The following is a 57671-nucleotide window of genomic DNA, read 5'->3' as shown; positions in this document are numbered from 1 at the left end:
ACACCGCCCAGTCGGCAACAACCAGACAAACGCCCACAAGAAGGAAACTGATTCCTTGGCGCGCGATGCTCATGGATCAATCCGCGTTACTTCAGGAGCCCGGTTCAGCCATTTTGCCAGCTTGATGCGCCTGCGGTTGATGCTGCCTCGCAGACCCGACGCCTTGGCGTACCCCGATTGAGCGTTCAACAATCGCAACCCTGTGCCCTCGTCCTCGGAAGTCACCGCGCTTACTTCCAGTGATGTCACGCGATGCCGGGCCCTGGCATCGAACGACGCACGCGCCACCCCGTCCCGGCCGCAATACATCCATGCATATTGTGAGTCCGGCGCGTCGCCTTGCACTGCCATCTTCCAGCCTACCGTTATCGGAGTCGGTGAATAATGGCAGCCCAATTCCAGCGTGGCATGGACGATGCCAGCGACAGATGGAGCCGCGGACGTCCCGAAATCGACAGCCACCCCTTGCGCAGGCTCGCGCCGCACCGGCAATCCGGCATGCATGACGCCCTTTCCTGTCCAGGGATCGACCCAGGCGGCCAGGACGGACCGAAGCTTTTCCCGCATTCGAAGCGCAAGATCGCGCTGCCGCCCGAGATCGCGGCGTGCGTCCAAGTCAGCGGAGATCAGGGACAGTTTCATGTCCGGCGCCTTGGCAGGTTGGGCAATCAACTTAAAGGCGGCAACGGTCTGCGGAATTGCGACGTCCAGCGTTGCATGTGCAGTACGGTCCGGCAGGCAATTCACCCATTCGGAATACGACCACGGTTCGGCGCCCTCCCTGGCAATAGTCCAGGACAAGGCCACCGGTTCACCGCTATGCGTGCAGCCAAGAACCACTCTGGCCTTCGCAAGCACTGCCTGTGTCGGCATGGCGGCAACATCGAAGTTCAGATTTATGGTGCCGGAGGGACTTGGCAGGAGGCTGCCGGATATGGCGCGCCTTACTTCCCATAGCTGCAGATCGCCCGACTGGAGTACCAGTTCACCTCGAGCTGCCACCAATTCGGAAACAAGGGCTGTCGATACGTGGCCCGATTGCAGCACCAGCAAGTTTGCTCCGGTTTCATCGAGCAAGCGTGCCCACGCACTCCCAGAGGAATCCTTGTCCGCCTGTTGTGCCTTGGCATTCAGTTCACCGTCGTACCAATCGATTACATACGCCTTACCCGCAAAACCTGCGGCATATGGTGCATTGGCGGCGGCAATCAGCACACGTGCATGTGGTCCGTAACGTTGGTTGACGACGTCGATCAAGCGATCAACCGGGGCATAACTCTCCATGAAGTCCTGCCGAGGTTCCTTCAGGAACTGCCCGAGCTCGCCCCCCATGAGCTGCCAAGCCCCGGCCGAAATGAAAGCCACGTTGGTCACGACGAGTGCAACCAACACACCAGCGATCCACGGCAGGCTACGTGATTCATGAGCAAGCGCCGGCAGGCCACAAAGCATGGCAGGGATCATCAACACCAGCGCCTGATGCGCATAGCGCAGATATTGGAGTTGAGTCAACGGCAGCAGAAAGGATCCAAGGGCCACCAAAGCAAGTGGTCTGGCTCGACGATCTAACAGGGCCACGAGCAAGCTGCCACCTAATGCAACAAGGGTGAAACCGGCCGTACCGTCGCCGCCCTCAATATAACGCGAGGTGTGAAATACCAGGTTCCAAACAATGTCCCAATGAAAACCCGAGTCCCAATGACCGTCATGGAAATTTATGGGCGCGTAATAGGGCGAATGGAATATGCCATTGAAAACCGGCAATACCGGGTTTCCAGTCGTTATCCAGCCATAGGTGTAACTAGATCCTGCGACCAGCAACAAAAGTAGCAATGCCACTGGCAGGAATCGCCAAGGCAAGCGTGTGCGCCAGCGACAAAGCAACCACAAGCCCAGCGGTCCTGCAACCATCAAGTTGCTGACCTTCAGGGCCAGGAGCAGGCCAAACAACAAAGAGAACGCCAGCAGTTGGCGACGACCGGGCCCCGGCGAGCGTTGGATCAGCAGGGCAATACCGGCTGTCAATGCTGCGGTTGGTCCTTCCGTCTGCATGCCCGTCACGGCGCCTGCGGTCAGAGGCAAGCTGGCATACAGGGCCACGGCAAGGCAACGCAGCCATGGTGGCAAGTCGAGAGCCTCACACAGGTGCCAGATGAGAACCAAACCAGTGAGCAGCCAGAATGCGTCAAGGATGGCGCGTGATTCCTGCCCGGCTACCAGCCAAGCCACGCCCTGCAACACATCCGACGCCCAGGCAGTTACCGCCCATACCTGGGAAGCCGCGTCCATCTTGTAGTAGCCAAGGCTGACCAACTGCGAAGGCAGTGCCAGATGTCCGGCCAAGTCGTCGAAATGCACGGTGGGCATCCACGCGCAGATCGTGGCGATGCCCATGGCTGTGACCGCCAGCCACATGCCTGCAGGAGCCGAGGCGACCGCCGCACGCCATGCTTGCGGGATCGGCCTCAGTACCTCGCCGACAACCCGCCAACGCACAAGGACCATTGCAATCAGCACGACGAAGTAAGCCGCGCGCCTATGCACCGGAAAAGGCAAAAGCCAGCCCGCCACCCCGACAATCAGCGCCAGCCCCGCCAGGATCGACAACGTGCCTCGCGCCGCCCAATCCGCTGGAATGAGCAAGCTGCCAAGAGCCACGCTCGCCAGCGCAAGCAGAGCCACGGCAGCGAAAGAAGCGAGGCCCGCGAAGTAGATAAGCGCCAACAGCCAGATGAGACCGGCGGACGTAGCCATCGACAAACCCGTCGGGCGCTTCATCACCCATGCCGCCAGGGTAACTGCGAGCCCCAGCTTGACCAGTAACGTCGCCGGTGCCCACGGCACGCTACTCCACATGCCATTGACTGCAATGCCAACAACGGTCAGCGCGCAGCCAACCCAGAGCAGGAGCGATGGCATCTCACGCCATCGGGTTGCCCGCTTCCCCACCAGACCGATCATTGGTCACTCCCCAGAACATCCCAACCCGAAGGGTCAGGCATCAGAATCCAGCCATATGCCATGCAACCGCGCCCATGAAGCACTGCGACGGACCTAGGTTTGCCGATATTTGTGCGGCTCCCACGGCCCCCACTTGGCTTCATAGATCGCCTTGTTCTGTTCGAACATAGCCTGCCGCTTCTCCTGCTTGATCTGGCTGAACGAAGCCGAGAGGTGGTGGTGGATGAACACGTCATCGGCGCAAGCGATGCTCCAGCCCGCATGCTGCACGCGGCGACAGTAGTCATCGTCCTCGAACATGCCGATGCCAAAGGCCTCGTCCAATTCACCCACAGCTTCATACACGCGACGAGGCATCATCACGCAGAAGAACGCAGCGGTGCGCAACGGTGTCAGTTGCCCCGCGTGGCGCGCGGTGTAATCTGCCGCAGCATGCAGCATGCTTTCCATGTTGTCGTAGCTGATCTCGACGCGCGCTTCGTTGCCGATGTTGTTGGTCACCGGACCGACCATGCCGAGCCCCTCCGTGCGACGCAGGTGCGAAACTAGCGTGGCAATCCAGCCGGGCGTCACGTGCGTATCGTTATTGAGCAGTACCAGGTAATCGCCATCTGCCGTCGACAGGCCCTGGTTGTTCGCAGCGGCGAAACCGCGGTTGTCTGGGTTGAGGATCAGGCGCCGATCTCTGCCAGCGGCGGCCCATGCCGTGAGATAGTCGGGCGTGCCGTCGCTGGAGGCGTTGTCGACCACAACTATCTCAAGATTGGTGTAGTCGCTGTATTGCTCCAGGCTGCGCAGACAGACCTTGGTAAGGTCAAGGTTGTTGTAAGTGACAACGACAACACTGACCCGGGACTCGGGCAGCGCATCGACACCCTGAATGAGGTCATGCACGCGATGCGCCCAAGTCTGTTCGGCGGCAAAGCGTTGGCGCCGTGCGATCCTGTCTGGATCGGGTATAACCCGCAAGGCTTCGTCCACAGCAACAAGAAACGCGGCATGACCGTCGCCCGTACGCACCAGATCGCCGAACTGGCGGATCTCTGGCAGCGCGATCGACACCACTTCCTTGCCCGCACTCAAGTACTCGTAGACCTTCACAGGGTTGGTGGCGAGAGTCAGCGGTATCACCTGGAACGGCAGCAGGCATACGTCGAAGCCGTGCAGATAGTACGGTAGCTCCGCATAAGGCACCTCGCCGGTGAACTCAACGTTGGCCAGATGCCGCAGCCGCTGCTGCGCGCCAGTGGTGTCGGCGCCGATCAGCAGCACCAGACAATCGGCGTGGCGCTGCGCCACCTTCTCCAACAAGTCGAGATCGAACCATTCGGCGATCGCGCCGTAATAGCCGATCACCTTGCGTCCCTGTTTGTCGCGGAATACCTGGTTGGGCCGGATGGCGAAATGGTCGTACTGGCAAGCATTACGTATCGTCAGGCAATGCGGGTTGTACTTGCCTGCTTCCTCGTACAACCAGTCCGAAGTGACCACCAGCAGGTCGGCCTTGCGCATCAGCTCGTTCTCACGCTCCAGCACCTCTGGACTGTTGTCGGCGAAGCCGCCGTGATGGTCCATGCAATCGTAGGCAAGCCGCTCGTTCGGCAGGATGCGAGCCGCCTCCAGCCAGTATGGGTGTTGCACTAGCGAAAGACACGCACGGCTCCGTGTCCACGACAGCAACTGACCAACGCCAGCACACAGCTGTTGCTGCACGACGGGCGTGGGTACCGCGTGGTAAATCGCCGGACAACCTTTCAGATGCAGCCGGATGCGGAACAGCCTTCCCTCGTCATCGAGCGGCTCGACCGCAAAGCCAGGTTCGTCGTGATCGATGAAGTCGTTGGAGACGTAGAACACACGATGGCCCGCATGAGCCAACTCACGCGACAGGTGCTGCGGTCGCTGAATGCGGAAGTGCCAGTCAATCACGGCCCATACAAACACATCGCGGCGATCGTTCGACGGTGTCGCCAGCCATGCGGTAGGTTGCACCGGCAGTCCGGCGAAGACTGAAGACTCATTTGGCGCCACCTTCGACTGGAAGCCTCGCGCGCGTTTCAACTGCCGCCGCAGCTGATCACGGTCGGCATCGCCCAGGCGGCCACCGCCACGCAATACACGCAAAGCGAAGCGTAGGAAGCGTGTCCAGCGCCAGGAACGGCTGGCCTTGATCAGATCCAGTTCGTCGCGCACCTGCTCCAGCACGCGAATGCGAGCATTGCGCTTGGCGAGCTCGCCACGGGCATCGACCAGTTCCTGCTTGACGCGCGCCACTTCCTTGCGAGCTGCACCGCTTTCACTGAGCAGACGCTCCGCTTCAGCGCGGTAGGCCTTCACACCTTGCTCGGCTTTGGCCAGCCGATCCAGATTGGATCTGGGCTGCAGCTCAGCCATCAACGGCCGCGCGAACTCGAAGCGCACCATCAATGCATCCAGGCTCGCCTCGAAATCGGCCCAGCTACCTCGCTGTTCCATCACGGCCAAGCCACTCGCATATCCATTCAGAATGGAATCGCGCCAGACTTCCGGGAGCAGTGCTTCTGTCGTCGTCGAATTCTGATGCCGCAGGTCGTGTCGCAAACAGGCATCTGCCTCATCCGCACAGCGAGCTGAAGACACCGGCCAGACCAGACCAAGGTCGTCCGCGATCCGGACCATGCAGGCGCGCCAGTCGCCCAACACGGCGTTGTAGTCGGTAATGCAGCGAGTGGCGTACCTCGATGCCTTCACCGGCTCAACGAGATGTCGCAACCAAATCAAGGTAGCAGTGGCGGCAGACAAGTCGTTGCGCCGAATCAACGAGCCAGCCACTTCACCTGGATGACGCATAGCGAAGATCAGCTTCGGCTCGATATCCAGTCGTGCCAGCGTCTCCAGCCACATAGGCAGCAGGCGACAGAGACGAGGATCCTTCACCGCCCAGATCGGCATGTCCCCAAACTCGGATACGATGATCGCCGCCAACTCATCCATCAAGCCCGCCGCCCGCACCTGTTCAAGCCAGTCCGCATGCAACTCACGCGGATCGTCCCAACTGGAGTCGAGCACAACCAACACGCGCTCATGGAACTCCACCACCTTACGGTTCTCCCAGAAGCCGGCCTCGTTGTCGAAGGCGGCCTCTAGCAAATCGGAGCCCAGCGTTATCCCATGCAGGTTGATCAGCCGCGTCAGCGCAGAGGTGCCACTGCGATGCATGCCGATGACCAGCAGAGCCTGTCGAGGCCCGCGTTGCTCCTTGGTCATACCTGCACCTTGCAGAAATCCATCACCGCAGCCTCCGCCGTCACGCAGAAATCGACGAAGCCGGTGGCAAGACGCTCCGGCTGCGGCATCACGCGGAACATCGCTGCATCGATCAGGCGATCGACGTACGTCTCCTCCTCTCCGATCCGCGCCAGCACACCCGCGTTGAGAAAGTAGGTACCCGATTCCAACAGACATCGGAAACGAAAGCGCGCCTCGATGGTCTGCCCGTGCTCCACCAGCGGGACTGAATCCTCGAGCAGGCTGGTAACACCACCGCCCAGCTCCAATCCGGTCAAGGTCTTGATCAGCATCCCGCACCGCACCGAGGCCGCCGACTCCGAAAACTCCACGTGGTACACGTAAACGTAGTCGTCACCGGCATGCAACACGTTGACCTTGCGTCCTTGCGGCGTCTCGATGTGCGGCACGGCAATCCGAGCACCACGCGTGTCATAGCGCATTGTGCTTTTCGGCACGAGTCCTTCATCGAACCAGCCCCGCGCGTCTGCCCCTTCCCCGCCAACCGGCGAGCTTCCCTCGATCGCCACCGAAGCCACCAGACGGACATCCTCGCGATCGGCCTCGGACATCTCCGGCATCTCGACGGGCTGCTGCACATCCTCGCGTTCGGCGCGGATCGCTTCGCGTACGGCATCGGCACGATCCGCTGGCACGTACAGCATCTTGTGGTATCGCGACACCACGAACTTGGGTGAACCGCTCGAAAGCAACTCACCCCGATCCAGCAACACCGCGCGGTCGCACAACTGTGTGACGATGCCTGCCGAATGGGAAACGAACAATACGGTTGCACCCTCGTCTCGGATGCGGTTGATGCGTGCGAAGCACTTGCGCTGGAACGCCTCGTCGCCCACCGACAAAGCTTCATCAACCACCAGGATGTCCGGCGTCACGTTGATCGCCACGGCAAACGCCAGGCGCACATACATGCCGCTCGAATAGCACTTGACCGGCTGATCCATGAACTCGCCGATATCCGCGAATGCGGCGATCTCGTCGAAACGCTGCTCAACCTGCTGCCGCGTAAGTCCAAGCACGGTGCCATACAGCAACACGTTCTCGCGCCCGGTGAATTCGGGATTGAATCCGGCCCCCAGTTCCAGTAAGGCGGCAATGCGTCCACTGACCTGCACTTTGCCGGCGGACGGCTCCAACGTGCCGCAGATGATCTGCAGCAAGGTGGATTTGCCCGAGCCGTTGCGCCCGACGATACCCAGGGTCTCTCCCTTGCCGATCGTGAGATCGATGTCCTTCAACGCGCGGAACTCACGGTACCAACGTTGCTTGGCCGAGCGCGGAGAAAACATCTGATAAAGCCGATGCATCGGCTTGTCGTAGACGGGAAATGATTTGCTGAGCCGCTCGACGTGAATGGCAGCTTCAGATGACATCGGCGAACCCCCGTCGGGTAAGACGAAATACCGAGTACCCCAGATAAAGCACGACCAAGGCGCACAACGTGTAAATGCCCAATCCGATCCAGTCGGGATAGTGTCCCCACAACGCCACTTCGCGCGCCTGGTCGATGATGAAACTCAACGGATTCATGAATAGCAACCAGCGGTATTGCGGCGGCAGCGCCGTGATCGGAAACATCGCCGTGGACAGAAACAGCATGGCGGTCGCCAGCACACCGGTAATCTGGCTGATGTCGCGCAGATAAACCCCCAGAGCTGCCAGCAACCAGGACACGCCCAAGGTCAGCAATACCAGCGGCAACATCACCACCGGGAGCAGGACGGTTGTCCACGCCATCGTATGGTCAAGCACCAAGTGCAGCACCAGGAACACCAGAAAATTCATGAAAGTATGAAAGAGCGCCGACATAACCATCGGCCACGGCAGAATTTCCAGCGGGAAAATCACCCGCTTGACGAAATTGGCGTTGCCAGTAATCAAGTGCGGCGATCGGTTGAGGCATTCTGCGAAGAAACCGTGCACGATCAGGCCGATGAACAGGATGATCGAATAGTGGGCATGGCCGCTATCCGTTTGCGGCCAGCGCGACTTCATCACGAAGCCGAAAGCGAACGAATAGACCATCAGCATCAGGAACGGGCTAATCAACGACCACAGCAAACCAAAACTGGCACCACGGTAACGACCCAGCACATCGCGCTTGGCCAACTCCAACGTCAGCGACCGGTGAGCAACGAGTGCATTGAATGGCCCGGATGCGGATCGGCCTGACACGGCAGCAGCGGGAAGATTCAATTCGGTAACCTCATTCCCTTGTTTGGGACGCCCGCGGTCAAGCAAGCGCCGCCGTCAATTCTTCGCGCAGATCGCGAATATCCTCCACGCCGACGCTGAGTCGCACCAGCCCGTCACTGATACCCAGCCGCTTGCGGTTGGCCGGCGGCACCGAGGCATGGGTCATGATGGCCGGATGCTCGATCAGGCTTTCCACGCCGCCGAGCGACTCGGCCAGTGCGAACAGCTCGCAGCGCTCCAGCATGCGGCGCGCCTTTTTCAGGCCACCCTTTACCTCGATGGTGACGATGCCGCCGAAGCCCTGCATCTGACGCTTCGCCAGCGACCGTTGCGGGTGGCTCTTCAGGCCCGGGTAGATCACCCGCTCCACCGCAGGATGCTTCTCCAGCCAACCGGCCAGCTCCAACGCGCTCGCACAATGTGCCTGCATGCGCAGGTGCAGCGTCTTCAGACCGCGCATGGCCAGGAAGGCATCGAACGGGCCAGCGACCGCACCCACCGAGTTCTGCAGGAAACCCATCTGCTCAGCCAGTTCCCTGTTGTTGGCCACCACGATGCCACCCACCATGTCGGAATGGCCATTCAGGTACTTGGTGGCCGAGTGCAGCACCAGGTCTGCGCCGTATTCCAGCGGACGCTGCACCATCGGCGAACAGAACGTGTTGTCGACCACCAGAATCAAACCATGCTTCTTCGCGAAAGCCGCGACCTTGGCCAGGTCGACCAGCTTCAGCATCGGGTTGGTAGGAGTCTCCGCCCAGATCATCCGCGTGTTCGGCTTCAACGCCGCTTTCAACGCAGACATGTCGTTCAGATCGACGAAACTGAAATCCAGTCCCGCCGAACGCCGACGCACCCGCTCGAACAAGCGATAGCTGCCGCCATATAGGTCGTCCATCGCGATCACGTGACTGCCGGAATCCAGCAGATCCAGCGTGGTGGCCGCTGCCGCCAGGCCCGAGGCAAACGCGAAACCGGCTACGCCACCTTCCAGGTCCGCAACGCAACGCTCATAAGCCATGCGCGTAGGATTTTGCGTGCGCGAATACTCGTACCCTTTGTGCTTGCCGGGACTCTCCTGCACGTAGGTGGAGGTTGCGTAGATCGGCGTCATGATCGCGCCGGTCGAGGGATCGGGATGCTGGCCCGCGTGGATCGCGCGCGTTCCGAGTCCGTGGCTGGCGACAGGCGTCTTCTTGGACATGACAAGCAACCGTGCTGAGCGACAACTGCCTGTAACCGGCTGCCGCGTGAAAGGATCGTGCATTGTACCTGCGTGACTGACATTTGCCTTAACCAAGCCCGGCATTCGGCTCGAGTACCGCACGCCGGCGTATATGAGTCGCAGGGAGAGCATGCAAAAATGAGGCTTTGTCGCCACGTGGATCACCGCACTCATGCAAACCCTCCTCGTCACTGGCGGCGCCGGCTTCATTGGCGCGAACTTCGTACTGCAAGCGGTGACCGATGGTCTACGCATCGTCAACCTGGACAAGCTCACGTACGCCGGCAACTTGGACACCCTGAAAGCGCTTGAGGGCAACGGGCGCCACTTGTTCGTGCAAGGCGACATCGGCGACCGTGCCCTGGTGGCAAAGCTGCTTGCCGAACACAAGCCCGACGCCATCGTGAACTTTGCCGCCGAATCCCACGTGGACCGCTCCATCGACGGCCCCGCCGAATTCGTCCAGACCAACGTGGTGGGCACACTGGGCCTGCTGGAATGCGCCCGCGACTGCTGGCGCGGCCTGGAAGGCGCTGCACGCGAAAACTTCCGCTTCCTGCACGTCTCCACCGACGAGGTGTACGGCTCGCTGGGCGAAACCGGCATGTTCACCGAAACCACGCCGTACGCGCCGAATTCGCCCTACTCCGCATCGAAGGCTGCCTCGGACCATCTGGTGCGCGCCTTCCACCACACTTACGGCCTGCCCACGCTCACGACCAATTGCTCGAACAACTACGGGCCGTACCAGTTTCCCGAGAAGCTCATCCCGCTGGTGACCGCCAAGGCCTTGGCCGGCGAGCCGCTGCCGGTATACGGCGACGGCCTCAACATCCGCGACTGGCTGTTCGTCGGCGACCACTGCAGCGCTATCCGGCGTGTGCTGGAAGCCGGCCGCCTCGGCGAGACCTACAACGTGGGCGGCAACGCCGAACGCACCAACATCACGGTGGTGAAGACGATCTGCGCCCTGCTCGACCAGCACCGCCCCCTGGCGGACGGCCGCACCCGCGAGTCGTTGATCACCTACGTGAAGGACCGCCCCGGCCACGACCGCCGCTATGCCATCGACTCCTCCAAGCTGCAGCGCGAGCTGGGCTGGAGACCTTCGGAGACTTTCGAAAGCGGCATCGCCACCACGGTGGACTGGTACCTCGCAAACCAGCCATGGGTGCAACGCGTGCTGGACGGCAGCTATCGCATGGAGAGGCTGGGCGCATGAGTACGAAAAACACGCGCAAGGGCATCATCCTCGCCGGTGGTTCCGGCACTCGCCTGCATCCGATCACCCGCGCGGTAAGCAAACAGCTGCTGCCGGTGTACGACAAGCCGATGATCTACTATCCGCTGGCCACGCTGATGCTGGCCGGCATCCGCGAGATCCTGGTGATCAACACCCCGCACGAGCAGGCGATGTTCCAGCGCCTGCTCGGCGATGGTTCGCAGTGGGGCCTGGACATCCGCTATGCCGCACAGCCTTCGCCTGACGGACTGGCGCAGGCATTTACCATAGGCCGCGACTTCATCGCCGGCCAGCCCAGCTGCCTGGTGCTGGGCGACAACATCTTTTATGGGCACGGCTTCACCGAACGCCTGAAGCGCGCCGCGACCCGCGAGCACGGGGCCACCGTATTCGGCTACTGGGTGAAGGATGCGGAGCGCTACGGCGTAGCCGAGTTCGACACCAGCGGCAAGGTAATCGGGCTGGAAGAAAAACCTGCGAAGCCCAAGTCGCACTACGCCGTCACCGGCCTGTATTTCTACGACGCCCGCGTCTGCGACTATGCCGCATCGCTGAAACCATCGCCGCGCGGCGAACTGGAAATCACCGACCTCAACCGCTGCTACCTCGACGACGGCTCGCTGCATCTGGAGCAGCTCGGCCGAGGCTTCGCGTGGCTGGATACCGGCACGCACGAATCGCTGATGGAGGCCGGCAACTACATCGAGACGATCGAGAACCGCCAAGGCCTCAAGGTCTGCTGCCCCGAGGAAATCGCCTACCTCAACGGCTGGATCGACGCTGCACAACTGCTGGAGCTGGCCGCCCCCCTGGCCAAGACCGGCTACGGCCAGTATCTGCAACAAGTCGCAAAGGAGGGCGTGGCCCGATGAAGGTAATCGAGACGCGCCTGCCCGGTGCCATAGTGATCGAACCGCAGGTATTCGGCGACGCCCGCGGCTTCTTCTACGAGAGCTACAACGAGGCCAAGTACCGCGAAGCCGGCATCGATCGCCGCTTCGTGCAATCCAACGTGTCGCGCTCCGCTCGCGGCGTGTTGCGCGGCCTGCACTACCAGTGGCCGAACCCGCAAGGCAAGCTGGTCAGCGTGCTGGAAGGCGAGGTGTACGACGTGGCAGTGGACATCCGTCACGGCTCGCCTACCTTCGGCCAGTGGGTTGGCGCGATGTTGACTGCGGAGAACCACCGCCACTTCTGGATACCGGAGGGCTTCGCGCACGGCTTCTGCGTACTTTCGGAGTTCGCCACCTTTGCCTACCAGTGCACGGCGCAGTACGACGCCAAGGCTGACGCCGGCGTCCGCTGGAACGATGCGGCCATCGGCATCGACTGGCCGATCAGCGAACCACTGCTGTCCGACAAGGACAGCAAGGCACCACTGCTGGCCGACGTGGCCGTCGAGCGACTGCCGACATACATGGCATGAAGACCCTGCTGCTCGGCGCCAACGGCCAGCTCGGCCGCAGCCTCATCGAGGACGGCGGCCTCGCCGCGCGCGGTGAACTGGTCGCAGCCAGTCGCGACGGTCGGTGCTACGACAACCTCCTTATCGAAACCGCCGATCTTTCCGCGCCTGACAGTCTGTCCGCCCTGCTCAACCGCGTGCGCCCCGACGTGATCGTCAACGCCGCCGCTTACACGGCCGTGGATCGCGCCGAGCAGGAAGAAGCGCTGGCCACCCGCGTCAATGGCGAAGCAGTCGGCGTACTTGGACGGTGGGCTGCCGCACGCGGCACACTGGTGATCCATTACTCCACCGACTACGTGTTCGACGGCACAGCCACCGCACCCTATCCTGTCGATGCACCCACCGCTCCGCTCGGCGCCTACGGCCGCAGCAAGCTGGCGGGCGAGCGGGCGCTGCGCGACAGTGGCGCAACGCATTTCATCTTCCGTACTGCATGGGTGTACGCGCCGCACGGCCACAATTTTCTGCGCACCATGTTGCGCGTGGGCGCCGAGCGCGACGAGCTGCGCGTGGTGGCCGATCAGTTGGGCGCACCTACCAGCACCGCGCTGATCATGGCCGGCACACTGGCCGCACTGGATGCGTGGCAAACCGCGGACACCGGGCAACGTCGCGCCCTTGTCGGCACGCACCATCTCGTCGCCAGTGGCCATACCAGCTGGCATGGCTTCGCTGGCGCGATTTTCGCCGGCGCCGTGGAACGTGGCCTGATCGCGCGTGCCCCGCACGTGGCCGCCATCGATACCTCCGACTATCCCACGCCAGCGCAACGACCTGCCTGGTCGGTGCTGGACAACGCCGGGTTTCAACGGAGCTTCGGCTATGCTCTCGGCGATTGGCAAACCGGCTTGAACGACGTGCTGGATGCGCTTTCGCGCCAGCGCGCCTGAGACATCCAGCAACCGGGCCGCGATGCCGCAGGCAAACGCACACTTACAGGCTGAAGCACCATGCTCATTCCCCTGATCCTCAGCGGCGGCAGCGGCACCCGCCTGTGGCCCGTCTCGCGCAGGAACCTGCCCAAGCAGTTCCTGTCCCTGGCCGGCCACGGCACGCTGTTCCAGCAAACCGTCGCACGCACGCGTGCCTTGCCGGAGGTTGCGGCACCCATCGTGGTAGCCAGCGAAGATCATCGCTTCCTCGCGGCCGAGCAGTTGCTGGAGGCGGGCGTCGAAGGTGCCTCCATCGTGCTGGAGCCATTGGCGCGCAATACCGCGCCGGCCATTGCGCTGGGTGCACTGGAAGCGCTCAAGCGCGACCCCGAGGCGCTGCTGCTGGTGCTGCCGGCGGACCACCTGATCGGCGATACCGACACGTTCACCAACGCGGTGGCACAGGCACTCCCGCTGGCGAAACAGGGCTGGCTGGCCACCTTCGGCATCCGCCCCGACCGCGCCGAAACCGGCTTCGGCTACATCCGCCGCGGCGAGGCGCTGGAAGCAGGCTCGTTCCGTGTCGAGCGCTTCGTGGAGAAGCCCGACCTCGCCACCGCCGAAGGCTATCTCGCCGATGGTGGCTACGACTGGAACTCCGGCATGTTCCTGTTCCGTGCCGATCGCTACCTGGAGGAACTCGGCCAGCACGCACCGGCGATGCTGGCCGCCGTGCGTGCCGCGCATGCCGCCGCGCAGGGTGACCTCGACTTCGTGCGCGTGGACAAGGATGCCTTCGGCAAGGTGCCGGAGGATTCCATCGACTACGCCGTGATGGAAAAGACCACGCGCGCCGCGGTGGTCCCCGTCTCCTGCGGCTGGAGCGACATCGGCTCATGGTCGGCGCTGTGGCTGGCCGGCGAACGCGACGCCGACGGCAACCTGCGCGAAGGCGATACGTTGACCGTGGACACGCGCAACTCGCTGCTGCGCTCGCACGGCCGTCACCTCGTCGCCACCGTGGGCGTGGAGGATCTGGTCGTGGTCACCACGCCGGACGCCACCCTCGTTGCGCATCGGGACGCAGCGCAGGAAGTGAAGAAGATCGTCGACCAGCTCAAGGCCAGTGGGCGCAGCGAGCATTCGTTCCACCGCGTCGTGCATCGCCCGTGGGGCAGCTACGACTCGCTGGAGGCAGGCGAACGCTTCCAGGTGAAGCGCATCGTGGTGAAGCCCGGCGCAAGCCTCAGCCTGCAGATGCACCACCACCGTGCCGAGCACTGGATCGTGGTCTCCGGCACCGCCGAAGTCACCTGCGGCGACAAGGTGTTCCTGCTCGGCGAGAACCAGAGCACTTATATCCCGCTGGGCAGCACGCACCGCCTGCGCAATCCGGGCAAGGTGCCGGTCGAGTTGATCGAAGTGCAGTCCGGCAGCTATCTTGGCGAAGACGACATCGTGCGCTACGACGACGTGTATGGAAGAGCCTGAAGTAATTCCATGCGGGCCCGACCAATGCGCTGACGGAATCTTCATGCATAGGCCACAGTCACGCGATCAGCATGACTTGAGGTCACAAAGGAGGAACATTGAACACGGCAGCAGCACGTCACCGGCCCGATGAGCCAATTACTTTCTACTGCAACATATGCGATGAGCAAAACGAGGCAGTTCTAAGCGAACTAACGCGCGAAGCTTCGACGTGCAAGAAATGCGGATCCACTGTCCGGATGCGCTCCATCATCCAGATCCTCACAACCGAGTTGTTCGAACGCAGCCTGAGCATCTCGCAAATCAGCCCTCCACGACCGGACATTCTCGGCATCGGCATGAGCTGCTGGGATGGCTATGCCATTCCGCTGGCCCATCGGCTGGCTTACAAAAACACCTATTACCACCAAGCGCCGCACCTCGACATCACCAATATAGAGTCTTCCATGGAAGGGACACTGGATTTCATCCTTTCCACTGATGTCTTCGAACATGTCGAACCGCCGGTTTCGCGCGCCTTCGAAAATGCGAGAAAGCTCCTCAAGCCCGGCGGAGTCTTTGTTTTCTCCGTCCCGTTCACCCATCCGGGCGAGGACATGGTTCCAACGCAGGAGCACTTCCCCGATCTGAACGACTATTCCATAGAGAAAACGCCCACGGGTTATCAACTGAAGAATACGACCCGCAGCGGGGACGTGCAGTATTTCAACGACCTTGTCTTCCATGGCGGCCCTGGAAGCACGTTGGAAATGCGGGTTTTTTCGGAATCGTCAATGCTGCATGAACTAGCAAAAGCAGGCTTCGACGACATCACCATCTATAGCGGATCCGACCTGCGCCATGGCATCTACTGGCCACACAAATGGTCGGTGCCGCTCTCCGCACGAGCCGGCCGCAAAACAAAAATGGCTCCTGACCTCTAGCCGTGTTCGCGACCGCGGGCGTCATTACGGTGACGATTTGATCCATCCACCGGTGACCACTGTTCCGCCGCAAAGGCTCTTTGCAGAGTCCCGCGAAGAGATCGGCGCACGACTACCAACCCAGCACATCAGAAGACGCGGTGGTGCCTGTCAATCGGAGCGTTCAAACCGTCGATGGCGCCGCAGGCGGTATTCGTCGCGCGCCACGTAGCCAGCCGTACCCAGCACCATCAGCGCCAGGACGTACCAAGTGATCAGATAGTTGAGATGATGGTTCGGGAAATGGACCACCGTCATGCCACCGCGCGGCCACGCAGATGAGGCTGTCCCCGATATCGCGTCGGCGTCCACGAAGTATGGGGCGACATCCTGCAGGCCGCGCGCCTTGGCGATCGCCGCTACGTCGCGGGCATACCACGTATCACTGACAGCATCGTTGTGACGAAACAGGCCGGGAGGCTCGCTGATCCGCAGCAACCCGGTCACCGTGATTTCGCCATCCGGCGCAGATGGGCAATTACCCTTGAAGTCGCACCAGCCCTCCGGCGCGAAGCCGCGGTTCACCAGCACGATGCTGCCGTCGTCGCGACGCAGCGGCGTGAGTATCCAGTAGCCGCTGCCAGCTTCGGTGGCTGTCCATACCCGCGTCTGGCGCCCAGCAATCCACGTGCCACTGAGTTGCACATGGCGGTATTCGGCGTTGGCCGCGGTGATGCCGGCCCAATCCTCTGGCCCCGGCGCAGGCACTGGCGAAGCATGCACACGCTCGTTGGTGCGCGCGATCAGCGCCGTCTTCCAAGCCAGCCGCTGCACCTGCCAGGTACCAAGCGCCACGAAGCCGGAAAACAACACGATACCCAGCAGCGCCAGCAAGGCCAGCGCCAGCGGGCCGCGCACGTTTCGCTCGCTACCGTCGAAAGAAGTCGGGGTGTCAGACATGGCGCGCCATGATCGCCTGCCGCACGGTACGCGGCAGGCGAAGGACAAATTTGCCCATCAGTCGTTGGGCAAGCCGGATTGGCGGCTGAACCACAGAGCCGCCAGCGTGCCCACGGCCCCCGTCAGCAGGTACAGACCCACATAGGGCACGCCGGCATAGATGGCGAGCGACAGCGCCACCAGCGGCGCGAAACCCGCACCGATCAGCCAGCCAAAGTCCGAGGTGATCATGGCGCCGGAGTAGCGGAATTCCGGAGGGAAGTTCGCGCTCACCGCGCCGGCCGCCTGCGCGTGAGTGAAGCCGAGCAAGGCATAACCGACGATGACGAACAGGTAGCTGTTCACCACGCCGCCCGAAAGCAGCAGTGCAGTCCAGCCGCTGTACACCGCGATCAGCACGCCGCCCACACCCAGCGTGGTGCGGCGGCCGAAGCGGTTCGCCACCTTGCCGGAGATGATCATGCAAGGCATGGCCACGAAGGCGCCGACCACCTGCACCAGCAGGAAGCTGGTCACCGATTGCTGCGTATAGAGCAGCGCCCACGACAGCGCGAAGATGGTCACCAAGTGGAACAGCGCATAGCTCGCCAGCGGGGCAAAAGTACCCAGGCCGACATTGCGGCCTTGCTCGCGCATCAGCTGGCGCATCGACGTGGGCTCGAGGTCGCGTTCCTTGAGCTGCTCGGCGTAACGCGGCGCAACCACCATGCGCAGGCTGGCGAACAACGAGACGATGTTGATGGCGAACGCGGCGAAGAACGGATAGCGCCAGCCCCACTCGATGAACTCCTGCGGCGTGAGGGCGGCCCAGATATAGGCGAACAGGGCCGCGGCGAGGATGAAGCCGATCGGGTCGGCCAGCTGCGGCAGCATGGCGTACCAGCCGCGCTTGTCCTTCGGCGCCTTGAGCGCCGCCAGCGACGCCAGGCCGTTCCAGCTTCCGCCCAGCGCAAAACCCTGCACAAAACGCAGCACCGATAGCGCCGCGATGGCGGCCCAGCCCAGCGTGGAGTAACCGGGAAGGAAGGCCGTGCCGGCCGTGGCCATACCAAGCAGGAACAACGCGATGGTCAGCTTGGCAGCGATGCCGAACTGGCGCTGCAGCACCACGAAGAACATGGAGCCCAGCGGGCGGGCGACGAAGGCCAACGCGAACAGCACGAACGAATAGAACACGCCGTCCATGTGGCTGGCGAAGGGGAAGAACACTTCCGGGAAAGCCAGCACGCAGCCCAGGCCGAACACGAACAGGTCGAAGGACTGGCAGATGCGACCAATCACCACACCGATGGCAAGGTCGCCCGAGGTGAGCTGGTCATGGGGATTCGCGCCGTGCGCTAGGGAAGCCGGTTGGCCGGCCGACTGGACGTTGCTGATTGACATGGGGATTCCGTGGAAAAGCGCGTGCAACGGGGATTGTCGAACAAAACCGATGTCGGCGTGACGGAACGCGATCGGCCGGCTCCATGCGGCCATCCAAATCCCTTCGCGGCACCGAATCACACCTGGACGAACCCGTCCAGCCGGGGAAACTCGACGACATACGGAGTATTATAGGCGCTCCCTGCGGGAGCAGTGTAAGCAGCTCCCCGTCGTCTCCCTACATAGATACATGTGTCCATGACAGTGAAACGCCTCCGCGGCTTGCTGCTGCTCCCCCTCGTGCTGCTTTCGGGCTGTCACTTCGCGTTGCTCGATCCTTCCGGCGACGTCGCCCGCCAGCAAAGCGACATCATGATCGTCACCACGCTCATCACCCTGCTGATCGTGGTGCCGGTGCTGGTCGCCATCGGCATCATCGGCTGGCGTTACCGCGCATCCAACAAGCAGGCTCATTACGACGCCCACTGGGACCATTCGCCCAGCCTGGAACTGCTGGTATGGGCCGCGCCGCTGGTCATCATCATCGCCGTGGGAGCCATCAGCTGGATCGGGACCCACCAAGTCGATCCCTATCGCCCGCTCACCCGCGTAGCACCGAACCAGCCCGTGGCAGTGGGCGTCAAGCCGCTGGAAGTGGATGTGGTATCGCTGCGCTGGAAGTGGCTGTTCTTCTATCCGCAGTACGGCATCGCCACGGTGAACCAGCTGGCGGCGCCGGTAGACCGGCCGATCCAGTTCAAGCTCACCTCGGACGAAATGATGGATGCGTTCTCCGTCCCGGAGCTGGCGGGCATGATCTACACGATGCCCGGCATGCAGACGATGCTGCACGCCGTCATCAACAAGCCGGGCCAGTACCAGGGTTTCTCGGCCAACTACAGCGGTGAAGGCTTCACCGACATGCGCTTCACCTTCGAAGGCATGAGCCAGCAGGACTTCGACAGCTGGATCGCCAAAGCCCGCGCCGGAGGCGGTTCGCTCGACCTGCCGGCCTATGAGCAGTTGCGCCAGCCGGAGCGCAATGCAGCGGCGCGCTCCTTCGCCAGTTTCGAGCCCGACCTGTTCACGCGCATCCTCGATCGCTGCATCGATGCCAGCCAGACCTGCATGAGCCCGGCGATGTCTGCCGATGCCCATGCCGGCGGCGCCATGCAGGACATGCCGGGCATGCACGACGACAACACGACGCCTGCCGATGCCGCCAAGCCTGCCGAAACGCAGGCTGCCGAGACGCACTGATCTGCGCACACTGATCTGTTTTCTGGGATCCAAACCATGCTTGAACCCACATCACCCCCTGCCGCCAGGAGCTTCCTGTTCGGCCGACTCACGCTCGACTCGCTGCCGTTCCTGAAGCCCGACCTCGAAGGCCACATCGTCCTCGTCACCTTCCTGGCGGTCATCTGCGGCGGTCTCGCCGTGCTCGGCCTCATCACCTACAAGCGCCTGTGGGGCTACCTGTGGCGCGAGTGGTTCACCAGCGTGGACCACAAGAAGCTGGGCATCATGTACATGATCCTCGGCACGGTGATGCTGCTGCGCGGCTTCGCTGACGCCGTCATGATGCGTGCGCAGCAGGCGATCGCCTTCGGCCCGAACATGGGCTACCTGCCGCCCGAGCACTACGACCAGATCTTCACGGCGCACGGCTCGATCATGATCTTCTTCGTGGCGATGGCCTACATCGTCGGGTTGATCAACTACGTAATGCCGCTGCAGATCGGTTCGCGCGACGTGGCCTTCCCGTTCCTCAACAACCTGAGCTTCTGGTTCACGTTCTGGGGTGCGATCACCTTCATGGTGTCGCTGTTCGTGGGCGACTTCTCCACCGCCGGCTGGCTGGGCTACCCGCCCGTCTCCGAGCTGCAGCAGGGTCCCGGCGTCGACTACTACATCTGGGGCCTGCAGCTGTCCGGCGTGGGCACACTGCTCAGCGGCGTCAACTTCGTGGTCACCATCATCAAGATGCGCGCGCCCGGCATGACGATGATGAAGATGCCGGTGTTCACCTGGACCTCGCTGTGCACCAGCGGCCTGATCATCGCCACCTTCCCGGTGCTCACCGCCACCCTGTTCCTGCTCTCGCTGGACCGCTACGTCGGCACGCACTTCTTCACCAGCGATTTCGGCGGCAACGTGATGATGTACATCAACCTCATCTGGGTGTGGGGCCACCCGGAGGTGTACATCCTGATCCTGCCGATCTTCGGCATCTACTCGGAGATCGTGCCGACCTTCTCGGGCAAGCCGCTGTTCGGCTACTCGTCGATGGTGTACGCCACCTGCGCGATCATGATCCTGTCGTATCTGGTGTGGCTGCACCACTTCTTCACGATGGGCTCGGGCGCGGACGTCAATTCGTTCTTCTCGCTGACCACGATGATCATCTCCATCCCGACGGGTGTGAAGATCTTCAACTGGTTGTTCACCATGTACCGCGGCCGCGTGCACTTCACCGTGCCGATGCTGTGGACGATGGGCTTCCTGTTCACCTTCACCATCGGCGGCATGACCGGCGTGATGTTGTCGGTGGCACCGGCGGATTTCCTGCTGCACAACAGCCTGTTCCTGATTGCGCACTTCCACAACGTGATCATCGGCGGCGTGGTGTTCGGCGTGTTCGCGGGCGTCAATTACTGGTTCCCCAAGGCGTTCGGCTTCAAGCTCGACGAGTTCTGGGGCAAGGCCAGCTTCTGGTTCTGGCAGATCGGTTTCTGGCTGGCGTTCGGCCCGCTGTACATCATGGGCTTCATGGGCGTGACCCGTCGCCTGAGTCACTTCGACAATCCCGCGCTGCAGCCGTACTTCATCGTTGCCGGCATCGGCGCCGCGCTGATCGCGCTCGGCATCGGCAGTTTCATCGTGCAGATCGGCATCAGCATCCTGCGCCGCAAGCAGTACGCCGTGGGCGGGGACCCGTGGGATGGCCGCACGCTGGAATGGGCCACCTCGTCGCCGCCGCCGGACTACAACTTCGCGTTCGTCCCGAACGTGCACGAGCGCGACGCCTGGATGGACATGAAGAAGCACGGCTACCAGCGCCCGCTGGAAGGCTTCAACGACATCCACATGCCGAAGAACACCGCCTCGGGCGTGGTCATCGGCGTGCTGTCCTTCGCCTGCTGCTTCGGCCTGATCTGGTACATCTGGTGGCTGGCTGCGGCGTCCTTCGTCGGCGTCATCGTCGCGAGCATCGTGCACACCTTCAATTACCACCGCGACTACCACATCCCCAAGGCTGAGGTGAACGCGTTCGAACACAGCGGCAACTGGCAGGACGCGGCCCAGGGAGCAAACGCATGAGCAGCACGGCTGTCGATACCGCGCAATCGCGATTCCTTTGCCTGAAGGAACAGCACGCGCACAACGGAACCCTGCTCGGGTTCTGGATCTACCTGATGAGCGACTGCTTCATCTTCGCGTCGCTGTTCGCCTGCTATGCCGTGCTGGGTACCAGCACGGCTGGTGGCCCGACGGCGGCGGATGTGCTCGACCTGCACGGCCTGGCGATCAACACCGCCTTGCTGCTGATCTCGTCGGTGACCTTCGGCTTCGCCATGCTGGAGATGGTGCGCAAGCGCAAGGGCGCAGTGATGCTGTGGCTGGCCGTGTCCGGCCTGCTGGCGGCGGGCTTCGTGACGCTGGAGCTCCGCGAGTTCGCCAGCATGATCGCCGATGGCGCGGGTCCCGGCCGCAGCGCCTTCCTGTCCTCGTTCTTCACCCTGGTAGGCACGCACGGCCTGCACGTGTCCGTCGGCATCCTGTGGCTGATCGTGCTGATGGTGCAATTGGGCAAGTTCGGCTTCAACGAAGCCAATATCCGGCGCATGCAGTGCCTGAGCATGTTCTGGCACTTCCTCGACCTGGTGTGGGTCGGCGTCTTCAGCTTCGTCTACCTGGCAGGTGTGCTGCGATGAGCCATTCCAATTCCCACGACCATGCAGTGCATGGCCACGAGCACAGCCACGACGAGCACGCGAACCACGGCAGCCTGCGCAGCTACCTGACCGGCTTCGTGCTGGCGGTGATCCTCACCGTCATCCCGTTCTGGCTGGTGATGGGCCACGTATTCCAGAGCCACTGGGTGACCATCACCCTCGTGCTGCTGCTGGCCATCGTGCAGATCCTCGTGCACGTGGTCTACTTCCTGCACCTCGACACACACTCGGAAGGCGGCTGGAACATGCTGTCCTTTGTCTTCACCATCGTACTGGTGGTGATCGTGCTGGGCGCATCCATCTGGGTCATGTACAACGAAAACACCAACATGATGCCGATGTCGCCGCAGTACCAGCACAACGGGGAGTGATCCTTGCGGTCGTCCTTGATCGCGAAGATCAAACAGACAGCCATCCACTCTTCGAGAAAAGCCGGCAATTGCCGGCTTTTTCTTTTCCAGCTTTCCGATGTTCGCTACCAAATACCGACAGGCCTATTCCACCGTCACGGACTTGGCGAGGTTGCGCGGCTGATCCACGTCGGTACCGCGCAGCACCGCCACATGGTAGGCCAGCAGCTGCAGCGGCACGGTGAACACTGCCGGTGCGATGAAGTCACCGCCAGCGTCGATACGCAGCAAATGGCCGCGTGCGATGTTGCCGTCCATCGGCGCGGCGCTGTCGGCAAACACGATCAGCTCGCCGCCACGGGCGCGCACTTCCTGCAGGTTGGACTTCAGCTTGTCCAGCAGCGGGCCGTTCGGCGCCACCGCCACCACGGGCATGTCCTCGTCCACCAGTGCCAGCGGGCCGTGCTTGAGCTCGCCCGCCGGATAGGCCTCGGCGTGGATGTAGGAGATTTCCTTGAGCTTGAGCGAGCCTTCCAGTGCCACCGGGTATTGCGCACCGCGGCCCAGAAAGAGTGCGTGATGGCGTGGAATGAAATGCTCGGCCAGCTCCATGATTTGCGGCTCCAGTGCCAATGCCCGCTCGATCGCGCGCGGCAAGGCCTGCAGCTGTGCGCACAGATCCGCGTAGCGCGCATCGTCCAGCCCGCGCTGTCGCGCCAATTGCAGGGACAACAGGGCCAACGCGGCGAGCTGGGTGGTGAAGGCCTTGGTGGAGGCCACACCGATCTCGGGACCGGCGCGCGTCATCAGCTTCAGATCCCCCTCGCGTACCACCGAGGACTCCGGCACATTGCAGATCGCCAGCGTGCCCAGGTAGCCGCGCCGCTTCGATTCGCGCATCGCCGCCAACGTATCCGCAGTTTCGCCGGACTGCGAGATCGCCACGAACAGCGTGCCCTCGGGCACTACCGCCTCGCGGTAGCGGTATTCGCTGGCCACCTCGACGGCGACCGGCAGGCGCGCATATTCCTCGATCCAGTATTTCGCCACCATGCCGGCGTGATAGCTGGTACCGCAGGCGATGATGTGCACGCCGCGCACTTTCGCCAGCAGCTCGCTACCGCCCACCCCAAAGATATTCGGCAGCACGCCGTTCGCGCCTAGGCGCGACTCCAGCGTATCGGCCACCGCGCGCGGCTGCTCGAAGATCTCCTTCTGCATGTAGTGGCGGTATTCGCCGCGCTCCACCGCATCGGCGGACAGTTCGCTCTCGTGTACCGCACGCTCGACCGGCTGGCCGTCCAAGCCGAACACCTGCACGCGATCACGGGTCATCTCCACGACGTCGTCCTCGTCGAGATAGATCATCCGGTTGGTGACCTGGATCAGCGCCTGTGCATCCGAGCCCAGGAAGTGCTCGCCGATGCCCACGCCCACCAGCAGCGGCGCGCCACGGCGGGCACCGATCACGCGCCCGGGTTCGTCGCGGCTGATCACGGCGATCGCATACGCGCCTTCCAGGCCGCGCACCACGGCCAACACCGCCTCGCGCAGGCTCATGCCCTCGGCAAGACGCTGCTCGACCAGCGCCGCTATTACCTCGGTGTCTGTCTCGGAGGTGAACACATGGCCGCGCGCCGCGAGTTCATCGCGCAGGCTGGCATAGTTTTCGATGATGCCGTTGTGCACGATCGCGACGCGCCCGGCGACGTGCGGATGTGCATTCGCCTCGTTCGGCACGCCATGGGTGGCCCAGCGCGTGTGTGCGATGCCTATGGCTCCGGGAAACGGCGCGGCCAGGTACTCCGCTTCCATCTCGCGCACCTTGCCCTTGGCGCGCACGCGATGGATTTCACCGCCTTCCAGCACGGCCAGGCCAGCCGAGTCATAGCCACGATATTCCAGCGCCTTCAGGCCGGCGATCAGCAAAGGGGCCACGTCACGCTGGGCGGCGGCAGCAACGATTCCACACATGGCGAACTCCGTGTCGTCTGATGCAGGCAGAAGCGCGACTGTGCCGTCCGCGCGTTTCAACCAACTTTCGACACCGATGTCAGGCAGTCAGTTCACCTTGCGACGCAGCCAGTTCAGCAAGTCGATGCGGGTGATCAGGCCGAGGAATTGCTCGCCATCCATCACGATCGCCACGTGGCCGCGTTCGAACACGGGCAGCAGCGACTCGATCGGCGAACGCACGTCGAGCATCTGCAGATCGCTGATCATTGCCACCGACACGGAATCGCGGAAGCGCGCCTCATCGGCATGTACGTGCAGCAGCACGTCGGACTCGTCGACGATGCCCACCAGCTTGTTGCCGTCCATCACCGGCAGCTGCGAGACGTCGTACAGCTTCATGCGCGTATAGGCGGTGATCAGCAGCTCGTTCGGGCCGATCACCACGGTGTCGCGCTTGGCGAACGGGCGCAGCAGCAGGTCGCGCAGGTCGCCATGCTGCTCACGCTCGAGGAAGCCGTTGTCGAGCATCCAGTAGTCGTTGTAAAGCTTGGACAGGTACTTGTTGCCGGTGTCGCAGACCAGGGTCACCACGCGTTTGGGACTGGCCTGTTCGCGGCAATATTTCAGCGCCGCAGCCAGCAGGGTGCCGGTGGAGGAGCCACCCAGCACGCCTTCCTTCGCCAGCAGCTCACGCGCGGCAAGAAAACTTTCCTTGTCGGAAATCGCATAGGCCTTTTTCACGCGGCTGAAATCGCTGATCGACGGCAGGAAGTCCTCGCCGATGCCTTCCACCAGCCAACTCGATGACTTGGTGGAGAGCGTGCCCTCGTTGATGTACTGGGCGAGGATGGAGCCCACCGGGTCGGCCAGCACGATCTCGGTGTGCGGCGAAGTCTTGGCGAAGTACTGCGACAGGCCGGTCATGGTGCCTGACGAGCCACAGCCCACCACCACGGCATCGATCCTGCCATCCATCTGCTCAAGGATCTCCGGCCCGGTGCTCTCGATGTGCGCGCGAGGGTTGTCCGGATTGCCGAACTGGTTGATGAAGTAGGCGTCCGGCGTCTCGCGGGCGATGCGCTCGGCCATGTCCTGGTAGTACTCGGGGTGGCCCTTCGCCACGTCCGAGCGGGTGAGCACCACCTCGGCGCCCATCGCCTTGAGGTTGAAGATCTTCTCGCGGCTCATCTTGTCCGGCACCACGAGTATCAGCCGGTAGCCCTTGGCCTGCGCCACCAGCGCAAGACCCAAGCCGGTGTTGCCGGCGGTGCCTTCGACCAGGATTGCCCCAGGTTTGAGCTTGCCTGCCTTCTCCGCGCCTTCGATCATCGACAGGCCGATACGGTCCTTGATCGAGCCACCGGGGTTCGCGCTCTCCAGCTTCAGGAACAGCTCGCACGGTCCGGTGTCGAGTCGCTGCGCACGCAGCATCGGGGTGTGGCCGATCAGTTCGAGAATGCTTTGCTGCACCTTCATGGAGGCTCCGTCGCATGGCAGACCGGTGGCGCGCCAGCGTCACCGGAGAAAGACTCATGATAACCGAGCATCACAAACGGGCCGGTAGAAACGTCGCGGCCCCGGCGCTCTTCCTGGGCGGAAGCTGCCGGGGCCGACGTGGCATATAGGGTCAACCGGTTAGTTGGACAACTGGCGCCGCCCTTCCCACATTCGTTCCAAGCGCGCCTTGGCGTACAGTTTTTCCTTCTTCATGCTGGCGAGGGTGAAGTCGTCGAGTGGGAGCACGCCGATCTCGGCGTCGTGCACCTTGCTGTCGAGTTCCCGATGGTGTTGATAAAGGCGACGGAATTCCGCATCAGCCTTCATCAATGCCTCGACGTCATCACGCTGCTGGTTTTCGAACATGATCCAACCTCCTCGTGAGTGAGCATGTGGGCGCACGAGCGCGCCCTTCCCCCCCGCCGAATCATGCGCACACACCTTCGCACACCCGTACCGGCAAACCGGTGGCGGGTGTGAAGCTGGCGAAAAAGTGGGGCATGGTTCGGACCGGCGGGCATGGAGCGGAACGGCTCCATGGGTTCGACCCTACTCCCCCGGGAAAAGTGCCGCAAGCCCATATGGCATCGCCCGTGGCGAGCCGCTAAGGCTGCGTGAAATCCGCATCAAGAACTAAGAAGCCACGGCGGTGCGCAGCCCAAAAACAGCACACCCTCCGCGACCGCCAGCCAACACGCTGGATCAAGGCTTGCCGCCGGCGTCCTGCTGCTGCATCTGCGCACGCATCGCCTTGGCGGCCTTGGCAGCAAGGTCAGCCTCACGCTTGGCGGAACGGGCCACCCGGCTCTGCGCCTCGGCCAGCTTCTTGGCCTTGGCCGCCTCGGCCTGGGCCTGCTGGGCCGCCATCGAATAGGCCTCGCCCTGCTCCTGCAAACGCTGCGCTTCCTCCTGTGCCATCTGGTTAAGCAGGCGCTGGCGCTCCAGTTCGCGTTGCGCCGTCTCCGCCTCGCGACGAGTGTTCTCCAACTGGATCTGGTCATGCTCGCGATCCAACTGGGCCAGCTTCATCTGGGCGTCCTGCAGCTGGGCAGAAGCGCGGGCCGTGTCTACCAGACGCTCAGCCATGTACAGCGCGTGCGGCCGGTCATGCGAGTCGGCCTGGGCGAGCTGGGCAATGGCATTACGGGCCAACGACTGCTCGGCCTGGGCGTAGTTGCCCAACACCGGATCGCTGGAAAGCTGGTTGAGGTTGCCGGTCAGCCGGCTGACGTCGATGTCGTCGCGATGGGCCTGGGCCGTACCGGCGATGCCGAGCGCGATCATGCCGGCAGTGAGTGCGATGGCGAGGCGCTTCATTGCTGGCCTCCCGCGGGCTGGAAGCCCTGCGTTGCGTTGGAATCCTGCGACGAAGACGGCGGGGGCGCCAGCGCCGAGGCCGATGGTGCCGGCATGTCTTCCATCGGGGAGGCGGGAGGCATCGCGCCGGAAGCCGCGGGCGCGGGTGCCGAACCAGCGGCTGCCGGTACCGGCAGCGGCTTGGCGAATTCGGCGGCAGCCGCGGCGGCGGCCTGCGCGCCCTGCTCGCGCAGCTCGGCATTGGTATTCATCTTGTCCTGGATCTTGGCCCGTGCGGCACCAAGGTTGGCTTTGGTACGCGCCAGATCGGCGTCCGCCCGCGATTCGGCTGCCAGATCGGCCGCCAGCGCATACTTGCGGTCGGCCATGGCGGCCTGCGCCTGCTGGAACTTGTCTTGTGCGAAGCCCAGGTCCACCGGGTCGTAGTCGGGGGCTCCAGCATCGCGCGCCGCTTGCAACTGCACCTGCGCCTGGTTCATCGCCTCATTCGGCGGAGGGACGCTGGCACAACCGGCCAGCAGCAGCACACCGGCCAGCAAGGCCGACAGGGCTGGCAATCGGATTGACTTACTCAATTCTGTCGCATTCCGGGCCGATAAAGGGAGGATGTGCACCATCACGCATTCCTGATTAAGCTTCTGGGCGTATTGTGGGCGTGCGCAATCGCTCAATGCAACGAAAACAAACAGGGGATCTGGCGTGGATATCGGTTACTTCCTCAAGCTGATGGTCGACAAGGGCGCCTCGGACATGTTCCTGTCCACCGGCGCACCGGTGAACATCAAGGTCGAGGGCAAGCTCTACCCGCTGGGCAACACCGGCTTGCCGGGCGGCATGGTGAAGAAGATCGCTTACTCGCTGATGGACGAGGGCCAGGTACCGCAGTTCGAGCGCGATCTGGAGCTCAACATGGCGCTGGCGGTGAAGGAAGCCGGCCGCTTCCGCATCAACGTGTTCAAGCAGCGCGGCGAAGTGGGCATGGTGATCCGCGCGATCAAGAGCGAGATCCCCAACGTCGAGCAACTGCAGCTGCCACCCATCTTCCGCGAGCTCATCATGGAGCCGCGCGGGCTGATCCTGGTGGTGGGCGCTACCGGCTCGGGCAAGTCCACCACCCTGGCGGCAATGCTCGACCATCGCAACACCAATTCGGCCGGCCACATCCTCACCATCGAGGATCCCATCGAATACCTGCACCGGCACAAGCGCTCCATCGTCAACCAGCGCGAGGTGGGGCTGGACACGCACAGCTACCACGAGGCGCTGAAGAACGCGATGCGCGAGGCGCCGGACGTCATCATGATCGGCGAGATCCGCGACACCGATACGATGGAGGCGGCCATCGCCTTCTCCGAAACGGGACATCTCTGCCTGGCCACCCTGCACTCCAACAACGCCGACCAAACGCTGGAGCGCATCCTCAACTTCTTCCCCGAATCGGCGCACAAGAACGTGCTGATGAACCTGGCGCTGAACCTCAAGGCCGTCATCAGCCAGCGCCTCGTGATCGGCAAGGACAGCCGCCGCCTGCCCGCGGTGGAAGTGCTGCTGAACACCCCGCTGATCCGCGACATGATCCGCCGCGGACAGGTGCATGACATCAAGGAAGCGATGGATCGCAGCCTGCAGGAGGGGATGCAGACCTTCGACCAGTCTCTGTACCGGCTTTACAAGGAAGGCCGCATCGAACTCGACGAGGCGCTCAACAAGGCCGACTCCCGCGATGGCCTGGCGCTGAAGATCCGCCTCGCCGAGGGCGGCGGTGCAGGCGACAACGCACTGATGGGCGGCAGCAACGATCCTTACGGGATGGGGTTCTAGACCCAGGCGTCAAGTCGCGGGGCGCGCACCGCCGCCCCGCGCCCTTGACCCGGCCGAAGCTCGGCACTCAGCGCGCACCAGGTTCGACACGGCGACGCCGTGTTCCTCGATGCCGGGGGAAGACCTCGATGCGACGGCTGACATGGATCGACCATGCGCACGCGAACTCGCCGCCGCACCGACCATTCGGCATTCAATCGGTAATGCCCCCGCACGCCATACGATCCGTGCCGGTGGCACCGATGCCCCCCCGCGAAAACGCAGCAGGTAGCAATCGCATGGAGCGGTCGAGACATGCCTCTAAGCAGCATCTTGTCGTAGCCACCGCCCTGCCGATTGCGTTGCCCGCACCGCCGCTTGTTTCCAGGTGGATACCGCGCAGTCACCCTTGCACGGCGGGCGCGTCCGGTTGCGCTTCCGGCGCGGCCATGCGAAACGCCTGGAGTTCACTGCAGGCCGCATCGATGCGGCGAATCGTCGGGTAGTCGTCCAGCGGCAGCTTCCAGCGCCGCGCGTTGTATACCTGTGGAATAAGGCAGGCATCGGCCATGCCTGGCGTGTCGCCATGGCAGAAACCGCCGGTGGCCGCATTGTCCGCCAGCATCGCTTCCAGCGCCGCAAAGCCCGTGGCGATCCAGTGCCGCGACCATGCGCCACGCTGCGCCTCGTCGGCGCCCAGCTCGCTCTCCAGGTATTGCAACACGCGCAGATTGCCCAGCGGATGGATGTCGCAGGCCACCAGTTGCGCCATTGCCCGCACCTGCGCACGACCGCGCGCATCAACTGGCAGCAAGGGCGGTTCGGGATGGAGTTCTTCGAGGTATTCGATGATCGCCAGCGATTGCGTCAGCGTCCGGTCGCCGTCACGCAGGCTTGGTATCAGCTGCTGCGGGTTCATCGCGGCGTACGCCGACGCGTGCTGCTCGCCACCGTCCTTCACCAAATGCACGGGACGGTTCTGGTAGCCCAGCCCCTTGAGGTTCAACGCGATGCGCACGCGATAGGCAGCGCTTGAGCGCCAATAGCCGTACAGCACGAGTCCTGAGGTCATGGCACCTGCCCGCTGCGGAAAACCCGCAGTTTAATTTGCATCCCCTCCCGGGGGGCGGGAAAATGGGCGATTCCAGCCGCCCTGGCGGCCCATCGTTACCACCGGAGCTTTGATGTGACCGTCCTGCGCATGAGCGACCTCGACCTCCACGGCCAGCGCGTGCTGATCCGCGAAGACCTCAACGTGCCGATCGACGACCACGGCCGCATCACCTCCACCCAGCGCCTCGATGCCGCGTTGCCGACGATCAAGGCCGCGCGCGACGCCGGCGCGAAGGTGATGGTGCTCTCGCACCTGGGCCGACCAAAGGAAGGCCAGTTCGACGAGGCGTCCTCGCTGGCACCGGTGGCAGCATGGCTGGGCGACAAGCTGGGCAAGCCGGTACGGCTGGTTCGCGACTACCTGGACGGCGTTCCCGTCGCCGACGGCGAGGTGGTGGTGCTGGAGAACTGCCGCATGAACGTCGGCGAGGGCAAGGACGACGAAGCCCTGTCGAAGAAATATGCCGCGTTGTGCGACATCTTCGTGATGGATGCCTTCGGCACCGCGCACCGCGCACAGGCTTCCACCCACGGCGTGATCAAGTACGCACCGGTTGCTGCCGCCGGCCCTCTGCTCTGTGCCGAATTGGATGCGCTGGGCAAGGCGCTGGAAAATCCCGCGCACCCGCTGCTGGCGATCGTGGCCGGCTCCAAGGTTTCCACCAAGCTCACCCTGCTGGAAAACCTGATCGGCAGGGTCGATCAGCTGATCGTGGGTGGCGGCATCGCCAACACCTTCATCGCCGCGATGGGTCATTCGGTAGGCAACTCGCTGGTCGAGCCCGACCTGCTCGACGCCGCAAAGAAGGTCCTGGCCGACGCCAAGCGCCGCGGCGCAGAAGTACCGCTGCCGGTGGACGTGGTGGTGGCACCGGAGTTCTCCGCCAACGCACCGGCCTCGGTGAAGGCGGTGGACCAGGTGCGCGAAGGCGAAATGATCCTCGACATCGGACCGGAGACGGCCAGGTGCTACGCCGAGCTGATCGCCAAGGCTGGCACCGTGGTGTGGAACGGCCCAGTCGGGGTGTTCGAGTTCGACGCCTTCGGCAAGGGCACCGAGACGCTGGCACGCGCGATCGCGGCATCCAGGGCGTTCTCCATCGCCGGCGGCGGCGACACGCTGGCCGCGGTGGACAAGTACGGCATCGAGAAGGACATCTCCTACATCTCAACCGGCGGCGGTGCGTTCCTCGAGTTCCTCGAAGGCAAGGAGCTGCCGGCGGTGGCTGCTCTCAAGGCGCGCTCCGGCCAGTGACCCTCTGCCTGTTCGACCTCGACGGCACGCTGATCGATTCGGAGCCCGGCATTACCGCGTGCATCCGCTACGCTTTCGACAAGCTGGGCGTGCCGGCGCCGGCCGAGCTGCGTTCGTGGATCGGGCCGCCGCTACGGCACGGCTTCGCGCCGCTGCTGGACCATGACGCCGAGCGCGTCGAAGCGGCCGTGGATTACTACCACGAGCGCTTCGCCACGCTGGGCTGGCGCGAACACGCGATCTATCCGGGCATCGCGACGACGATCGAGCGCCTGCATGCTTCCGGCCACCCCCTGGCCGTAGTCACCAGCAAGCCCGAACGCCATGCACGTCCCATCCTCGAAAACCTGCCGTTCGGCGACACGTTCGCACGCCTGTACGGCCCCGACCCGGCGAGCCCGCACAGCGAGAAGGCCTCGATGATCGCCGCCGCGCTAGCCGATTTTGGCGTCGCCCCCGAGCAGGCCGCCATGGTCGGTGACCGCCGCTTCGATATCGAAGGCGCGCTGGCCAACCGCGTACGCGCCATCGGTGTGCTATGGGGGTTCGGCAGCCGAGAGGAACTGGAGCTGGCCGGCGCGCAGGCGCTGGCCAGCGATCCGGGCCACCTCGCCGAGATGCTGGCGTAACGCCTTCCTCGACTGACAAAAACGCCGCGGAGACCGCGGCGTTTTTGTTCGGGAAATTCCCCGCCTATCAGCCAGCGACGTGTTTCACCGCGTCGACCACGTTCGTCACGGTGATGCCGAAGTAGTCGAACAACTGCTCCGCCGGGGCCGAGGCACCGAAGGTGGTCATGCCGACAACCTCGCCGTCCAGGCCCACGTATTTGCGCCAGAAATCGATGACGGCAGCCTCAACCGCCACGCGCGCACGGCACCAGCCGGGCAGCACGCCTTCGCGGTATTCCAGCGGCTGGGCATCGAAGGTCTCGGTGCATGGCATCGACACCACGCGTACCGGCAAGCCCTGCTGCGCCAGCGTGCGCATCGCTTCCATCGCCAATTCCACTTCGGAACCGGTGGCAATCAGGATGGCCTTGAACTTCGTGTCCGCCGGATCCGAGAGCACATAGGCACCCCGCGCGATGTCGGCCACCTGCTGCGCGCTGCGCTGCTGGTGCTTCAGCGTCTGGCGCGAGAACACCAGGCAGGACGGACCGTCCTTGCGCTCGATCGCCGCCTTCCACGACACAGCCGACTCCACCGCGTCGCAGGGGCGCCACACGCGGTTGTTCGGGATATAGCGCAGGCTGGCCAGGTGCTCTACCGGCTGGTGGGTGGGGCCGTCTTCGCCCAGGCCGATCGAGTCGTGGGTATAGACGTGAATGGAGTGCGCCGGGATCAGCGCGCTCATGCGCACCGCATTGCGCGCATAGTCGGAGAACACCAGGAAGGTGGCGTCGTAGGGAATGAAGCCGCCATGCAGCGCCAGGCCGTTGCCGATCGCGGTCATGCCGAACTCGCGCACGCCGGAGTGGATGTAGTTGGCGTTGGGGCTGGTTTCGGTGACGCTGACCGAGCCCTTCCAGATCGTGAGGTTGGAACCGGCGAGATCGGCCGAGCCGCCGATCAGTTCCGGCAGCAGCGGGCCGTAGGCATCCAGCGTCATCTGCGAGGCCTTGCGGCTGGCCACGTCCGGGCCTTCGGCCTGCAGCTTGTCGATCCAGGCCTGCGACTTCACGGTCCAGTCCGTGGGCAGCTCCGCGGCAAGGCGGCGCTTCAGTTCGGCCGCCAGATCGGGGTGCGCCTTGGCGTAGGCATCGAACAGCGCGTTCCATTCGGCCTCGTGTTTCGCGCCGGCAGATTTTGCGTCCCAGCCGGCATAGATCTCGGCGGGAATTTCGAACGGCGGGGAGCGCCAGTCCAGCATGTCGCGTGCGGCGGCCACTTCGTCCTTGCCCAGTGCCGAGCCATGACAGGCTTCGGTGCCTTCCTTGTGCGGGGCGCCGAAGCCGATGATGGTCTTGCATATCACCAGCGTGGGCCTGGCGGTTTCCGCCTTGGCGGCGACCAGCGCGGCCTTGATCTTGTCGGCGTCGTGGCCATCCACGTCGCGGATCACGTGCCAGCCGCAGGCCTCGAAGCGCATCGCGGTGTCGTCGGTGAACCAGCCCGGCACCTCGCCGTCGATGGAGATGTTGTTGTCGTCATAGATCAAGGTGAGCTTGCCCAGCTTCCAGGTGCCCGCCAGGGAGATCGCCTCCTGCGAGACACCTTCCATAAGGCAGCCATCACCGCAGAACACCCAGGTGTGGTGGTCGACGATATCGAAGCCCGGCTGGTTGAAGCGCTCGGCCAGCACCTTCTCGGCCAACGCAAAGCCCACGCCGTTGGCGATGCCCTGGCCCAGCGGACCGGTGGTGGTTTCCACGCCCACCGTGTGATGCGCCTCGGGATGGCCCGGGGTCTTCGAGTGCAACTGGCGGAAGCGTTCCAGCTCGCTCATCGGCAGGTCATAGCCGGAGAGGTGCAGCACGGCGTACTGCAGCATCGAGCCGTGACCGTTCGAGAGCATGAAACGGTCGCGGTTGAACCAGTGCGGATTGGCCGGATTGTGCCGGTGGAAGTCGTTCCAGAGCACCTCGGCAATGTCAGCCATTCCCATCGGCATGCCGGGATGGCCGGAATTGGCCTTCTGTACGGCATCCATGGCAAGGGCGCGCACGGCATTGGCAAGTTGACGGCGGGTGGTCATGGGGCGTTCTCCGGGACTGGCTGCGGCGAAAAGCACGCATTGTCGCCGATCCGGCTGAAGCTGTCGCGCGATTGCCCCTATTGGCATCGCTTGGCTTCTTGACATTAACCTGCACTTAATTATGAACTGGTCGGTATTGAATTCCTTCAGCCACCTCCTCATTTAATGGTCCGGCGCCGCCTACGAGCTGGTGCCGAGCCGTGGCCACCCTTTCCCCAAGGCCCACGGACTGACCATAACAAGAGGAATTCCCCCATGAAAAAGACTGTGCTCGCTCTCACCTTGGCTGCTGCCGGCTTTGTGGCCGTACCGGCTGCCTTCGCCCAGGATCAGGCTCCCGCCACCGCCACCCAGCAAGGTTGGTACGTCAGCGCGGATGCCGGTTACGCCAATGTCAGCAAGGGTCCCTATGACGACGGCAAGTTCGCTGGCGGCGTGAAGGGCGGTTACCGCTTCGCGATCACCCCGGAGACGTCACTGGGCGTGGAAGTGGGCTACCAGTACCTGGGTCGCCTGTCTGCCCAGAGCCAGTACGCCGACCAGATCGCCGGCAACAGCAAGTCCAAGTTGCGCGGCAGCACCGCCGGCCTGGATCTGCGTCACAGCTTCACCCCCAACTGGTACGGCGAGCTGCGTGGCGGCCTGTTCTATGCCCAGGGCGAGGGCATCACCAACGGGACGAACCCGGAGTTTCGCCAGTACGACCGCACCAAGTACTACGCCGGAGCCGGCGTGGGCTACAACCTCAGCCAGAACTGGAGCCTGGGCCTGAACTACGACTACTACGCCGGTTCCGACAACGGCGTACAGCGCGTGCAGTTGGCCACCAGCAAGTACTCGCTGAGCGCGGAATACCGCTTCTGAGTCTTCTGGCTCCGCAGCATGATCCGGAACGGGCGCCACTGGCGCCCGTTTTCCTTTACAGGCAAGCCATTGGCGTGAAAGTTAATCGTTACTTAATAATGTACTAATGAGTATTGAATCTTCTGGCCGAGCCGCCATCCAAGTAGGGTGCCTGGTTCTCCCCGGATCCTGGCATGCGGCGCCGCTCCCTTCCCCGACGACCGGCCGCCGCCTTCCCAATAACAGGAGACTCTCCATGAAGAAGACCTTGCTCGCCCTCGCCCTCGCCCTCGCCTCCAGCAGCCTGCTGGCCATTCCTGCCGCCTTCGCGCAGAGCGCACCGACCGATGGCAACAACTGGTTCCTCAACGGCAATGTCGGCCGCACCGCCATCAACCAGGGCCCGTACGACAACGGCCACGACACCGGCTACGCGATCGATGGCGGCTATCGCTGGGCGCTGTCGCCGAACTTCCAGCTGGGCGCGGAAGTGGGCTACAACGATCTGGGCAACATCCGCGCGAAAAACATCTTCAATAACCAGCCGGTGGTCGCTCCGGGCAAGTCGCAGCTGCACGGCTGGACTGCCGGTGCCAACGCCCATCTTGACCTCAGCCCGAGCTGGTACCTCAGCGGCCGCGCCGGCCTTTACAGCTGGACCGGCCACGGTATGAGCAACGACGTCAATCCGATCAACAAGGGCCTGAGCGACAACAGCTGGTATGCCGGTGCCGGCATCGGCTACAACATCACGCAAAACGTGAGCGTCGGCCTGAACTACGACTACTACGACGCCAAGAAGCACAACGTCGATCTCAGCACCGACATGATCTCGGCCAGCGCGGAATTCCGCTTCTGACCGGATCGTCAATGCCGGATGCAACCGCGAAGGGCGCCGCAAGGCGCCCTTCCTTCATTTAACGGTCCTTGAAGCCCGGTAAACGTGCTCTTAACATTCCGCGGTCGCGGAACGAAGCGACACGACAATTTTTCAGGGCACAAGGAATCCCTACATGTACAAGAAACTGCTTCCGCTCGTTGCCGCAACCTGTGGCTTCTTCGCCACCGCCGCCCACGCCGACCAGACCAATGGCTGGTTCGTGGACGGCAGCGCCGGCACTGCCCACTACAAGGCCACGGTCGATGGCCTTTCGGGCACCGATAGCAACACCGCTTTCATCCTCAACGCAGGCTGGCGCGACCAGGGCCTCATCGGCTTCGAAGCCGGCTATACCAATCTGGGCAGCCTCAGCTCGACCGATGGCTACGGCGACCACGCCAAACTTAAGGCAGACGGCTGGACGTTTGGCCTCGATGGTCATTTCAACTTCAACGACAACTGGTACATGTCGGCGCGCACCGGCGGCTTCCAGTGGAAGCTGAAAGCCACGCTCTCGGTCAACGATTCCTATCTGGGCTCGGCAACGTACCGCGGCAGCGAGGAATCGCTCGGCTGGTACGGCGGTCTGGGCACCGGCTACGACTTCAACAAGCACTGGAGCGTGGGTGCGAACTTCGACTACTACTCGATGAACAAGCACGGCTACGACATCGGCACCCACATTTTTTCGGTGAGCGCCGAGTACCGCTTCTGAAATTCCTTATCAGGCAAAAGCAAAACGGGCGCCGCGAGGCGCCCGTTTTCTTGCGCCAGGCAGCCACGGATGGCTGCCTGCTTCACTCTCACGACCATGGACGATCGCAGGAACGCGCCCTTCAGCCGTTCCAGCGACCCAGCGCGGCCAGGCCGTTGTCCTTGGCGCGCGCGTGCACGGTCTTCTGTGCTTCGGCGTAGTTGGCCTTCATGTCCTTGGCCCACAGCTTGAGCGCTGCCTGTTGCATGGCGCGGCCATAGGAGAACGACAGCGGCCAGGGATGCGGCCCGATGCGGTTCATGGCGTTGAGGTGTGCGGTCGACTGCTCGTCGGTCTGGCCGCCGGAGAGGAACACGATACCCGGCAGCGAAGCCGGCACGCAGGTCTTCAGCACGCGCACGGTGGCTTCGGCCACTTCCTCGACGTCGGCCTGTTCGGACGATTCCTTGCCGGGGATCACCATGCTGACCTTGAGGATGGTGCCTTCCAGCATGACGTTCTGCTCGTACAGCGCGTTGAACAGGCTGCGCAGCACGGCTTCGTGCACTTCGTAACTGACCTCGATGGTGTGGTCGCCGTCCATGATCACTTCCGGCTCGACCATCGGCACCAGGCCGGCTTCCTGGCACAGCGCGGCATAGCGCGCCAGCGCGTGGCAGTTCGCCTCGATGGTGGTGGAGCTCGGGTTCTCCTCGGAGATGTTGATCACCGCACGCCATTTGGCGAACTGAGCACCCAGCTTCACGTATTCGGCGAGACGCTCACGCAGACCGTCGAGACCCTCGGTGACCACGTCGCCGGGGAAGCCGGCCAGCGGCACCGGACCCTTGTCGACCTTGATGCCGGGGATGATGCCGGCCTTCTTCATCAGCTGGGTGAAAGGCACGCCGTCCTTGGTGGACTGGCGGATCGTCTCGTCATACAGGATCGCGCCGGAGATGTGCTCGCCGAGCCCCGGCGTGGTGAGCAGCAGCTCGCGATAGGCTCGGCGGTTTTCCTCGGTGTTCTCGATGCCGACGGCTTCGAAGCGCTTCTTGATGGTGTTGGTCGACTCATCGATGGCGATGATGCCCTTGCCGGGGGCCACCATGGCCAGGGCGACGCTTTCGAGATCTTCAATACTCATGACGACTCCGTGCAACGAGGCGTAATCCGCCCGCTAAAGGTGGATGCCGCCCGGACGGGCGACGGGATGGAAGACCGCGGATTATAGCGAAACCGCCCTGGGGACGCCGATTACTGCCCGTAGCCGGGCAACTTGCAGGGCTCCATCACCTTTTGCATGCCGTCCGCACCGTCGGGGGAGTTGAACGGCACAACGTAGTAAGTGTCGATGGGCTGGCCAATGCGATTGGTGAGCGAGGGGCCATAACGGAAGTTCTTCACCGCGGTCACTGCGGCGTTGCCCAGGTCGCTCCTGGGCACGAGCTTGGCCAGTTGCACGTTCATCGGTACGCCGTCGGAACCGATGGTGTAGGTCACCGCGGCGCAACCCGGCTTGTCCAGGTTGAGACCCGAATTGGGCAGGTCCGTATCCACCTTGGTGTTGAGCCGGATCCAGTAGTGGTACAGGTTCTGCGGATCGATCCGGTGATTGGACTGCGCCCACGCAGACGCGGCGCAGAGCAGCGCCGGCACCAGCAGCAGGGAACGGACCAGGCGTGGGGCGCGTGAGTGCATGACGGATGCTCCGATGGGGTTGGGGACGGCGACAGTCTAGTCGCGCGGCGTGATTTCGTCGTCACCACCAGCCACTGCCGGCTGAGTCGGATAGCCGCGCAAGCGGTACAGCAAGCCGACCAGTCCACGTGACCCCAACGCCAAGGCTACGCCCGCCACGGTTGTCACCAGAGCGCGGCTCAGGTTGCCCAGAACCGCACCGGGTATCTGCGCTCCCGAATAGCCTTCGATTTGAAGGTGCAGCCTCACCAGCTGGATTGCCAGCGACGTCATGCTGGCAAATCCGGAAATAGCCAGCCAGACACCCAGAACAGATAACGCGATGTGCTGGATTTGGTTGGCTTCGATATGGCTCTCGAACACTTCACCTTTGCTGCGCCCCGAAGAAGCCCACCAAGCCAACACTCCGGGCTTCAGCCACAGCACGAACGCAATCGCCAGACCCGATGCGGTCAACACCAGGGCGAGTTTTGCAAACCGCCCGTCACTGGAATTCAAGTTCCAGAGGAACAAGGGCACTGACTCAAGCAGTCCCACCGCCATCAGCACCGCACCCAAGCGGATTGCGATGCACAGGACCGTGTACAGAGAAGTCTTCATCCTTATCCTTCCCCGGCGGTTTCCGCCACTCGTCAAAGATCGCGAATATTGTCCACCGCGCCGCCCGCGCCCACTGAAAGCAGCTTGAGCGTATTGGTGCCACCGACGTGACCGACGCGGTCGCCGTAGGTGATGACCACGCTGTCGCCCTCGACCAGCTTGCCCTGCGCGAACAGCAGGCGCACCGCGGCGCGGGTGGAGGCGGCCATGCTCTGGTTCTCGCCATGGCTGAATTCCACCGCGCGCACGTCGCGCAGCACCTGCATACGCCGGCGCGCGGCCGCGAAGGGCGACAGGCCGTAGATCGGTATCGCGCTGCGATAGCGCGACAGCCATTGCGCTGTGGCGCCGGATTCGGTGAGCGCCACGATCGCGCGCACGTTGAGCTGGGCAGCCAGCACCATCGCAGCCAGTGCAATCGCCTGGTCGGTGCGGCTGAGGTGGTGGCTGACGTTGGCCAGGTCTTCCTTGGGTTCGAACTGGCGTTCGGCGCCCAGGCAGATGCGCGCCATGGCTGCCACCGCCTTGTCCGGGTGGGCACCGGCGGCGGTTTCCTCGGACAGCATGACCGCGTCGGTGCCGTCGATCACCGCGTTCGCCACGTCCAGCACTTCGGCACGGGTGGGGATGGGCGAGCGCACCATCGATTGCAGCATCTGCGTGGCGGTGATGACGGCGCGATTGCGCTGCACCGTCTCGCGGATGATCTTTTTCTGCAGGCCAGGCAGCTCCGCGTCGCCGATCTCGACGCCCAGGTCGCCGCGCGCCACCATCACCACGTCGGAGGCGTCGATGATCTCGCCCAGCACGGGGATCGCATCGGCACGCTCGATCTTGGACACCAGCGCGGCGCTGCCGCCGGCCTCTTCCAGCAGGCGCCGCGCGAGATGCATGTCGGCGGCCGAGCGCACAAAGGAGACGGCGAGGAAATCCGCGCCGATCTCGGCGGCGAGCTTGATGTCGGCCTTGTCCTTGTCCGACAGCGCGGAGACGGAAAGGCCGCCACCCTGACGGTTGAGGCCCTTGCGGTCGGAGAGCTTGCCGGCCACCAGCACGGTGCAGCGCACCTCGGTGCCGACGACCTCGTTGACGGTGAGCGCCACCAGGCCGTCGTCCAGCAGCAGCACGTCGCCGGAGCGCACGTCCTGCGGCAGGCCGAGGTAGCTCACGCCCACGCGATCGATGTCGCCGGGCGGCGCGTCGGCGCGGCAGTCCAGCACGAATGGCCGACCAACCTCGAGCTGGATCGGACCATTCGCAAATTTCTCCACACGGATCTTCGGGCCTTGCAGGTCGGCAAGCACGCCCACCTCGCGACCCGCTGCCGCGGCGGCGGCCCGGACCGCGGCGGCCCGGACGCGGTGGTCGTCCGGCTGGCCGTGCGAGAGATTGAGCCGAACCACATCGACACCGTTGGCGATGATGCTTTCGAGCATTCCGGGTGCGTCGGTGGCGGGGCCAAGGGTGGCGACGATCTTGGTGCGGCGGAGCGGTGTGCTGGTCATGCGTGGGCCTGATGGGCGATGGACGTCTAAATCGGTCAAGCCACGGAGGCTAGCAGATACCCGGCGCCATGCCAGCCTGCATTCGTATGTAATGACGCATTCAATGCGTCAACGCATGTCCGCGATCCGCGGGCACCGTGCCATGAACCGGTTGCGCAGGAGACACGAGGACCGTGGACAGGCGCTCAGTTCGCCAACGCGAGATTGAGCACCTCGGCCAGCCGGCGCCCGGCGATGCGCAACTGGTTCTCGGCCACCGGCAATTCGGCATCGACATAGGCCTGGTCGATCTTGTGGCTGTCCGGATAGAAGCCCGGCGCGGCCGTGATGCGGCAGGACTCCTCGGCCCACTGCGCGTAGGGATTGTCCAGCGGCGAGCTGTTCGGCGGCAGCGCCACCGGACCTTCCGCGTCCAGCTTCTGCGCATAGGCCTGCCAGTCCAGCCCGCGCGTCTTCAACATGCCCGAATCCCAGATTTTGTGCAGGTTGCTGCCCTTGCCCTCGAACTGCACCTGATACTTGTTGCCGCCAAGATCGTCGCGATAGCCATCATGCAGGGGCTGGTGCTCGTCGCCCACGAAATGCACCACGAATTTCAGCGCCTCGAGGCGCGCGGCGTCCGGCTGCGACTTGTCCCCGAGGATCGCCACGTAATGCGCCAGCCCGTCCACCACGCACTCGCCATCGCTGCAGTCGCGCGGCGGCACGTAGTCGCAGTCCGGGCCGCCACGGAAGTTGATGTAGTGCAGCTTGCGCGTCTGTTGCCACAGCGTAGCCATCGCCGGGTCGTCCTGGATCTGGTCGGGCCAGCTGGCAATGTCAGCAAGCTGGGTGGTGTGGTCAGCCGCGAGCAGGTGCGCCACCTCGGCCTCGGCGGCCGGGCTCAGGTGCCTCTGCGCCAGCGCGGCGACGATGCTGTGACCCAGCGGCCCCCAGGCCTGCGCAGCGGGAGCAACGACGAATACGGCCAGCGAGGCGACCAACAGGCGGCGAGGGAACTTCATGGCGTGCACTTCGGACAAATGGGGAGTCCGGCAGTGTGCCACAGCGTGCCTGGGTCATCAGTGCACCTACCGCCCGGCAACTGCTGTCCCGCGGCGAGGAACCGCGACGGGACACTCGATCAGCTCACCGGCATTCCGCTATCCAGCGCGTTGCGCAGGAAACGACCGATCGCGGTGTCTACAGCGCGCGCATCCAGCGGCAGTTTCAGGAAGCGCCGCCCTTCGCCGTCCACCGGCGGCAATTCGCCCGCGCGAATGTTCACCTGCAGCGACGGCCAGAACAGCCGCGGCAGCGACAACGTAGCGTCGCGGCGTTCGCGCAATGCCACGAAATCCGCTTCGGCGGTACCGGCGGAAAGATGTATGTTGCTCTCGCGCTGTTCGTGTACGGACACCCGGTCGCGCGGAGCGGCGCCGGCAGCGGGATAGTCGTGGCAGAGATACAGCTGCGTATCACCCGGCAGCGCGTACAGCCGGCGCACCGAGGCATGCAGCGCCGCCGCGCTGCCGCCGGGGAAGTCGCAACGCGCAGTACCTGCTGTTGGCGAAAACAATGTGTCGCCGATGAACACCGCCTCGCCAATGCGATAGCTCACGCCGTCGGCGGTGTGGCCCGGCGTGGCCAGCACCTCGATCGTCAATTCGCCCAGCGGCAGTGCGTCGCCGTCGTGCAGCAGGCGATCGAACGCCGAGCCGTCAGCCACGAACTCCTCGCCCAGACCCAGCCGTCGCTTGAAACCGGCCTGTACCTCCACGATGCCCGCACCAGCTGCCAGCGGTGCGCCGGTCTGCGCGCGCAACCACGCCGCAGCGGTGAGGTGGTCGGCATGCGCATGGGTTTCCAGTATCCATTTCGCACGGAGCCCTTGCGCATGCAGATGGTCGAGTACCGCACGCGCCGCCTCCGTGCCGATCCGGCCGTTGACCGGATCGAAATCCAGCACGGGATCGATCACGGCCGCTTCATGGGTCGAGGGATCGCTGGCCACATGCGTCCATGTGCCAGTGGCGGCATGGAAGAAGGAGCTGATGTTGGCAGGCATGGCGAGGCACCCGTGGAATGCATGCGCCGATCATAGCTGCCGCCGCGCAGGCAGCCGTGCCGGTTTCCCGCTAAAATCGCGTCTTTAACCGGTCGCGCTCCGCGGCCGCCCTTCCCCGTAATCGGAGGACGCTGTCCCATGACCATCAAGGTCGGCATCAACGGCTTCGGCCGCATCGGTCGCAATGTGCTGCGCGCTGCGGTGCAGAATTTCGGCAACGACATCGAGATCGTCGCGATCAACGACCTGCTGGAACCGGACTACCTCGCCTACATGCTGCGCTACGACTCCGTGCACGGCCGCTTCAAGGGCGATGTGGCGATCGAGGGTGGCCAACTGGTGGTCAACGGCAAGAAGATCCGCCTCACCCAGGAGCGCGACCCCGCTGCACTGAAGTGGAACGAAGTGCAGGCCGACGTGGTGATCGAATCCACCGGCCTGTTCCTCGACAAGGCCACCGCGCAGAAGCACCTCGACGCCGGTGCGAAGAAGGTGATCCTGTCCGCGCCGTCGAAGGACGACACGCCGATGTTCGTCTACGGCGTGAACGACAAGACCTACAAGGGCGAGGCGATCATCTCCAACGCCAGCTGCACCACCAATTGCCTTGCGCCGATCGCCAAGGTGATGCACGACAAGTGGGGCATCAAGCGCGGCCTGATGACCACCGTGCATGCCGCCACCGCCACGCAGAAGACCGTGGACGGCCCGAGCAACAAGGACTGGCGCGGCGGTCGCGGCATCCTCGAGAACATCATCCCGTCCAGCACCGGCGCAGCCAAGGCCGTCGGCGTGGTGATCCCCGAGCTCAACAAGAAGCTCACCGGCATGAGCTTCCGCGTGCCGACCTCGGACGTGTCCGTGGTCGACCTCACCTGCGAGCTGGAAAAGCCCGCCACCTACGCGGAAATCTGCGCGGAGATGAAGGCGCAGTCGCAGGGCGCGCTGAAGGGCGTGCTGGGCTACACCGAAGACAAGGTGGTCGCCACCGATTTCCGCGGCGAGACCTGCACCTCGGTGTTCGACGCCGACGCCGGCATCGCGCTGGACTCCACCTTCGTGAAGCTGGTGAGCTGGTACGACAACGAGTGGGGCTACAGCAACAAGTGCCTGGAAATGGTGCGCGTGGTGGCGAAGTAAGGATGTGTTTTTGCGATCATCCTTGATCGCGTGAATCAAACGTGCGGCCATCCATGGCCGCACTCTTCAAAGCCAGGAGGCCCGCGCAAGCGGGCTTCTTTGCTTTGGCCGCACGGAACCGAGCCCAAGGACAGATTGCCGCAGACGCCCCCGCCGCGCCTCTCCCGGCGCATGCACATCTGCGAAAATGTCTGCACCGGGCGCGATGCGCCTCGGCAGAAACCAGGCAAGCAAGCCATGACTACGCTCGACGAAACCCGCATCGCCAACCTGGTCGACCGCTTCTACGACAAGGTACGCGCCGACGCCTCCATCGGCCCCATTTTCAACGCCGCCGTGCATGACTGGCCCGAACACAAGGCGCTGCTCATCCGTTTCTGGAGTTCGGTGGCGCTGGGCACGCAGAGCTATCGCGGCAACCCGATGGCAGTGCACCGCGGCCAGCCCGCGATCCGCGCCAGTCATTTTGTCCGGTGGCTGGAACTGTGGCGCGAAACCACCCGCGAAGTGCTGGACGACGACGATGCAGCACGAATGCAGGATTATGCCGACCGCATCGGTCGCAGCCTGCGCCTGGGGATGGGGTTGCCGGAGCGGCTGGATGTGCGGCCGCTGGATATACCGGTGGTGGGCATCGTTCGACCCTGAAGGACTCGGAAAGCGAGACGCTTCTACGCATCACCTGCACCTGAGCCGGTCGTCGCCTGCTCGAAACGGCGCAGAGCCATTGCCGTCATCGCGACCTAGCCGGGTTTCGCCACACCATCGCACTTCGGTGACCTGTTCCAGCACCGCTTCGGCACGACGCCAGGCAAATACCGGCGCGTCAGGCGCAACGGATCCGCACCTTGCCCCATCGCAAGATGGTCGCATAATCTTGCGATCCGGCAAGGGAGACGCGAAATGGACCGCAATGACGCGACGACACGGCTGGGAGACCGGGATTCAGAGTCCAAGCCCATACAGGCCGCCGATCGCGCCTACCTGCCACCTCCGCCGTCCCTGCACTGGACCTGGGTTTTCCTGCTCAGCGTACTCACGCTTGGCATCTTCGCCATCGTCTGGCCCTTCATCCAGGCCAGTTGGGTGCGCAGGATCGATCCGCGCAGCAGTGCGTCGCTGATGCTGTGGTTGTCGCTGGGCGGCATCCTCGCCTCGTTCTTCCTGATTCCCGCGTGGCCGCCGGCGGAGGGTACGGCGCCACTGACTTCCATGGCACGCCTCGGCAAGCTGCTGCAACTGGCTTCCGGAATGCTCTTCTATGGCGCCTATTTCGCCATGGCGGCCTCGATCCGTCGGCACATGGCCATTTACCGGCTCCCGGTCCGGATCGGCGCCATCACGCTGTTCTTCTTCAACACGCTGTACCTGCAGGCGCAATTGACCTGGCTGGCTCGCTGGCAACAGACGGGGCGGGATCGTCCTGCCGTGTCCAGGGCCGCGTTCTGGGTATTGCTGGGCATGCCCTGCGCCGCCGTCCTCGCCGCCGTCGCCATCCCGCTTTACCAGGCTTATGCGCTGCGGATTCACGTGGCCAAAGCATTGGCATTGGCCGAACCGTTGAAGCAACAGATGCTGGACTCCATCGACCGCAATCGCGCCTGGCCGAAAAACAACATGCAGGCCGGACTGAAAGAAGCTGAGGCATACGCCAGCAACGAACTGATCGGCTTCGATGTGCTGGCCATCGACGAGGGCACCGCGCTGGTAACCGCATTCGGAGAGGGCGCACCCGAAGCCCTGCGCGGCAAGAGGCTGGCGCTGGTGGCCGAAGGACGGGACGGTGCCATCGTCTGGATGTGCCGGAGCCCGGACATCGCAGCCGCCTACCTGCCAGAGGGTTGCCAGTAGCCATGCCTTGCGGCGACGGGCACGGCCATGCAGGTGAAAGGCCGCGCGTTACGCAGATGGAACCTGCTGGCGCACGAAATCCACGAATGCCTTGAGCGGCGCCGGCAAATGGCGCCGTCCCGGGTAATAGAGATACGGCCCGCTGAAGGCCTGGCACCAAGGCTCAAGGATGGGCAGCAAAGCGCCGCTGTCCAGATGTGGCCGCAGCCAATCCTCGAACAGGTGGATGATCCCCAGACCCTGCAACGCTCCGCCCACCGCAAGGTCGAATGCCGCACCCTGGCGTACCAGCAGCGGGCCAGGCGCGTCGATGCGGAGGGTCTCGCCGTCGCGCTCGAACTCCCACACCGGCATGGCGCCTCCCGCGAACTGGCCGCGTAGGCAGCGGTGCTGAAGCAGATCCTTCGGGTGCCGGGGCGTGCCATGGGCGGCCAGGTATTCCGGGGCGGCGGCAGTGACGAAGCGCTGCGTCCGCGGGCCGATGGGCAGGGCAATCATGTCCTGCTCCAGGCGGTCGTCGTAACGGATGCCCGCGTCGCAACCCGCGGCCAGCAGGTCGACGAAGCTGTCCTCCACCACTACCTCGATGCGGATGTCGGGATAGCGTTTGAGGAAGGGGGTGATGATCGGCAGCAGCACCGTACGCGCCACGTTCGCAGGCACGTTGATGCGCAGCGTGCCCGCCGGGTTGTCGCGAAAGTGGTTCACCACGTCGAGCGCGGCCTCCACCTCGCCCAGCGCGGGCAGCAACCGTTCGACCAGCCGCGTACCCACCTCGGTCGGTGCGACGCTGCGAGTGGTACGGTTCAGCAGGCGTACGCCCAGCCTGGCCTCTAGCCTGCGCACCGCCTCGCTGAGGCTGGATGCCGAGGCATCGCTGGTGCGCGCCGCCTCGCGAAAACCGCCAGCGCGGACCACGGCGAGAAAGGCGAGGAGATCCTGCATGTCGGCATTCATTGTTCGGCTACTCGCACAACCCGTGCCGATTCCAATGGATTATCGATCGGCCGGTCAATCCCCATACTTCGTTGCATCCCTCGCCCCGTCAGGAGTAGCACATGAACGCTCTGAAGAAAGCCGGCACCTTCCAGCTCGGTGACCGCACCGTCCACCGCATGGGCTATGGCGCCATGCAACTCGCCGGTCCGGGCGTGTTCGGGCCTCCAAAAGACCATGCCGGCGCGCTCGCCGTGCTGCGCGAAGCCATCGCGGCCGGCGTCGACCACATCGACACCAGCGACTTCTATGGTCCGCACGTCACCAACCGTCTCATTCGCGAGGCGCTCAGCCCCTACCCGGACAAGCTCACCATCGTGACCAAGGTGGGCGCCGTGCGCGGTGCCGACGCATCGTGGAACCCCGCGCAAAGCCCCGCCGAGCTGACCCGGGCCGTGCACGACAACCTGCGCAACCTCGGCCTCGACGCCATCGACGTGGTGAACCTGCGCATCATGGGCAACGTACACAAGCCCAGCGAAGGCAGCATCGAACCGCAGTTCACCGCACTGGCCGAACTGCGCGATAAAGGTCTGATTCGTCACCTGGGCTTGAGCAACGCCACGCTTGGACAGGTGAAGCAGGCGCAGTCCATCGCACCGGTGGTGTGCGTGCAGAACCAGTACAACCTAGTGCAACGCGAGGACGATGCCCTTGTCGAAGCCCTCGCAGACCTGGGCATCGCCTACGTGCCGTTCTTCCCGCTGGGCGGCTTCAGCCCGCTGCAATCGGACAAGCTCAACAGCGTGGCCAGGCGCCTCGGCGCCACGCCGATGCAGATCGCCCTCGCCTGGCTGCTGCACCGTGCGCCGAACATCCTGCTGATCCCGGGCACGTCATCGGTCGGTCACCTGCACGAAAACCTCGGTGCGGCCGAACTGGAACTATCGACCGATGTGCTGGCGGAACTCGACGCCATCGGCAATCGATGAGCTGAGAACCCGCCTTCTCCAATGCAGACACAAAGGAAAGCCCGCCATGACGGCGGGCTTTCCTGTTTCGGCAAGACGAGAAAGAGGACCAGCCTCGGGACAGCGAAGAAGACTGCAGGAATGTGTCCCGCTCCTTGTTTCCATGGCGCCGCATTGTCCGGGCAATGGGGACAACTGTCCGCGGACAAGTCACCGCATTTCCGCAACCTCTTAAAAATGGCGCTGTTATGCGGTTCTCGAGACATGGGTGCAGCTGGCATCAGCCTTGCACTACCTAATCTCGAAAGCCTCACCAACCCACCCAACGGACAACCGCCATGAAATTCGAAACCTTGATGCTCAACAGCCTGTTCGTCGTTTGCGCTGCGATCTGCGTGTCGGTGCTGACCGCGATGCTAGCCTGAGCCTTCGCCGTAACTGCACCTCATCGAAGCATCGAAGGAATGGCCATGACCGGACAGATTGCGCGGGATGCAACATTTTCCACACCTGGCGCACGTTGGCTGATTTGCGCTGCGGCGTTTCTGTACTTGACCCTCTCCTTCGCGGCGTACGCCACGACTGGAAGAACGCCCAGCGACAACCCGCGCCATTCGGCATTGGACCTCGCCGTCGACAAAGCCGCCATCCGCTATTTTCGCAATCGCTGCCACGTAGGCGTTTCCATCGCCGTGGTCGAAGCTGGCCATACCTATTTCTACGACTATGGAAGCACTTCGCGCGACAAAGTCGCCCTCGCGACGCCACAAAGCATCTACGAACTCGCATCGGTCACCAAGACTTTCACTGCGACGCTGGCGGCGCAAGCGATAGTCGACGGACGCATGAGTCTGGACGGCGATTTCCGCAACGATTTACCGGGTGACTACGGCAATCTCGCCTTGAATGGCCGCCCGATCACCTTACGTACGCTGGTCACGCACTACTCCGGCATGCCCCGCGACATTCCCGACACGGATGCCCTCTTTGCAGACAAAAGCGCACCTGACTTCAATGCGCGCATGGTCGCTCTCAACCAGGGCTTCGGTCGCGAACAGTTCCTGGCGGCGCTGCACGACACCAGGTTGCGTAGCACCCCCGGCGAAAAGCAGGTCTACTCCAATGCCGGCTTTCTGGTGATCGGACTCGGGCTGGAAAAGGTCTACAGCAAACCGTTCGATCAACTGTTGCGCCAATACATCACGCAACCGCTGGGCATGGCGTCCACGAGCTTCACGCTCGACGGCAACGAACGGTCGCGCCTGATCAACGGCTACGACCGCTACGGCCGCGTCACGCCGTACCACCCGCGGAATGCGGGCGCCGCATGGGGGTTGTATGCGTCCACGGAAGACATGGCGCGCTTCATCCGCTGGCAGCTGGATGACGGCAATCCAGTCATCCACCTTTCGCACCAGGTCTTGACGGGCAACCCGGATGACGGCGAAGCCATGGCCTGGAACCTGGGGAGCGACCAAGGCCAACCCGTCATCTCGCACAGCGGCGGAAGCTTCGGCATGTCCAGCCAGGTTGTGCTCTATCCAAAACAGCACGAAGGCTTTGTCTTGCTGGCCAACGATGCCTGCGAGGGCACCGAAAGCGCCTTAAAGGCCATTGCCGAAGCCATACTGTCCAACAAATGAATCTTTTTCAACGATCAAGACAGACAAAAAAAGAAAGCCCCATCGAGACGGGGCCTTCCATAAATGTTTCTCAACACTCAGAAATAAGTGTTCGTTGAAGCTGAAGCGCGGACATGTTCCTAACTAATCGTTCTGGAGTTGGGCGTCACCGAGGTCGTCCTCATCGTGACGAACTGGGCGAGTTGGCTCGTGGTCGCCCCGCCCCTACAGCCTCGCCGCCTCGCTTTGCGTCCGATGTCTCAGCTGATTTCACCAAAGTGCCCGCCGAATGGACCGCCTGTAAGACGGATTCCGAAATTGATCGAGCCCGCGTCTCCAGCGTCATAGCCGATGATATTCATTTTCGGGATACCAACCTTCGCTACCAGGTCATCGACAGTGCTCTCTAATCCAGCGTTTCCGATCTGGGCGACGATGCCTACTGTGAATTTCGGAAGTGATATCGCTTTCGCCGCCAGTTGAATGTTGTAGTAGCCCGCCAAACAATGCTGGAAGAAGTACCTGGTCCACTTCCCAGACTCGTAAGTAAGGAGCCCAATCACTTGGCATCCGCTAACGTTAATTGTGTAGAGGCCGGGAAAAGCTTGTTGCCTGATATCTCCTACGACACCCCCGCTGCTACTAGACATTTCATCCAGCAATAGACCAGTGTTCCCACCATGAAGCATCAATCTGCACGATGCGCCCCCGGGGATGGGCAAGCAGAGGCCTCCTATCGCTAGCGCGGTGGTACGGTCTTTTACCTTGTAGCGGCGAAACCCATCGGATACGTCGAATCCTTGCGTTCCAATGTGCATGGCTTGCTCTCCCCCTGATGGATGATTGCAAACAATATCGCTGGATATGTCTACCCTGCGTCACGTGAAGTCTGGTGTTCTGATACGGGCGTCAAGCCATCTCTTTCTAAACACCCAGCACTTGAACGGCAGAGCAAAGGGCCAATCGAGGGGAAATAGCGCAGCTTGGGCCATCGTAACCCTGGAATGAAATCGGGCCCGGCATGCATCCGGGCCCGATTCTTTTGTGCTGCAATTGCTTTGGTTATTGAACGATTTTGCTGATCAGTGCAGCCTGCGGACTGCCCCAACCGGTGACCAGGTCATAACCCTTCTCGGTAGAGAACTTTTCGTTCTTGCCACTGGTGATGTCGTGGAAGGTGCTTGAGTAGGTCGTGCCCTCAGGCGCGTTGTTGGCGTAGATCGTCGGGTTCAAGAAGCCCGCATACGCGGTGCTTCCATTGCTTGCGGTCTGCTGATTGGCCAGCGCGACAAAGGCCGCCCACATCGGTGCAGCAAAACTGGTGCCGCCGTATTCGTTGGCTTGGCAGCTGCCCATGGCGCAGGTGTAGAAGGTGAAGTTCGCATTGGCCGACACATCTGGACCATTGCGATACTTCGTTGAACCCTTGTTGGTGGAGGTGATCACGCCGGAGATCTGTTGCCACGTGGGAATGGCGATGTCGTTCGGCGAAATGCCCCCCGAAGAGTCACTCCAGGCGGTTTCCGATTTCCACGGACCTGCTGCGCTGGACGTGGTGAGATCGGTGCCGCCCACGCTGATGATGTGCGCGTCGTCACCCGGCCACGATTCGGCATTCCCGGTCTTGGTCCATTCGCCCGAATCGCCGGAAGCAACGAAGAAGCTCTGGCCCTGAGCCGCCATCTTTTCGAAATAGGGATCGAGCGTCGTCGCGTCTTCCGGAGTCCAGCCCCACGAACAGCTGATGGTCAACGGCAGCACGCCGTTGGAATCAGTCGTCGTCGTCATTGCGCTGATGATCGCAGTGTCGGTGGCACCGACATACATGATCACATGGGCCAAGCCCGGCGCCATGCCCTGCGCTTGAGTTACATCGAGAGCCTGTTCACCGTCGCTGCTGCAGCTACTGCCGCCGCTGCAGGTGGTGGGAGTGCCATCGGTGGAGACAACGGTGAGGTTGTTCGGATTCGTCTCCTTGGCATTCTTGTAATACAAGGCGATGTCGGAGGCGTTGATACCAGCGTATTCGAACAGGCCCAAGGTCTGACCGGCACCAGTCAGTGAACCGCTGCCGTAGTAGGCCGCACGCATGTCGCTACCCAAGAAGGAGGCGGACGGGCCTGAGCCGGTGGTTGCATGCGAAACCACCATGTCCGGCGAAATGCCATGGGCCGCGGCATATTCGCCTTTCTTTACGAGCTGCGGGTGTGGGATGGAATAGTTGTCCAGTCCTGATACGTGCCACAACGGGATCGCCAACGAGGTCATTGGTTCGCGATCTGGGCTGAAGAAGATGCGATTCTCAGTGGGATGCTGATACGTATGCATCTTCACGTTGAACGCCGCTTCTACCGAGGAAACAGGACCGACGGCCCTGATGTCCATGCTGTCAAGGCTGCCACCGATGATGGTGAAGCCATACTTGGCCAAGTAGTTCTTCACAGTCTCATAGTCACTCTGCACCGGACCAAACCGTGCGGTGAACTCCTGCGGTGTGACGTACTGGCGATATTGCAGACTATTTGGGTTGCTGACATTCGCCACGAACTGATCGAGGCCAGCCTGATCACGCACTGGCAACACCACATCGATGCTCATCAACTCGGTGGCGGGCAAGTTACCCACCTGATGAGCAGCCATCTGGCTCACGACATCGCGCACATGATGAGTCATGAACTGCGCTGCGTGTGCCGTGCTAGCAGCGCCAAATGCCATCGCTATGACAAAAGGAAGGCCGCATGTCTTGCGGCCCAGGCTGGAAATTCCTTTTTTTGATTTTTTTCCCATCGAATCTGTTCTATTCATCGGAAGCTACTCCAAGTAGTCAATGAAAGTAAAAGAAGAGATTGCGAGGAAACTAACGATGCTCCCCTCCCCAGGGGTGCCGATTGGCCGCGGGACCATAGCATGCTGAAGATGTGCTGATCTATAGGATCCAAAGACGTTCAAATGTCCGCGCTGATCATGGTGATAGCAATGACTCAGAAGGCCTGTTCGGGTCCGCATTGCTTTGGCGATGCCAAGAAATTGCGCGTATCGCAGCCCTCGTCTGCATTCCGCGTGAAACAGATGCCACGCTCGCTATGACCGCCAAATTCAGCTCCCTTCTCGCGCTCGCCTGCGCCGCTGACGTGGCGAACGCCGACCGCGCCCCGAAGGTTATTGCGACTCTCCATCAGTGCTTTGGCCAGGTGGCTCAGCTTGCTGCCTTGCCTTTGCCCTTGCGCATCGACCTTGCTAAACGACTCGATGTGGATGAGCTGATATCGATATCAATCGAATCGTGTTCAGTTATTCGTCATAATTTTGCGCCACCGCGAGCGAGAGTCTGGTGGAATCGTAAAGCGCCCCATCTATGCCATACCTGCTATGCAGGCTGAGTGCGCCTGCTGAGCGGTTCTTCACAACGACCATCACAACGGTATGCAGATCCATGTCACACAGTGCTGCACCGCATGCTCCGGATCAACGCCATGTCGAGGCGGTGATCGCCTTGATCGCCCGAAAACAGCATGTCGAAGCGGAGGCCTTGGCGCGTACGCTTACCGAACGGTATCCCGAGCACAGCGCCTCGTGGCAAACGCTGGGCGCCACGCTCAACGTGCAGGGGCGTTCAACCGATGCGGTTGAGGTGCTGCGGCGCGCCGTAGCACTTTCACCATGGGACGCCGTTGCGCACGTCGCGTTGGGTGACAGTCTGATGGCACTGCAGGATCCCGCCGAAGCCACCGAAAGCTATAGTCGTGCGTGCACGCGCAAGCCTGACTTTGTCGATGCCCATTTCAAGCTCGGTAACGCCTTGGCCATGCAGCTTCGCTATGGCGAAGCGATAGGAGCATATGAACGCGTGCTGGCAATGCGCCCGGATTTCAGCGAAGCGCACGCCAATCTCGGTTTTACCCGGATGAGCGCGGGGGACTATGTCAAAGCCGAACCTCATCTGCGAAACGCCTTGCTGAAATACCCTGGCGGCGCGTCGCTGCATAACGCATTGGGTGTGGTGTTGTATGGCCTGAAGCGCATGGACGAAGCTGCCGATAGCTTTCGCCGTGTCGTCGCGCTGACGCCACAGGACGCCGAGGGCCACGCCAATCTCGGCAACGCGCTGCGCGAACTCGGTGCGTATGCCGAGGCTGAAGTGCAATACCGCCAAGCCATCGCCATTGATGATCGATTCGCCAGGGCTTATGTCGATCTCGGCGGTCTCCAGTACCAACTGGAACACTTCGCCGAGGCGGAGCAAACGTTTCGACGCATGCTGCACTGCAAACCCAATGATTTGGATGCCTGCAACAATCTCGGGAGAAGCATTCATCGGCAAGGCCGTCTGGACGAAGCGCTCGCGTGGTACGAAAAGGCCGCGGCGATCGACACTGAATCGGTGGAAGCCTATTTCAATCTGGCCTCTTTGCGCAGGTTTTCACCAGGCGACGTTGAAATCGAACGCATGGAAAAACTCGTCGCCAAGCTACCCTCCCGTACCGAAAACTCCCGCATTCGCTATTGGTTCACCATGGGCAAGATGCTTGAGGATATCGGACGCCATGACGATGCCTTTGCGGCCTATGCGCAAGGCAACCGTCTGAAACACGCACAGCTGGCACCAAGCGAGTCCGACAGAAACATTCTTGTCGAGAGCGTGCGCGCGGTTTTTGACGAGCAATTCTTTGCCAATCGCCCCTCCCCGGCTTTACCGGGCAAATCACCGATCTTTATTGTCGGCATGCCGCGCTCGGGGACCTCACTGATCGAACAAATTCTTTCCACGCATCCGGATATTTATGGCGCAGGCGAGCTGCCCAACCTGGACAGTCTGATTTTCAACTTCGCCGCGGAGGCCGGCCTACCTGGCAACCGCTATCCGGAAATCGCCTCAAGCCTTTCCAAGGATACCTTCCTGCGCCTGGGGCAGGCATATATTGAGCAGGTGTGGACGCTCGCTCCCAATGCCACGCGTATCACCGACAAGATGATGTCGAACTTTATGCACATCGGCATGATCCGGCAGATGTTTCCCGGTGCGAAGATCATTCACGCCATGCGTGACCCAATGGATTCGTGCTTCTCGTGTTACGCCACTCTATTTGCGAAAAACAACCTCGATTTCAGCTATGAGCTTGGCAGCCTCGGGCGATACTACGTTAGCTATATCGCATTGATGAGACACTGGCATAAGGTGTTGCCGGCAGGATCGATACTCACGCTGCATTACGAAGACATGGTGACGGACACCGAAGGTCAGGCGCGCCGCCTGGTGGATTACCTGGAACTGCCATGGGATTCGCGTTGCCTGAATTTCCATGAAAACAAGCGCGCTGTTCGCACCGCCAGCGCAGCACAGGTTCGCCGGCCGATCTACCAGTCTTCTGTGGCGCGCTGGAAGCACTTTGAAACGCACCTAGCTTCGCTGCTGGACATAGTCAAGGATGGCCAGCCTAGTCGCGATCGCGATAGTTGAGCGGAACTGAAGCCGCAAGCAGTCCCTGCGGTTCAATACACCTCTCTCCCGAAAACCTGGGTATTACGAAGCAGCACACCAGAATCTCGAAAGGGATTGTTCGAAGGAAAGAAAAAGCCCCTGCAAGAGCAGGGGCTTTTCAAACTTAAATCAACACTTTCAAACATGTGTTGTCTAGAACGGAATATCGTCGTCCTCGAAACCGCCGCTGCTCGCCGGCGCTGACGGTGCCGGGGCGCCACCGCCACGCGACTGGTTGCCGTAGTTGTTGTTGCCGTAGTTGCCGCCGCCCTGCGAACGCTGGCCGCCTTGTGGTCGCTCGCGCTGGAAGCCGCCACCACTGCCGCCGCCACCGCCACCTTCGCTACCGCCACCCAGCATCTGCATCTCGTTGGCGACGATGTCGGTGGAGTAGCGCTCGACGCCGTCCTTGTCGGTGTATTTGTCTGTGCGCAGCGAGCCTTCGATGTAGACCTGCCGCCCCTTCTTCAGGTATTCGCCAGCGATCTCGGCCAGCTTGCCGAACAGCTTCACGCGATGCCACTCGGTTCGCTCCTGGCGCTCGCCGCTCTGCTTGTCGGTCCACTGTTCCGAGGTGGCGATGCGCAGGTTGGTGATGGCAGTGCCGCTGCCGGTGTAGCGGGTTTCGGGATCGGCGCCGAGGTTACCGACGATGATGACTTTGTTGATGCCGCGTGCCATGGGTTCGTTTCCTGGGTTGGCCGGCCGCATGTGAAGTCGGATTGCGGCCGGGGCTTAGGTGGGACCATCATACCTTGGCGCGGCTCGGACGCATCCACCGCTGATATGTCATCACTGTAGTCCCATTCCGACCGAGGTCGCTCCGCGTCGTTTGGAGATCAGGGCACCCCCCTCATTTAGCTTAGTCGCATGGCATCACGCGCCGATCCTGGCAAGCGCGCCTATTGCTCTGATCGTTGATCGCGATACCACCGGATCTTACGGCAGTGACAAAAGCAAAAAGGCCGCCGGTTTCCCGGCGGCCTTTGCGTTTCTCCAAGCCCCGATCCCCTGGGGCCTGTTGTTGCAGTCATCAGTAATCGTACGTGATACCGAACTGCACGTAACGCGGCGCTTCCATGCCGAGCGGAGACAGGTAGTCCGGCATCGGGCCAGGCGAACCGGACGCGGAGTACGCTGTGGTACCGTACTGCGCACTGACCTGCGTGACCTTCTGCTCGTTGAACACATTGTGGATCTGCAGCTGGAAATCCAGCCGGTTCTTCGCAAATGCCGGACGGTAGTCCAGCTGCAGGTCCAACTGGTGCGTCCACGGCGTGAAGCCCGTGCTGCCCGGCGGCGTCGGCACGCCACCGCACCAGTGGTAGGCACCGCCACCCGTCCCGACCGCGCCGTAGTTCTGGTAATTGGTCTGGCCGGGGCCGTACCAACCCAGACAGGATTCCGGCGTACCCGAAGCGATGCGGTAGGTCGCACCGACCATCCACTCCGGAGTGATCTTGTACGAGCCGTAGAGGCGCAACTGGTGCTTCTGGTCGTTGGCCTGGTCGCCGTTGGCGTACTGCATGATCTGCCAGAAGTCCCACTGCTCGGTGCCCGACTGCGAGCTGCCGCCCTGGCCGATGTTCGACTGCGTCGGACCCTCGGTGTCGCCGTAGCTGCGCGAGAACACGTAGTCGATCTTGCCGTACCACTTGCCGTCGAACACGTGCTCCAGGTACAGATCCAGCGAGTAGTAGTTGCGCTTCACCTTCGGGTAGTTGAAGGCGGAGCCCGGCATCGTGACCTGTGCCCAACCACCCGAGGTGGTCGGAACATTCAGCACCATGCTGCTGCCCGGGTTGATCAGCGTGCTGCCGCTGAGCAGGGCCGTATTGATGCTCACGCCCTGGGCCTTGGCCAGGTCGAGCAGTACCGTATCGGTCGAGCCGCTCCCTGCGTAAACCTGGGGATCGAAGTCGTCGATGACACGACCCAGCTTGTTCACGGTGCCGGTGACGCCGTACACCCAACTCTGGTCGAACATCGTGAACTGCTGCTGCATGCCCAGGACAAACTGATCCTGGTATTCGGCCTTGAGGTTGGCCGCTGCTGCCGCCTTCGGATTGACCAGGCTGCCGTTTTCGTTGTTGACGACATATTCGTTGCCATTGGGACCGACACAACCACCACCACCGCAGGCCCCCAGCGCTGCCGGCGCCACACCCTGCGGTGTGCCGTCGGCGTTGACACCGGTGTAGCTGAAATAGGTGAGCGTATACAGCGGAGTGCTGGCTTCGCGCAGCGCCACCGAGGCAGGCATCGCTAGGTAGTAGCGGCCAGCGTTGCCGAACACCTTCATGCTGGAGTCACCGAACACATCCCAGCTGAAGCCCAGACGCGGCGCCCACTGCGGCTTGGTCAGGCGCAGATAGGCTTCGCCCGCCGGGTTGTAGTTGGTGAACTGGTCATCGCGCAAGCCGACATTCAACAGCAGGTTGGGCGTCACCTGCCAGTTGTCCTCGATGTACTCGGCACGCTGCTTGACTACTACCGACGTGGTGAGGGTGCTGAACCGGTACTGGGCCACATAGCCCGGACCGTACGACCAGGCATAGCCGTTGCTGGTCTGGTAACCCGGACCGGTCATCTCCGCGCCATCCATGCGGTCCACGCTGTTGTCGTTGTCGATACCGAACTGGAGGTCGTGGTTGCCCAGCTTCCAGTCGAGATCGAGGCGCAGGTTGCGCACTCCCGACGTATGGTTCGGGTTGTTGACGGTGGTGTAGATGTTGCTGTTGGTGCAGCCGTGACTGCACGGCGCGCCAATCTGCTGCGACGCCGCGATGATGTTGGGCAGGTCGGCGTCGTAGTCCGGACCGAACGTCGTGTAGTACTTGCCGCTCATCTTGCCGTACAGCAAGTTCAGCGTCAGGTCGTCGGTGATGTACGAGGTGTACTTGCCGATCCAGATGTCGAAGGTGTTCTTCTGTTCCAGGCCGTAGTTCGAGAAAGCGCCCTTCGTGTACTGGTTGTTGTCGTAGCTGTAATCGGAGTAGGTGGCCGGATTACGGGTCCACCCGTTGTAGATGTTCGTCAGCGACAGGATGTTGCTGTCGTTGATGTTCCAGTCCAGCTTGGCGTAGTACTTGGGCTGGCTCTGACGCTGGCTGTAGACCTTTCCGGCCGTGACGTTGTCCGCCTCGTTGTTGTACTGCGTCTTGTCGGATTCGGCCGACAGGAAGAAGAACAGCTTGTCCTGGATCAGCGGGCCGCTGACGTACGCGTCGTAGACGGTATTCCACGTGTTGGTACCCGCCGCCTTGTTCGGCTGGTACATCTGGCCGAAGGCTTCGTTCGCCTGGTAGTTGGCACCGGCATTCGCCGAGGTGAATCTCGGGTTGCTGTAATACCAGTTGTTGTAGCCGTCCTGCGCGAACGCCGGCGCCCACAGGACCTGGCCACCGAAGTGCCAGTCGTTGGTGCCGCTCTTGCCGATCTGGCTGATCACGCCGCCGGCCGAACGGCCGTACTTGGCGTCGTAGCCGCT

General features: G+C 62.7%; 48 protein-coding genes (1 of these 48 running past the window's edge). 22 read left to right on the top strand and 26 right to left on the bottom strand.

Going from position 1 to position 57671, the window contains the following annotated elements:
• From IHE49_RS12390 to IHE49_RS12365, 6 genes are all read right to left on the bottom strand, one after another.
• On the bottom strand, positions 1-73 hold the 5' end (the start) of the coding sequence (locus IHE49_RS12390) for a GtrA family protein (RefSeq protein WP_192158326.1). It extends 311 nt beyond the left edge of the window; only the first 73 of its 384 coding nucleotides appear in the window; its start codon is at positions 71-73; its stop codon lies off the left edge, out of view.
• Entirely contained in the window at positions 70-2961 is a 2892-nt protein-coding gene (locus IHE49_RS12385) for a hypothetical protein (protein ID WP_192158324.1), read from the bottom strand. Before IHE49_RS12385 ends, IHE49_RS12390 begins: the two co-directional genes overlap by 4 nt.
• 93 nt (positions 2962-3054) lie before the next feature.
• Positions 3055-6207, bottom strand: a complete 3153-nt coding sequence (locus IHE49_RS12380) for a glycosyltransferase (RefSeq protein ID WP_192158322.1) — start codon at positions 6205-6207, stop codon at positions 3055-3057.
• Entirely contained in the window at positions 6204-7622 is a 1419-nt protein-coding gene (locus IHE49_RS12375; protein WP_192158320.1) for an ABC transporter ATP-binding protein, read from the bottom strand. Before IHE49_RS12375 ends, IHE49_RS12380 begins: the two co-directional genes overlap by 4 nt.
• Positions 7612-8445: an ABC transporter permease gene (locus IHE49_RS12370; RefSeq protein ID WP_192158318.1), complete on the bottom strand. Its 834-nt coding sequence runs from the start codon at positions 8443-8445 to the stop codon at positions 7612-7614. The genes IHE49_RS12375 and IHE49_RS12370 overlap by 11 nt, the downstream gene beginning before the upstream one ends.
• A 37-nt stretch (positions 8446-8482) precedes the next feature.
• Positions 8483-9649: a PLP-dependent aspartate aminotransferase family protein gene (locus tag IHE49_RS12365; RefSeq protein ID WP_192158316.1), complete on the bottom strand. Its 1167-nt coding sequence runs from the start codon at positions 9647-9649 to the stop codon at positions 8483-8485.
• 193 nt (positions 9650-9842) lie between these two features.
• Between IHE49_RS12365 and rfbB the strand changes: the two genes are divergently transcribed.
• The 6 genes from rfbB to IHE49_RS12335 all read left to right on the top strand — a co-directional run bounded on the left by rfbB (position 9843) and on the right by IHE49_RS12335 (position 15667).
• Complete coding sequence (gene rfbB, locus IHE49_RS12360) at positions 9843-10892, top strand: dTDP-glucose 4,6-dehydratase (protein WP_192158314.1); 1050 nt, start codon at positions 9843-9845, stop codon at positions 10890-10892.
• A complete protein-coding gene (rfbA, locus tag IHE49_RS12355) occupies positions 10889-11785 on the top strand; it encodes a glucose-1-phosphate thymidylyltransferase RfbA (RefSeq protein WP_192158312.1) in 897 nt (298 codons plus the stop codon). The genes rfbB and rfbA overlap by 4 nt, the downstream gene beginning before the upstream one ends.
• Positions 11782-12339, top strand: coding sequence for a dTDP-4-dehydrorhamnose 3,5-epimerase (gene rfbC, locus IHE49_RS12350; protein WP_192158310.1), 558 nt, complete (start codon positions 11782-11784; stop codon positions 12337-12339). The genes rfbA and rfbC overlap by 4 nt, the downstream gene beginning before the upstream one ends.
• On the top strand, positions 12336-13271 hold the full coding sequence (rfbD, locus tag IHE49_RS12345) for a dTDP-4-dehydrorhamnose reductase (RefSeq protein WP_192158308.1): 936 nt from the start codon (positions 12336-12338) through the stop codon (positions 13269-13271). Before rfbC ends, rfbD begins: the two co-directional genes overlap by 4 nt.
• 60 nt (positions 13272-13331) lie before the next feature.
• Positions 13332-14744 carry a mannose-1-phosphate guanylyltransferase/mannose-6-phosphate isomerase gene (locus IHE49_RS12340; RefSeq protein ID WP_192158306.1) on the top strand — a complete coding sequence of 471 codons (1413 nt, stop codon included), beginning with the start codon at positions 13332-13334 and terminating at the stop codon, positions 14742-14744.
• Positions 14745-14983: 239 nt separating this feature from the next.
• Positions 14984-15667, top strand: coding sequence for a methyltransferase domain-containing protein (locus IHE49_RS12335; RefSeq protein ID WP_192158304.1), 684 nt, complete (start codon positions 14984-14986; stop codon positions 15665-15667).
• A 150-nt stretch (positions 15668-15817) separates the two neighbouring features.
• Here IHE49_RS12335 and IHE49_RS12330 read toward each other — a convergent pair whose 3' ends face one another.
• Positions 15818-16606 (bottom strand): SURF1 family protein, encoded by a 789-nt coding sequence (locus tag IHE49_RS12330; RefSeq protein WP_192158302.1) that lies wholly within the window; start codon positions 16604-16606, stop codon positions 15818-15820.
• Positions 16607-16663: 57 nt separating this feature from the next.
• Positions 16664-17989: an MFS transporter gene (locus IHE49_RS12325; protein WP_225578417.1), complete on the bottom strand. Its 1326-nt coding sequence runs from the start codon at positions 17987-17989 to the stop codon at positions 16664-16666.
• A gap of 237 nt (positions 17990-18226) precedes the next feature.
• Between IHE49_RS12325 and cyoA the strand changes: the two genes are divergently transcribed.
• The 4 genes from cyoA (at position 18227) to cyoD (ending at position 22298) form a co-directional block, all read left to right on the top strand.
• Entirely contained in the window at positions 18227-19228 is a 1002-nt protein-coding gene (gene cyoA / locus IHE49_RS12320) for a ubiquinol oxidase subunit II (protein ID WP_192158300.1), read from the top strand.
• A gap of 75 nt (positions 19229-19303) precedes the next feature.
• Positions 19304-21292 carry a cytochrome o ubiquinol oxidase subunit I gene (cyoB, locus tag IHE49_RS12315; protein ID WP_225578426.1) on the top strand — a complete coding sequence of 663 codons (1989 nt, stop codon included), beginning with the start codon at positions 19304-19306 and terminating at the stop codon, positions 21290-21292.
• The gene (gene cyoC, locus IHE49_RS12310; RefSeq protein ID WP_192158296.1) at positions 21289-21906 is read left to right on the top strand and encodes a cytochrome o ubiquinol oxidase subunit III; all 618 of its coding nucleotides are present in this window, start codon (positions 21289-21291) and stop codon (positions 21904-21906) included. The genes cyoB and cyoC overlap by 4 nt, the downstream gene beginning before the upstream one ends.
• On the top strand, positions 21903-22298 hold the full coding sequence (cyoD, locus tag IHE49_RS12305) for a cytochrome o ubiquinol oxidase subunit IV (protein ID WP_192158294.1): 396 nt from the start codon (positions 21903-21905) through the stop codon (positions 22296-22298). Before cyoC ends, cyoD begins: the two co-directional genes overlap by 4 nt.
• 123 nt (positions 22299-22421) lie before the next feature.
• Here the strand turns inward: cyoD and glmS are convergent, their stop codons facing one another.
• The 5 genes from glmS to IHE49_RS12280 form a co-directional block, all read right to left on the bottom strand.
• Entirely contained in the window at positions 22422-24251 is a 1830-nt protein-coding gene (glmS, locus tag IHE49_RS12300) for a glutamine--fructose-6-phosphate transaminase (isomerizing) (RefSeq protein ID WP_192158292.1), read from the bottom strand.
• An 87-nt stretch (positions 24252-24338) separates the two neighbouring features.
• Positions 24339-25709: a pyridoxal-phosphate dependent enzyme gene (locus tag IHE49_RS12295; RefSeq protein WP_192158290.1), complete on the bottom strand. Its 1371-nt coding sequence runs from the start codon at positions 25707-25709 to the stop codon at positions 24339-24341.
• A 159-nt stretch (positions 25710-25868) separates the two neighbouring features.
• Positions 25869-26096 (bottom strand): YdcH family protein, encoded by a 228-nt coding sequence (locus IHE49_RS12290; RefSeq protein ID WP_192105879.1) that lies wholly within the window; start codon positions 26094-26096, stop codon positions 25869-25871.
• Between the two features lie 336 nt (positions 26097-26432).
• A complete protein-coding gene (locus IHE49_RS12285) occupies positions 26433-27047 on the bottom strand; it encodes a hypothetical protein (protein ID WP_192158288.1) in 615 nt (204 codons plus the stop codon).
• Positions 27044-27622 (bottom strand): DUF4398 domain-containing protein, encoded by a 579-nt coding sequence (locus tag IHE49_RS12280; protein ID WP_225578416.1) that lies wholly within the window; start codon positions 27620-27622, stop codon positions 27044-27046. Before IHE49_RS12280 ends, IHE49_RS12285 begins: the two co-directional genes overlap by 4 nt.
• Positions 27623-27746: 124 nt before the next feature.
• Between IHE49_RS12280 and IHE49_RS12275 the strand changes: the two genes are divergently transcribed.
• Complete coding sequence (locus IHE49_RS12275; RefSeq protein WP_192158286.1) at positions 27747-28868, top strand: PilT/PilU family type 4a pilus ATPase; 1122 nt, start codon at positions 27747-27749, stop codon at positions 28866-28868.
• A 382-nt stretch (positions 28869-29250) separates the two neighbouring features.
• Here IHE49_RS12275 and maiA read toward each other — a convergent pair whose 3' ends face one another.
• Positions 29251-29919, bottom strand: a complete 669-nt coding sequence (gene maiA, locus IHE49_RS12270; protein ID WP_192158284.1) for a maleylacetoacetate isomerase — start codon at positions 29917-29919, stop codon at positions 29251-29253.
• A 114-nt stretch (positions 29920-30033) separates the two neighbouring features.
• Between maiA and IHE49_RS12265 the strand changes: the two genes are divergently transcribed.
• Together IHE49_RS12265 and IHE49_RS12260 are read left to right on the top strand one after the other, a co-directional pair.
• On the top strand, positions 30034-31215 hold the full coding sequence (locus IHE49_RS12265) for a phosphoglycerate kinase (RefSeq protein ID WP_192158282.1): 1182 nt from the start codon (positions 30034-30036) through the stop codon (positions 31213-31215).
• Entirely contained in the window at positions 31212-31844 is a 633-nt protein-coding gene (locus IHE49_RS12260) for an HAD hydrolase-like protein (RefSeq protein ID WP_192158280.1), read from the top strand. Before IHE49_RS12265 ends, IHE49_RS12260 begins: the two co-directional genes overlap by 4 nt.
• Positions 31845-31911: 67 nt before the next feature.
• Here the strand turns inward: IHE49_RS12260 and tkt are convergent, their stop codons facing one another.
• Positions 31912-33912, bottom strand: a complete 2001-nt coding sequence (tkt, locus tag IHE49_RS12255) for a transketolase (RefSeq protein WP_192158278.1) — start codon at positions 33910-33912, stop codon at positions 31912-31914.
• A 255-nt stretch (positions 33913-34167) separates the two neighbouring features.
• Here tkt and IHE49_RS12250 point away from each other — a divergent pair, with 255 nt between their 5' ends.
• The 3 genes from IHE49_RS12250 to IHE49_RS12240 all read left to right on the top strand — a co-directional run bounded on the left by IHE49_RS12250 (position 34168) and on the right by IHE49_RS12240 (position 36350).
• Complete coding sequence (locus IHE49_RS12250) at positions 34168-34776, top strand: outer membrane beta-barrel protein (protein ID WP_192158276.1); 609 nt, start codon at positions 34168-34170, stop codon at positions 34774-34776.
• Positions 34777-35011: 235 nt separating this feature from the next.
• Complete coding sequence (locus IHE49_RS12245) at positions 35012-35614, top strand: porin family protein (RefSeq protein ID WP_192158274.1); 603 nt, start codon at positions 35012-35014, stop codon at positions 35612-35614.
• A gap of 154 nt (positions 35615-35768) precedes the next feature.
• Positions 35769-36350, top strand: a complete 582-nt coding sequence (locus IHE49_RS12240; RefSeq protein WP_192158272.1) for an outer membrane beta-barrel protein — start codon at positions 35769-35771, stop codon at positions 36348-36350.
• 121 nt (positions 36351-36471) lie between these two features.
• On the opposite strand, the gene IHE49_RS12235 is transcribed toward IHE49_RS12240, so the two are convergent.
• The 6 genes from IHE49_RS12235 to IHE49_RS12210 all read right to left on the bottom strand — a co-directional run bounded on the left by IHE49_RS12235 (position 36472) and on the right by IHE49_RS12210 (position 42182).
• Positions 36472-37476: a class I fructose-bisphosphate aldolase gene (locus IHE49_RS12235; protein ID WP_192158270.1), complete on the bottom strand. Its 1005-nt coding sequence runs from the start codon at positions 37474-37476 to the stop codon at positions 36472-36474.
• A 110-nt stretch (positions 37477-37586) separates the two neighbouring features.
• Positions 37587-38030, bottom strand: coding sequence for an energy transducer TonB (locus IHE49_RS12230; protein WP_192158268.1), 444 nt, complete (start codon positions 38028-38030; stop codon positions 37587-37589).
• Between the two features lie 36 nt (positions 38031-38066).
• Entirely contained in the window at positions 38067-38630 is a 564-nt protein-coding gene (locus IHE49_RS12225) for a hypothetical protein (RefSeq protein ID WP_192158266.1), read from the bottom strand.
• A 32-nt stretch (positions 38631-38662) separates the two neighbouring features.
• The gene (gene pyk / locus IHE49_RS12220) at positions 38663-40135 is read right to left on the bottom strand and encodes a pyruvate kinase (RefSeq protein ID WP_192158264.1); all 1473 of its coding nucleotides are present in this window, start codon (positions 40133-40135) and stop codon (positions 38663-38665) included.
• A 185-nt stretch (positions 40136-40320) separates the two neighbouring features.
• Entirely contained in the window at positions 40321-41139 is an 819-nt protein-coding gene (locus IHE49_RS12215; protein WP_192158263.1) for a S1/P1 nuclease, read from the bottom strand.
• Positions 41140-41258: 119 nt separating this feature from the next.
• Positions 41259-42182, bottom strand: a complete 924-nt coding sequence (locus IHE49_RS12210; protein ID WP_192158261.1) for an MBL fold metallo-hydrolase — start codon at positions 42180-42182, stop codon at positions 41259-41261.
• A 138-nt stretch (positions 42183-42320) separates the two neighbouring features.
• Here IHE49_RS12210 and gap point away from each other — a divergent pair, with 138 nt between their 5' ends.
• The 3 genes from gap to IHE49_RS12195 all read left to right on the top strand — a co-directional run bounded on the left by gap (position 42321) and on the right by IHE49_RS12195 (position 45173).
• Positions 42321-43322 (top strand): type I glyceraldehyde-3-phosphate dehydrogenase, encoded by a 1002-nt coding sequence (gene gap / locus IHE49_RS12205; protein WP_192158259.1) that lies wholly within the window; start codon positions 42321-42323, stop codon positions 43320-43322.
• A gap of 237 nt (positions 43323-43559) precedes the next feature.
• Positions 43560-43970 carry a group III truncated hemoglobin gene (locus IHE49_RS12200; protein WP_192158254.1) on the top strand — a complete coding sequence of 137 codons (411 nt, stop codon included), beginning with the start codon at positions 43560-43562 and terminating at the stop codon, positions 43968-43970.
• Positions 43971-44225: 255 nt separating this feature from the next.
• A complete protein-coding gene (locus IHE49_RS12195) occupies positions 44226-45173 on the top strand; it encodes a pilin (protein ID WP_192158252.1) in 948 nt (315 codons plus the stop codon).
• Between the two features lie 48 nt (positions 45174-45221).
• Here the strand turns inward: IHE49_RS12195 and IHE49_RS12190 are convergent, their stop codons facing one another.
• A complete protein-coding gene (locus IHE49_RS12190) occupies positions 45222-46130 on the bottom strand; it encodes a LysR family transcriptional regulator (RefSeq protein ID WP_192158250.1) in 909 nt (302 codons plus the stop codon).
• A 101-nt stretch (positions 46131-46231) separates the two neighbouring features.
• On the opposite strand from IHE49_RS12190, the gene IHE49_RS12185 reads away from it, so the two are divergent.
• Positions 46232-47101: an aldo/keto reductase family oxidoreductase gene (locus IHE49_RS12185; protein ID WP_192158248.1), complete on the top strand. Its 870-nt coding sequence runs from the start codon at positions 46232-46234 to the stop codon at positions 47099-47101.
• 449 nt (positions 47102-47550) lie between these two features.
• Complete coding sequence (locus IHE49_RS12180; protein WP_192158246.1) at positions 47551-48723, top strand: serine hydrolase domain-containing protein; 1173 nt, start codon at positions 47551-47553, stop codon at positions 48721-48723.
• A gap of 239 nt (positions 48724-48962) precedes the next feature.
• Here the strand turns inward: IHE49_RS12180 and IHE49_RS12175 are convergent, their stop codons facing one another.
• Both IHE49_RS12175 and IHE49_RS12170 read right to left on the bottom strand, forming a co-directional pair.
• Positions 48963-49205: a hypothetical protein gene (locus IHE49_RS12175; RefSeq protein ID WP_192158244.1), complete on the bottom strand. Its 243-nt coding sequence runs from the start codon at positions 49203-49205 to the stop codon at positions 48963-48965.
• A gap of 559 nt (positions 49206-49764) precedes the next feature.
• Complete coding sequence (locus tag IHE49_RS12170) at positions 49765-51507, bottom strand: S53 family peptidase (protein WP_192158242.1); 1743 nt, start codon at positions 51505-51507, stop codon at positions 49765-49767.
• A 628-nt stretch (positions 51508-52135) separates the two neighbouring features.
• Between IHE49_RS12170 and IHE49_RS12165 the strand changes: the two genes are divergently transcribed.
• Entirely contained in the window at positions 52136-54160 is a 2025-nt protein-coding gene (locus IHE49_RS12165; protein ID WP_192158241.1) for a tetratricopeptide repeat-containing sulfotransferase family protein, read from the top strand.
• A 174-nt stretch (positions 54161-54334) separates the two neighbouring features.
• On the opposite strand, the gene ssb is transcribed toward IHE49_RS12165, so the two are convergent.
• Positions 54335-54862, bottom strand: a complete 528-nt coding sequence (gene ssb / locus IHE49_RS12160) for a single-stranded DNA-binding protein (RefSeq protein WP_192158239.1) — start codon at positions 54860-54862, stop codon at positions 54335-54337.
• A 352-nt stretch (positions 54863-55214) separates the two neighbouring features.
• Positions 55215-57671: Oar protein (locus tag IHE49_RS12155; protein ID WP_192158237.1), on the bottom strand; the 2457-nt coding region annotated here is incomplete at its 5' end.

Origin of the sequence: Rhodanobacter sp. 7MK24 (genome assembly GCF_014842995.1) — a bacterium.
In the GTDB taxonomy this organism is placed as follows: Bacteria; Pseudomonadota; Gammaproteobacteria; order Xanthomonadales; family Rhodanobacteraceae; genus Rhodanobacter_A.
Note: the sequence above shows the minus strand (reverse complement) of the source record. Positions and strands in the feature narration are given on the sequence as shown.

Bases quoted from the DNA above. Each gene is read 5' to 3' on its own strand.
- IHE49_RS12225 (WP_192158266.1), bottom strand. From the start codon at position 38,630: ATGAAGACTTCTCTGTACACGGTCCTGTGCATCGCAATCCGCTTGGGT.
- IHE49_RS12235 (WP_192158270.1), bottom strand. From the start codon at position 37,476: ATGAGTATTGAAGATCTCGAAAGCGTCGCCCTGGCCATGGTGGCCCCC.
- glmS (WP_192158292.1), bottom strand. From the start codon at position 24,251: ATGTGTGGAATCGTTGCTGCCGCCGCCCAGCGTGACGTGGCCCCTTTG.
- gap (WP_192158259.1), top strand. From the start codon at position 42,321: ATGACCATCAAGGTCGGCATCAACGGCTTCGGCCGCATCGGTCGCAAT.
- rfbB (WP_192158314.1), top strand. From the start codon at position 9,843: ATGCAAACCCTCCTCGTCACTGGCGGCGCCGGCTTCATTGGCGCGAAC.
- IHE49_RS12245 (WP_192158274.1), top strand. From the start codon at position 35,012: ATGAAGAAGACCTTGCTCGCCCTCGCCCTCGCCCTCGCCTCCAGCAGC.
- IHE49_RS12230 (WP_192158268.1), bottom strand. From the start codon at position 38,030: ATGCACTCACGCGCCCCACGCCTGGTCCGTTCCCTGCTGCTGGTGCCG.
- IHE49_RS12325 (WP_225578417.1), bottom strand. From the start codon at position 17,989: ATGTCAATCAGCAACGTCCAGTCGGCCGGCCAACCGGCTTCCCTAGCG.
- pyk (WP_192158264.1), bottom strand. From the start codon at position 40,135: ATGACCAGCACACCGCTCCGCCGCACCAAGATCGTCGCCACCCTTGGC.
- IHE49_RS12240 (WP_192158272.1), top strand. From the start codon at position 35,769: ATGTACAAGAAACTGCTTCCGCTCGTTGCCGCAACCTGTGGCTTCTTC.
- rfbA (WP_192158312.1), top strand. From the start codon at position 10,889: ATGAGTACGAAAAACACGCGCAAGGGCATCATCCTCGCCGGTGGTTCC.
- IHE49_RS12250 (WP_192158276.1), top strand. From the start codon at position 34,168: ATGAAAAAGACTGTGCTCGCTCTCACCTTGGCTGCTGCCGGCTTTGTG.
- IHE49_RS12290 (WP_192105879.1), bottom strand. From the start codon at position 26,096: ATGTTCGAAAACCAGCAGCGTGATGACGTCGAGGCATTGATGAAGGCT.
- IHE49_RS12335 (WP_192158304.1), top strand. From the start codon at position 14,984: ATGCGCTCCATCATCCAGATCCTCACAACCGAGTTGTTCGAACGCAGC.
- ssb (WP_192158239.1), bottom strand. From the start codon at position 54,862: ATGGCACGCGGCATCAACAAAGTCATCATCGTCGGTAACCTCGGCGCC.
- IHE49_RS12295 (WP_192158290.1), bottom strand. From the start codon at position 25,709: ATGAAGGTGCAGCAAAGCATTCTCGAACTGATCGGCCACACCCCGATG.
- cyoD (WP_192158294.1), top strand. From the start codon at position 21,903: ATGAGCCATTCCAATTCCCACGACCATGCAGTGCATGGCCACGAGCAC.
- IHE49_RS12285 (WP_192158288.1), bottom strand. From the start codon at position 27,047: ATGAAGCGCCTCGCCATCGCACTCACTGCCGGCATGATCGCGCTCGGC.
- cyoA (WP_192158300.1), top strand. From the start codon at position 18,227: ATGACAGTGAAACGCCTCCGCGGCTTGCTGCTGCTCCCCCTCGTGCTG.
- IHE49_RS12340 (WP_192158306.1), top strand. From the start codon at position 13,332: ATGCTCATTCCCCTGATCCTCAGCGGCGGCAGCGGCACCCGCCTGTGG.
- IHE49_RS12165 (WP_192158241.1), top strand. From the start codon at position 52,136: ATGTCACACAGTGCTGCACCGCATGCTCCGGATCAACGCCATGTCGAG.
- IHE49_RS12215 (WP_192158263.1), bottom strand. From the start codon at position 41,139: ATGAAGTTCCCTCGCCGCCTGTTGGTCGCCTCGCTGGCCGTATTCGTC.
- maiA (WP_192158284.1), bottom strand. From the start codon at position 29,919: ATGACCTCAGGACTCGTGCTGTACGGCTATTGGCGCTCAAGCGCTGCC.
- IHE49_RS12185 (WP_192158248.1), top strand. From the start codon at position 46,232: ATGAACGCTCTGAAGAAAGCCGGCACCTTCCAGCTCGGTGACCGCACC.
- IHE49_RS12190 (WP_192158250.1), bottom strand. From the start codon at position 46,130: ATGAATGCCGACATGCAGGATCTCCTCGCCTTTCTCGCCGTGGTCCGC.
- IHE49_RS12210 (WP_192158261.1), bottom strand. From the start codon at position 42,182: ATGCCTGCCAACATCAGCTCCTTCTTCCATGCCGCCACTGGCACATGG.
- IHE49_RS12330 (WP_192158302.1), bottom strand. From the start codon at position 16,606: ATGTCTGACACCCCGACTTCTTTCGACGGTAGCGAGCGAAACGTGCGC.
- rfbC (WP_192158310.1), top strand. From the start codon at position 11,782: ATGAAGGTAATCGAGACGCGCCTGCCCGGTGCCATAGTGATCGAACCG.
- IHE49_RS12200 (WP_192158254.1), top strand. From the start codon at position 43,560: ATGACTACGCTCGACGAAACCCGCATCGCCAACCTGGTCGACCGCTTC.
- IHE49_RS12365 (WP_192158316.1), bottom strand. From the start codon at position 9,649: ATGTCCAAGAAGACGCCTGTCGCCAGCCACGGACTCGGAACGCGCGCG.
- IHE49_RS12385 (WP_192158324.1), bottom strand. From the start codon at position 2,961: ATGATCGGTCTGGTGGGGAAGCGGGCAACCCGATGGCGTGAGATGCCA.
- IHE49_RS12195 (WP_192158252.1), top strand. From the start codon at position 44,226: ATGGACCGCAATGACGCGACGACACGGCTGGGAGACCGGGATTCAGAG.
- IHE49_RS12375 (WP_192158320.1), bottom strand. From the start codon at position 7,622: ATGTCATCTGAAGCTGCCATTCACGTCGAGCGGCTCAGCAAATCATTT.
- IHE49_RS12170 (WP_192158242.1), bottom strand. From the start codon at position 51,507: ATGAATAGAACAGATTCGATGGGAAAAAAATCAAAAAAAGGAATTTCC.
- cyoC (WP_192158296.1), top strand. From the start codon at position 21,289: ATGAGCAGCACGGCTGTCGATACCGCGCAATCGCGATTCCTTTGCCTG.
- IHE49_RS12380 (WP_192158322.1), bottom strand. From the start codon at position 6,207: ATGACCAAGGAGCAACGCGGGCCTCGACAGGCTCTGCTGGTCATCGGC.
- tkt (WP_192158278.1), bottom strand. From the start codon at position 33,912: ATGACCACCCGCCGTCAACTTGCCAATGCCGTGCGCGCCCTTGCCATG.
- IHE49_RS12180 (WP_192158246.1), top strand. From the start codon at position 47,551: ATGACCGGACAGATTGCGCGGGATGCAACATTTTCCACACCTGGCGCA.
- rfbD (WP_192158308.1), top strand. From the start codon at position 12,336: ATGAAGACCCTGCTGCTCGGCGCCAACGGCCAGCTCGGCCGCAGCCTC.